Origin of the sequence: Pseudoalteromonas sp. Of11M-6, from assembly GCF_022347905.1 — a bacterium.
GTDB lineage: Bacteria > Pseudomonadota > Gammaproteobacteria > Enterobacterales > Alteromonadaceae > Pseudoalteromonas.
In genome coordinates this window covers 230,687-273,701 of the sequence record NZ_JAKRFW010000002.1, presented here as the reverse complement: position 1 = coordinate 273,701, position 43,015 = coordinate 230,687, and the positions used below count along the sequence as shown (strand labels likewise).

The window sequence follows — 43,015 nt, the reverse complement described above, 5'->3', positions numbered from 1 at the left end:
GATTCGGTAAAACGTGATTTTTTCATAGTTAGTCTCCTGCTTTAATGATTGCAGAAAACTCCAATTATGCATGTCTCATTTTATGGGAAGGTGACACTACCAAACCGTTCGTCATAGGGCGAAAGAACTGGCTGTTTAGCTTCACCACAAGTGGCGCTGAGAGTAGCGCAATCCTCTACAGCGTGATCGAAACAGCCAGAGCAAACGGCCACACCCCATTCGATTATGTGATGCATTGCTTAAACGAATTAACCCAGCCACAGTACGATATCAACAGTTTACTGCCCTGGCATGTTAGCCTCTAGGTGTAGTTAGCGGTACGCTTACGTTACTTGGGATGGTAAATACATATTGTTTAATCGAGGGATGGATAACGAGAATTCCAATGTCGACATCTACTGGATGGATGCAAAGATAATTAATGAGTTAAAAACCAAAAATCTAAGTAAGGAAGCATTATGAGTCGACGTTATATTTTGTCTCTATTATTTATGCTAAGTGGCGCTCGCAAAAGTCATGATACTAATGCAGTTGCAACAAGTAGCTAGATTGGCAATCCTATCAACGCAAGTAAACTAACGGGAACTCCTAGCTTACTTGCGTTGTTAATACTTACGCGAAATTAGATACAATTAGTTCCTTTATACCATTGTCCAACTTGCTTAAATCTTCCCATTCACCATAGATATCTTCTAACATATGAACCTCATCGACTAGCTCACCATTTTTATACTTGCTGACTACAGGATGTAAAAAGCCATGTTGAGAAAACTTGAGTTGCTCATCTTTATCACTTGGTATGCGGTAGCTAAATTCCAATCTAAAACCTGAAAATTGCTTAAACTGTTCCTCATTTTCGTAAACAAGTTTTGGGACGCTTTCAAAAAATTCAAAGCCACCATTTGGTTTCTTTGAATACAAATCATAAGCGTTCCCAAACAAAAACCAAATTGTGGTTGCTGATTTTATACGCTCGCTGATCTCATTGTATAATTCCGAAGAAGAATCAAGTTGCTTTCTACTTTGCTGGGCTACAAGATTCAATTTCTTGATAATTATTTCAGATAATGACTCCGCGTTATGCCTAATTCCGTGTATAAAAGGAGTTGAGGAATCTTTGTAGTCATTGCATTGCATATTCGCTCCGCAAAAAAACAGATTCGGAATATTACTACTTTCCCATTTATGATTAAGCTTAGGAAACATGTTTTTCAAGCACAACTCAGGAAAAGTACTTGGTGCGTAGTGATCGAAGTTACACTTAAACCCTGTACAGTTTATGACGTAATCATAAGTGTTTTTTTCTGATTCTCCATCCTCTGAAAAAATCATATCTACCAAATACTGCCCAGAATCTAACTGTTCAATTGATGCAATTTTTCCGTTTAAGATCGCGTTTTGCTGTTTCAAGAAAAAAGTATCTAGAAACGCCTGATTCACTGAGCGTAAATGCCCGGGGTAGTGGCTGACCCAAGCAAAATTGAAATCATCTGGGCTTATTAAATGGGTGTTTGATGAGACTTCTAATAAGCTATCAGCTGTTTCAAATGCCGAGTTACCTTTCCCTAATATGAGTACTTTCTTATTTGTGAATTGAGCTACGTCGTTATTCATTTCTGTATAGGCTATAGAGTGCTCAATGCCTTTTATATTAGGAATGTTGAGTTCGCCGATCCCTGTGGCATCAACTAAGATCTCACTTACATATTCTTTACCGTTACCATCGACGACTGTAAATTGGTGGTCGTCTTTTGTAACCTTTGCAACGTGGGTTTCGTAATGAATAGGTAACTCGTACTTTGTCGCGAATTCACCAAGGTATTTCACAAGGTTGTCCGCACTCGGATAGTAAGATTTATCAAAGTCTTTAAAAGAAAACTTATCGTCGCCATTTAGTAGTGAATTCCAGTCCCATCTAAGGTTCTTCTCTTTATTATCAAAGCCCGTGTTTACCTTATTTATCGATATCAATTTACGATGGACTGGATAAGTTTCAAAGAAGCTTCCTGCAACTTTTGCACGTTCCAAAACAATATGGGACACATTTACTTTGTTAAGATAATAGCTTAATTGTAAGCCCGCAGGTCCAGCACCAATGATGATGACTTTATAATTTAACTCCATTCTCAACACTCCTTTTGTAAGGTTTCGGGGTTTTTGCTTATTTTTCTAAAGTGTTCATTCTTTATTATATTTTGTGGCGTATCAGTAGCCACGATCTGCCCGCTATCAACTACGATAACCTGATCTGAAAGGTAGATGCTATTTAGGTTATGTGTGATTATTAGTACAGTTTTATTTTTTGCTATTTCTTTTAAGTGACTATGAAGACCGGATTCAGTGGCGAGATCGAGAGAGTTTGTAGCTTCATCTAAAATGAGTATATCACTGTCTGAATATAGCGCTCTTGCTATCGCAAGTCTCTGTTTTTCTCCACCAGATAAATTTGCGGCATTCAAGGTGACTTCGCTATTAAAGGTAAAGCCATTGCTTTGCATGACGACATCAAAGTTTGAGAGCTGAGACACTCGCTTGAGCTTTAACTCGTCGACATTATCAAAACTGAGTTGTAGAGTGATATTTTGCCAAAGTGGTCCACTGAAAAAGAAAGGATCTTGTTCGACCATCGTGACCTTTTGGTGAGTCGATTGTGAGTTTTTTTGATTCTGATGAATGAGAATTTCACCTAGATAGCTTTGATATAAACCCGCAATTAGCTTTATTAAAGTGCTTTTCCCGGAGCCAGAGCGGCCGATAATAGAGTAAACTTTATGCTCTTTAAATTTATGCGTTATAGCACATAATGATTCAGAATCTGCCTTTTGATATTTAAACGACAGGTCGGTTAATTCAATTTTATTGTGTGTTGACGTATCTTTGGTGGCGGAAGCTAGTCGTTCAGCGGGCTCTTGATTTAGTAAACTATCTAAGCTGCTAACTGCGTTTCGAGCCTTCGTTGTAACGGAGTTTATGTCACTTATTGAGGCGAAGGAGTACGACATCAGTAATAATACCATAATGAACGCGACTAATTCTCCCGACGCCATTGAACCTTCTATGACATTCAACCCGCCTACCCACAAAACAAAGATCACGCTAGAGAAACTGCCCAAAATGATTAATCCAGATACAATAGATTCTAAAGAATGAAGTCTTTTAGTTGCATTGTAGACTTGACTCGCTCCCGATTCTATTTGTTCTCCAAGTAAGGCTTCCATTCTATGGATTTTTATTGATTGTATACCTGATAATGATTCAATGATTGTCGAGTTTAGATTAGCAACGGTTTCCCGTTTATGGGCGTTGGCCTCGGAAACTCGCTGGCTTACTTTAAAAATGATAAGAATAACCAGCGGAACGGTGACTATTGAAAGCAAAGTCATGTACAAACTGGTGGCTAATAAATAAATTAGGCCACACAATAAAGTGCCGGAAGCTTGAAAGAAAATGCTTAAAATAAAGTGGACGTAGGTGTTTATAGCTTTAACATCATAGTCGATATTAGAATAAAGCTTGGAAGGGGAAGTAACATCAAATAACTCTTGTTGCTTATATAGCATTCTCCCCATTGCAAAGCTAAGTAGTTTATTGCTTAGCATTTCCTTTATATCAAATACGAGTTTTTGCCTCAAGCCATTCGAAAGCACGAATGTAATTAATAAAAGCAAGATAAATGAGACAAAATAGTTTAAACGTTCTCTCGTGACTGACTCTTGAAACAGTAGCTCAACAGTATAGGCAATGCCAAATGAACTGATGACGACTAAAACATTAAGTACAGCCACAATGAATAGCGTAAAGTGCTGTTTCGCACATAGAGTTTTAAGTTTTTGAAAAACAATACCTTCTGGGATAAATATCATTCTTTATATTGACTCTTCGATAACTCTAAGTAATTTACCAGTTCCACAACATTTATCATTATAGTCTTCGACATGGCGAGCATTTATCACTCTGTCATGCGGACAACCACCATTACAAATTGAGAACCATTCACACTCTCGCATACGATCCGTCGCGTCAATTTCTTCTTTTACAGATGCTTGATTATGATTTGACTTTTCGAGCAGGGTGGCTAGATCTGAATTTAGAAGTGAGCCGTAAATACTGCCAATATCTCCAACATACTTATCACAAGGTGAAACATCACCGTTTGGTTCGACAGTGATTATTTCTTGAGAGCAATTTCCTGCCCAATAACAAGCGGAAAGTTGCTTAGTTTTATCCGATAAAACATCGATAAAATTTTCAAACATTCTGATTCTAACTTTGTCTTTGTAGTGCCCGTACCAAACACGATAAACGCAGCTTAAAAATTCAATGTATTCTTTGTAGCTAATGTAGGCATTACCGATATCATCACCAGGCTTTGCTCGGTTATCTGGGACGATGTTCAGAAATTCTATGTCATTTAATTCAATTGAGTGTAAATAGCTTAAAAGTCGTTCAGGATCTAAGTTGTATACATCTTTGTCGACGACTATTAAAGCACCGTAGGCTATACCATGATGCTTAAGCCGTCGAATTCCTTCAGCAACCTTAATGCTGGTTGGTCTTCCTCGGACGTCAAGTCTCCGAGTATCATTGATTTCTGGTACACCATCAAAGCTAATTCCCACGGACATGCCAATGCCTTTTAAGAAAGTGAGCCACTCATCCGATATATTAACTGCGTTTGATTGCATAGTATTGGTGATGAAGTGATCTGGGCGTCTAAATTGTTCTTGTAACCAAATCAACTTTTTGAAGAACAATGGTCTAAGAAGTGTTACTTCTCCACCGTGCCAAACAAACTCCACTCGAGATACATTTGGGATTGCTAATATTCGTTTAACAATTGAAACGAGGTTTTCGAATTTTATAGATTGATTTGGTCCTTCTGCCCACGAATGGCAATATGTACAGCGTAAGTTGCATAGACGTGTAGCCTTGAGTACAACTACAACTTTACTTGCTTTTAGTGGCTTTGCTTTGAAATCGCTTGCTTTTTCTTCTCTGAAAAGAGCTAATTCTTCATCGTCTAAAATATCATAGTCTTTGATCTCACCAATAAGTTGAGATGCTAAGCGAGAGTACTGATAATCACTCACTTCTATGTCTACGGTTTCTTTACTGTTTTCTGCAGCATCAATAACTTTAATAGAAATATCACCGAGCATAATTTATTTTCCTTAATTAACTAATTCACCATCAACCATACTTACTCGCCTACCTGCAACACTTGCTGCAGCAGCGCTGTGCGTTACCATTATGATTGTAGAAGCGCTTGTGTCATTTACTTCCAGCAGTATATCTAAGACCCGCTGGCCAGTTTTTTCATCCAGATTTCCCGTCGGTTCATCCGCAAGAATAATACTTGGTTTGCACGCCATTGTTCGGGCAATCGCAACCCGCTGTTGTTGACCGCCAGATAATTGACTAGGGTAATGATCTTTCCTCGCAATTAATTCCATACGCTCTAATTCTTGCTCTGCCAGTCCTAGTCTATCTTTGTGTGGCACACCCCTAAATTTGAGTGGCAACATAATATTATCCAACACTGATAGGTCAGGGATTAAATTGAAAGACTGGAACACATACCCCAAATGTTCTCTTCTGTACTTTAATTTCTTTTTTTGAGATATCGCTGAAACATCAAAACCATTTAAATGTAAACTACCGGAGTCAATATTCGAGAATAATCCAATTGCGTTGAGTAATGTTGATTTTCCTGAACCTGACTTTCCTGTAATGGCAATAAATTCACCTTTATCAACTTGTAGAGATACTTTATTTAAGGCAGTAGTTTTAATTTTATTTGTATAGAAGTGCTTACACACGCACTCAAGTTGAATGACGCTATTCAATGTATAATTCCTCCTTATATTTTTTGTTCCAATCTAAAATTACGACGCTTTTACCTAACACCATAGGAGCATCAATCACTACTCGATCCCCAATCCTTTCCTTAATAAGGATAGGAGTCCTAATAGCCTTACTCTGTTTATCCGAGTGAAGATATACGAATGTGGTATCACCTTTTTGAAACGTTGCTTCGGCTGGAAGTGTAGGTAGGATATTCTTATCGCTATTGGCAAGTTCTATTTCGACAGATTGGCCGACTTTAATGTTACCTTGCCATTCATCGGTATTTGGCATCTCAAGGTTCATTTTGAACTTTCCCTGCTTAATTAATGGGAATATTTTTAATATCTTTAAGTTAATATTTTTATTGTCTATCTTGGCTGTAGCTCTTGTTTCTTTATTGATTCGCTCTAGATAAAATTCATTTAACTCTACTTCGATTAAGTATTCACCCACCATATCTAGGGAAGCAAATTCTTCTTTAGGCAATATCTGTTGTCCTGACTCGACATCAAAGCCAACAAGGTTGCCTGTGATAGGGGCCCTAATAAGAAGCTGCTGCTCGCTCTCCTGAAGCTTGAGTAGCAAACTATTTAGTATTTCCACCGTTTCACCAATCTGCTTTAGCTGATGTGTAATTTGATTATGTTGTGATTGGTAGTAATTAGTCAGAACACCTTGTTTCTCTTTCCATCGAGTCAGGTTACTTTTTATGTCTTCTACATCTGATTTTTGAGAAAGATTCTTTTCTAATAACCTGAGTTTTTGATCTAGTTCTCTTTCAAGTACATCTACGTTATAAAGGGCATCTTCTAATGACAGCTTTGAAGAGGTAAGCTCACGCCTCAAATTTAATCTCATATTTTCCAAATTACTAATCTGTTCTGATATTTGAGCCATTTTTTCTGTCAACTTTAATGTGTAGTCATAGTTTTCTAGCTCTAAAATAACATCTCCCTTTTCTACAAGTGTATGTTGCCGATTGATAAAGCTTTTTACTCTGCCGCCAATGTCAGAGGACAGCTTGATAGATTTCATCGGACGTATCGTACCTATAGATGTAATTGCTGAATGAGAGTTTGTTACGGCAATAATTTTTGCTTTTTCATATGGTATACTTGATATCGACTTGTTGCTGTGGAATAAAAGAAAGAAAAAGATGAATGTCATTAATAAGAAGAACGCTACTATCTTTTTACGCTTACCTTTAGGGTTTTCTATTATAGTGTCCATTTAAATCTTTACTGCCTCTCTAGATACTTTTTGCTAACAACAAAAAAGCTAAGAATTATCACGCTGATGAAGATGGCTGCGATGGCCATAGAAGAAAATATATAGCTCGTAAAACCAAAGGAGAAGTTATCAGATATCAAAAGGTTGTCTTTAAGAATATAATAACCAATGCAAGTTCCAACTAAAGAAGAAAAAGTATATAAATAAATATTGTTTTTTAGGGTGTAAGAAAAGATATCTTTCAATCCAGCTCCTAGTTGCTTCATTATATCTAGAGTGTAACTATTACGCTCTACATCAACTAAGCTGTTGGCAATTGTATTTAGGGAAATCAAAACTATGTTCAGAGCGACAACCCAAAGTAAATAATTTGCGATTTTTGATAAGTCTGAATACTCTGACTCAAGTGCTGCATAGCTTGAGCTAAAATCTAATTTATTATTTATGCTTATACGATCGACAATTCGGTTAGAAGTGTTAAGTAATACCGATGTTGCTTTCTCTTCATTAAGGACAATCATAATAGGATCATGAAATGGTTTTACCTTACTTAAAAAAAAGTCACTAACTACTTTAACTATTTCAATTTCTTCTACGCCATTCCCTAAGTCAGCATAAAATTTATGCATTGATAACTTTTCGATAGGAATATTGTCATATAAATTTGCGAATGCTTGAGTTACTACAACCCTTGTCTTTCCATTTATATGGCTGTCATAATTTGAGTGAATGATACTGTCTAAGTCTAGCGGATTTAGACCAAATACTTTTATAAATTCTTCACCTGCATAAAAGTAGTTAATTGGTGTGATACTCTGATCTATTTTTTGTTGTGCTGTGGAAACCGTGACAAAGTGTGATGATTTATCAAATGGGTGCCAGCTAGCTACAGCAGAAACTTCTCCATATTCGGCATTGATTTTATTTCTCAGTGTAATAGGACTTACATCATTAACACCATCTAGCTTTATAAAGTGGCTTTTTGCGATATCGTAGCCGTAGTCGGCCTTTTTTTCGGTAAACAGTTCATAAGTTAAGCTAACTGCGATAAAAATTACAATAGAAGTGATTAACATCTGAAGAAACACAGTGACTTTTGTAAGCCACATTGTTTTTAGTCCTGTCGATTTGGTGATGGACTCATTGCTTTGATACGATAGAACTCTCTTAATAACAAACACATTAGATAGAGTGTATAGGGATGTAATTGTTATTATTATCAAGGATAATGTAAATAATTTTTCCTCTGTGTTGATCGTAGATAAAATATCAAACTCACCGGAAAGAGGTGGGAGGATAAGGTAAAATAATATAGCTGATGTGATATTGGCTATGATAAGAGAATTTTTGTTTTCTAGTAGAGAAATAAAGATAATCTGTATTTCGCTACCGCCAATGCTTGTTAATGTCTTTATACGATCTAATTGAGAGATTTTTATTGAGATTATCGAGCTTAAAAATCCAACGGTTCCAAGAATGAAAGAAAATATGCAGATTCCAAAGATTAGATATAAGCTTGATTTTGAAAATGTAATTCCAAGCGCGTCAGGGTGATTCTTATCATAATGAAGATCTGAAACTGCTCTTTTTGAAAGGTTAATAAATGAACTTGGGGTGAAAGGCGCCCCAGGGATCTGCGGTGCGTTACTACTAACGATTTTTTCTAGATCTAGGTCATTTCTGTTTACCAGTTCGACAAATAGATGAAGATGAGTGTCATACCAATCAGTATAACTTTCTTTTATTTTTCCATTATATAAATGATCGAAGTTAACAATCACATCTGGTTGGATTGATAAGGTGTCATCTATTTTTATTACTTTCTCTATTCTATATAAACCAGTATTGTTTATTTTTATTGTTTTTCCAATTATTTTACTCTTATCTTCCGCTATCTTTTCAGCGAGCGTGGACGAGATGAAAGCTCCACTTATACCCAGCTCTTCAGAGCCTAGATTTAGCATGAGTTGTGCAGTTTTATCTAATGCATAGACTTCAGTGCCTTTTAATTCTATATCATTATATAATATAGTTATATTCTCACGATAAACTTTGCCTACCCTTTTTACAGCTTGATCTTTTTCTAATACAGGTATAAGTGCAGCAGGCGCTTTAGAGCTTACCACGGTTTCACCGGATGGTAGGTTAAATTGGGTTTCAATTTTATATATGTCGCTGGAAAGTCCAGAATTTATAGAGCTGTCTGCTAGAAAAAAAATAAACATCAATCCAAGTAAGACAGCGCCCAGTGATAAAGATAAAACCCCAGTGACAGCGGAAAGTGCTTTTCCATCGCTCAATAGTTTAGACATCTTAACTACCTAAACTCTGCAAATTTTTGAGCGTGTCGAATAGTCTTTGTTCTATTTCAAACTTTGAATCAGTGATAGCATCTAAAAAGCTTGATGATGAAAAGCCTCTAGATGCTTGTTGTAGATAATAATATGCATTATCTGAAGGCTCATAAGCATACGCCTTTCGCCAGAAATTCTTCAAACCATACCAAGTGTAACAGGCTTGAATATAGGTATTTGGATCTAACATTCTACCTGTCCAAGGCGATTTGATGATACGAGAGTGAAATTTTGTTGGTAGACACGGCTCATACAATTCAGCTAGGTCAAATAGATTATGTGTCATCTCATGAACGATAGCATCGGCAATTGTTTCAACACTCACCTCACTAAGATTAGGATTAATCAAGACAATTAAGCCATTGCTAATATTAGTTGAAGCACAGTTAAAACGATTTTTTGTCTTATCAAACCGGATTGCTATTGAGCAAATGCTCTCTTTTAAAATTGTGTAGCACGGATCTGAAACCGCTTTTATGTAATCTAGCGCATTGTAAATTTTTGGAGTCGAGCATTGAATAAGCTCTGGAGTAATGCCCGTATCGTCCCAAGGAATATCTTTTTGGACACCTCTTGCTAGGTCACTAAAGTAGTCTAGAAGAATGTTTGAGTCGGGATGAACATTTTGATTTTTAAACAGTTTATCTGAGGATGCTTGATAACCAAGATTACCGCGTAAGTTCCAAGTGACTGAGGTTTCATCAATGAAATCACTTTGGATAATATAGTCAGGGTTAAATTCCAAGAAAGAAAGTTCTGTAATTAGTAATCTCTCTATCGTTGATTGATATTTTTCATCACCACGGCGTGCGATCAATGTATTCCAAAATCTTGGTAATTTTAAAAGCTGGTACAGATCATTAGTTGACAGTCTTTCAGAGAGCTTATCAAACAATTCTGAGAGCGGTTTGTTTGATAATACCTCTTTCTCAATGATATCTATCATTAATGTTAATTTACATCGCGTAAATATCTCAACAAAGGAGTCGTTCTCAAACTTCAGACAACTGGGTAATTCGCTCGTTAAAATATTCATAACATTCGTCCTAAATAAAGCTGTTAACACTGCACATCTTTAACAGCTAATCAACCAAAAGGTGGTTACTTCTCGAACGACTTAGACCAGTTCCAAGCGGTAATTGGTGGAGCAATCGCAATGCTATCAACACGAGATTGGTCAACGTTTGCAATATTTAGTGTTTGATCTGAAAAGCTAGCTTTTAACGCATCTAGTTTTTCTGCAACAGAAATTTTTTCTTTTGGTGCTTCAACGATCATTTTTAATTCCTTCTTAAAAGTTAAATTATACCTTGAGGATACATCCTCGAAATATTTGTACATTAAATGATAATGCAGTGTCAAATTTTTTATTTTGACTTGTTAGAGTGTGACGTTGGTTTGCACTTATTTTCTTCAACTTAATTCTTTGTAAGTCATTGGATTGTAAGTGTTTATTGGTTTTTTATTTGATGAGCCTAGCTTGGGGCATGGCGAAGCTTACGCTGAGAATGAAGTTGTGTTGAATTTATGTTAATTTTATGGGTTTGTTGGTGGGCTGTTTGGCTATTTTTAGAGTTTGCATTATGGTGATAGATTTTTGGAAGATGTAGATGTAGATGTAGATGTAGATGTAGATGTAGATGTAGATGTAGATGTAGATGTAGAAGTGGAGTAATACATACTCCACTTATAAAACTTAATGCTGTGCTTTGGGAGGGAAGTTAGCCAATAGTTCTGAGATGGTTTTGTTTATTGACTCTGTTCTTTGATCTGGTGATTGGTTGCTACGTAAGCGGCCTTCTTTTGCACCGCGCCAAACTAACTGGTTAGACGCTTTGTCTACCATATCTAGTACTAGCGTGCCCACTTCATATTCACGTGTTGTGGTCTGTGTTTGCCAGCCAATACCCCAGTAATTCCAACGCGCACCATACGTGGTGTGAAGCGAGTCAGATTCAATTTTTGTATCAACTGATGCGTGATAGTTAACCAGTAAGTCAGCCGATTGCGGATCGGTGAGGGTGAAACCTTGTTTGCTCATTTCGTTTTGAATGGCACTGCGGATCCGCTTTTCCATTAAGTCATTGACTTGGTATTCACGACCATTATTTTTTAGGTCCGCTTCGGGTGACCAAGCATAGGTTTTATAGTTAGCGAATTGTACAGACTTATCATAATCCCAATCAGGGGTTTTGGCGCAGGCCGCTAACATCAGCGCCAAAGTGGCGATAACAATATTCTTAAACATGTGTCTTTACTCCTTAGTCGGATGTTTGCTCTACCTTAACGTGTTAAGGCGTTAAATGGTAGAGACAAGCATCCTTTAATAATTGTATCTAAGACATTAACTTGAGATTAATGTTCCACTTCTATCCAGTCTTTTTCATCTACCCAGTTTTGGCTACCTTGTGCAACACTGCGGATCGGCACTAGGTAGTCACAGCTGATCTGTGGTTTCACCGATGCAAAAATTGGCACAAACCCAAAGCTTAGTGCGGTTTCGATAATGGCCTTTTGGTTTTGTGGGTCGATATCCGCAGCTTCATCGATATAAATTGGGATACGATACATCGCTTGTTCTTGATCAGATAACAGATAACGAATAAATAGCATGCCACATAAAAGCTTGATGGTGATCCGTGTACCGTTTGAGCCGGCCGAGTCAATTTTATCGAAGTGTTCAATGTCACCCGCGCGGTTGACCACTTCAAAGCGAATGTCAAAGAGGTCGGTTAACATCAATCCCGCTTTATCACTTGCAAGTTTGATGATGTGATCTTTCGCCTCATTAACGGACTTTTCTGAGCTAGGCTGCTCGCTGAGTAAGTCTAAGCTTTCGCCTTTTTCGTATAAATCTGAAGTGCTGATAATGGTGTCTATGCTATCGATAAGCATTTTACGAGGGATCACATTAATCTTAAACGCTTGCAAGTTAGAGATACGATGCTGGCTTATGCCTTTGTTAAAGCTGTTCATCTCTCGGCGTAAGCGGTCTAAGTCTTGACGCAGTCCTTTAATGGTTGCGGCCACTTCAGTGAGCGCCACTCGTGCTTGTTTATCGACGGCATCTCGTTCGTTATCTAGGTTGTGATACGCGCTGATCAGCTTTTGATACTTAATAGTAACGTCTGACTCGTTTTCAAACTTAGTGATCCCAGCATTGTAGATATGCAAGTAGGTATTACGCACATTAACGTCTAAGTTTCTAAGCTCATTACAGTCTTTATTAAACTGGTGGGTCACTTCAGACAGGTTATCAAAATCTAGGTTAATTTCTATTTCATACGGTGCCAGCTTACCCGAATATAGGTCTAGTGTGTGGTCGATACGTTCTGACTTCACTTGCTTTAGGCGGTCGGCTTGGCGCACCAACAAGTCTTGCTTGCTTTTAATGATAGAGCGGCGATCTGAAATCGAACCGGCATTACGCTGAATATCATGTAAATATTCATCAACTTGCTCACGTTCCATCTCTAGCTGCTCTTTTAGTGCTTGCTGAGCATCGACGGATTGCAACATGGTTTGATATTGCTCAAAGCGTTTCATGGCCGCTTCGGTAGCCATTAGTTCATCATATAGAGCATCACGTTCTTTTTGTTTTTCAGCGACGTTTGCGGCGACTTCACGCTGCTGCTTTAAGTCGTTAAGCGACTGTTGTAGTGACTCCAGCTGTGCTTGCAGTTGGGCTTTGTTCTCACCGCTTTGCATTTGTACTGGACTCAGTTTTTTCAACTTAACGGTAGCACCAGGTACTTTAAGCTCACCACCTTGAACTGACTTAGATAGGGACTCCAAAAATGCGCCAAAGGCATCTTCGTCGGTGATATCAATTTCACCTTGAGAGGTGGTTGAAAACGATAACAAATCCGGATTCAAGATCCGTGAGATCTCTTCCACTTCTTTTAAAGAAAGATCTTCACGCATACGAGTAAACAGGTTGAACTCAAGGTTCTTGAGTTGCAGTTTTAAACTCTTAATCTGCTTTTGTGTTTCGTTGATGCGGAAATCAAGGGTATGGAGACTTTGCCCCTGTGCACTATTAATAGAGAAGGAAAGCTGCTCATATTCCTTTTTCAACAGAGTTAAATTGGTTTTAAGCGTTGCATGATTCGTTAGTTCAAATTCACGTTTTAACGCGTGGAAATCAGTAAACCATTGTTCTATTTGGGTTTGTTTACGCTCGATATCTCGAGACTGTTGGACGTACAGCTGCTGCTTAGACTCAAATTCGCGCTTTTCAGCTTCTATGTCTTCTAGCTGTGTTGCCAGCTCTGCAATTTGCTCGTTGTGATAGTTATCATATTCAACCAAAGCTAAATCGAGTTTCGGTGCGTAAGCCGCCAGTTTACCTTTTAATACCGCCTCATTTTCAAGCATTTTCTCAAGGGCTGAAATTGGCTCTTGCATTGACTCCAGCGCATTTAGTTCACGACGCGCACGGTTAACCTTATCAAAAGCGCGACGCCAGACTTCATAAAAATCGACTTTCGAGTTCGACATATGGCGTTCGAACACCTTGAGCATAAAGCGCTTTACGTCTTGTGCACCGAGTTTGTGCAGATTCAAAATACGACGGAATATTTCTTTATATACAGGCGCATCTTGGACATTATTCAGTGGGATCATCTTCAGGTTGATATCGCCATCAAATGGTGTGGCACCACCTGTGAGCAGGGCATTAAGTTCTTGTGCTTTTAGCTCTACAGGCTTAAGTTGTTTTTCCTGTAAGTGATTAAATAGCTTGGTGTACTTGATGATACTTTTACCCTGGGTGTAATCATCAAGATTCAGTTTGCCTTGATAGCAAAAAAACTGATGCGCGTAGCCGGCGATTTTACCCAGTCCCGCAACGCCAATGACCACATCGCCGTGGGGGAGGTTGGCTTCAAGCAAAATATAGGATTGATCAGAAGAGAAGTAGAACTTACGCGTTTCTTCTAAATCGTGGCCATCCCATTCAGTCAGTCTTAAATCGTTGATAAGTGGAAACTGTAGCGCATTGATCACCGAGCTTTTACCGGTGTTATTCGGGGCGCAGATAGACGCACTTTTATCCAGAGGAATGACACACTTAGCGTATCCGGCGGTATTTAATAATGCGAGTTTACTTAGGCCGTACAACTGCTCGCTCATAGCTCGTCCTCAATATCATATTGTTCTTCGTTTACTTCCATTAGCGCATCAATGTAGCGATAAATCGGTGCAAGTAGCATAAAGCCTTGCTCAACCTCACGGGCTAGACCCAGTCTCACCATACGTAAAAACACGTCTTTTCTGAGATCTGAGCCCGAAAAAATCTCCAACTGGTCAAAAAGATGCTTATTGAGCTGTACTATGGTTTGCATTAGCTCTAAATCGCAGCTTTCATCAAATAGTACGCGAAGCGGATCTTTACCTTGGTTGGCATAGTGCTCAATTAAAATATAAATGGTTAGGGCAATCGCACGGGAAATTTTCCCCATATTTGGCGTGCTTTCATCGCTTGCCAAATAATAAAAACCACGGGCATCGTGCTGTAAATCATGGCCTAAGGCTGAAAATAGCGCTTGATAGCTATCAATTTGCTGATCTAACTCTTGCCAAAGGGTAGTGTCTTGCTCACTGATATGATACCCGCTCACCAGTTTTTTATTAATGGCTTGGAGTTCATTGAGCATGTCTAAGTTAATTGTCGTCATAATGCTAATCTTGTTTTGCTTTGGCACTAAATGGATATAAAGAGAAGGTATGCGATGCGATAGTGATCTTACTCTTTTGTTGCTCTTGGCTAAGTGCCAAGTCAGATTCGTTGATCAGTTTTTGATAAAGGAACAGCATTTCGTCTGCTTCAAGATCAGGGTAGCTATCGCTTAAAAAGCCCAATAGTGCCTGGCGCTTTTTACCGGTTTGTTGAAATCTCGTTTTTACCGAGTTGTAATCTGGAATGTTAGGGCTTTGATAAGCTGGCACATCGTCGTGATCGGGCAGCTGATATTCTTCATGCTCAAATTCAACGAGACTTGCCATATATGCGACCATGTGACGCTTTTGCCCAAGGTTAAAACGTTGAATGTCTGACACAAATTCTGGTTGAACTGGTGAGAGTAAACGGTCAACACCGCGCTTTCTAATTTGTCCAAGGACTTTAGAGGCTTGCCGCGTAATGAGTGTATTGCGGCGTAGCTCTTCACGTAACGGCATGAGGAGATCGGCACTGCGGCTTAAACTTTCTCTACCAATGAGGTGCATATCTAAAATGCGTGTTCTGAGCTGCTCCAGCATGCGTTTGTCTGCAGCACCACGGCCTAATTGTTCAATCTCGTCAATTTGTTCACTGACCTGAAGCTCTATTTGATCGAAGCAGCGTTGGAAAGGGCCATGAATATCGACCATTTCCAACATAGGTTCGATATATTCGTCAAAAGCTTCTAATACGGCTTTATATCTCATGCCAAGAGACAGCGTTGAGGTGTCAGACTTTGCTTGTTCAACCAAGTTCATGATAGCGCTTTCGTTATGCTCGAACAGCTTAACAATTTTACGAACGCGTTCGTCCATAATGCGGCTAAAGCGGCGTAGCTCAGAGTAGTCAGCCTCTTCACCGGCTTGTGCGATGCGATTACCTAATCTTTCTAAGTCTTTTACCAGCACCGTGATCTCTTCCGCTAAACCGAGGCTTTCTTCTTGTAAAAGAAAGCTGGCGAAGTCAGCGATTGCACGGTTGATTTCTAACTGTGAAGATTTAGCTAAAGGAATAATAATTTCTTGTTGGAGTAATCGATTGGTTTCTTTATATATTCGTTCACTCGACCAGCTAGAATTTTTCTGCTTTAGGATGTTTTGTACATCTTTTAGACTGAAATCTGCGAGCTTAAATCGTTTAAAAAGTAGCTCGAGTACGCTCCAGTGTTCATTTATCGTATTTAATAATTTTTTTGCTGGGATCATAACTTTCCAGTGTGTAGTAGAGAAGTTTCATCACCACTTCATCAAATTGTCACAAAATGTTTATTGTACGTGGCATGGGGCCTGCGATGGTGCTAGAATCCGCCCCGAAATCGAACCCACCCCTTGTTACATTTAATTACAGGTTGTTTGCGCATTATGGTCACGCCCATTATTCTAACCCTGATCGCCATCGCTTTTATACTCATCGTTATAGAAGATATTATTCACGTAAACAAGGCCAAAACAACGCTTTTTTTTGGTACTTTATGTTGGATTATCGCCTTTATCTCTCCAATTCATGGTCAAAGCCCAGAAATTGTACAAATTGAACTAGACCATAACATTTTGGAAATCGCGACGCTTTGGCTGTTTTTAATGGCTGCCATGACGTTTGTGGCCTACTTGAACTCAAAAGGGTTTATCCAAAATATTGTTCACCGGATCATGCCAACCCATATTAGCGAACGCAAGCTAATGTTTTTGGTCGGTGCTTTTGCATTCGTATTTTCGTCAATATCGGATAACATCACCGCGACGCTTATTTCATTAGCTGTAGTCATGTCTTTGAAATTAGACCCGAAAAAGCTAATTAGATATGCGACATTAATCATCTTCAGTGTTAACTCCGGTGGGGTATCATTGATCACCGGTGATGTAACCACCTTGATGATATTTTTGGCCGATAAAGTAACCATCCCTGATCTGCTTTTACTAATTGCCCCTTCTATTTTTAGCGTATTTATCTTAGCTGCGATGCTATCAATCGGCATGAATGATAAGATCATTTTTGAAAAGGCTGAATTACGCAGAATTGAAAAGACCGATATCACCATTGCGCTCATCTTCTTATCAACCATTTTTGCTACGTTATTCTTAAGCGTGCAATACCATGTACCGCCGATGCTAACTTTCTTATTTGGCTTGTCTTTGATGTTCTTAATGGCGCAATTCTTGATGCGCAAGAAAGACGTTAATAAGAAAATCATCGACTATATCCGTGAAATTGAATATGACACCTTGTTGTTCTTTGTGGGTGTGCTCTTATTAGTTGGCGCGTTGAAAGAGGTCGGTGTACTGTCTAAGTTTACCGATTTATATCTGCATCTTGCACCGGAATACGCAAACTACTTGGTCGGTTTAATGAGTGCGGCGGTAGATAACGTGCCTTTGACGGCTGCGCTATTAAAAGCAGATATTACGATGACTCCAGCGCAATGGCTAACCTTTACTTATGCGACTGGGGTTGGTGGCTCTATGCTTATCATTGGTTCTGCAGCGGGGATCATTGCAATGAGTAAGGTTAAAGCATTAACCTTCTCAAGCTATCTTAAAATGAGTATCTACCTGCTTATCGCATATACCATTGGATATAGTGGCGCGTATTTCGCGGGTCAGCTTATTTAAGACCAATGGATTTAATTTTTTAGCGCTTTGGGATAAGTTTTTCATAAATAACTTGACACCTAGACGGCTAAAAGATAATTTTCTCACATCGCCCGCATTTATTGCGGGCTTTTATTTTGCTTTTATTCAGATTAACAAAGGCAAAATAAACAGAAGAGGCGCGATGCTTAGGTAGTTAGTGTGAGGTGACGAGACCAATGACCACTAGTGAGGGAAGTATTCGCCGAGGAGAAAAGTTGCTCGTCGCAACGATTCTTCGGTTTACGAGGCTGAATCCTCGGAACTGTCACCGTATTGGTGGAGAGCTTCTGGCAAAGGTCATTTCAAGCGTTCGTCTTTTTAGAAATCCCATGCCGAGTTCTCCTTATAAAATTTGACTGTGCCAACAGTCGAGAGGAGAGAAAATGAATTCGCAGTATGTTGTAGCCAAATTTGGCGGTACCAGTGTCGCTGACTTTGAGGCTATGTCTCGTTGTGCTCACATTGTTCGTGACAACCCAAATGTTCGAGTGGTCGTTGTGAGTGCGTGTGCTGGCGTAACCAATCACCTTGTAACGCTAACCCAACAAAAGGAAGATGAGGCCGGGCGCAAAGCGGTTGTTGCAGCGGTTGAAAACATACAGCAAGCGATTATCGACCAAGTGTCTTTGGATGCTGATCTTGTTGAGGGTTACAAGCAAACTTTCAGTGAATTTGAAAGCCTTGCGAGTTTACCTGCACTTAGCAGACAGCAATGCGATGAAATGTTGAGCTTTGGCGAACGTTTTTCTTCTTATTTGTTTACCCAAATACTACGTAATAACCAGGTTCAGGCGTCGCGATTTGATGTGCGTAAAGTGCTTAAAACAGATAATCAATTTGGTAAAGCGAATCCGAATATTGCAGCTACGCGTGAAGCTGCGCAAACCAATTTGGTCGCGCTACTTGGCGACACAGTGCAGGTGACGCAAGGGTTTATTGGTAGTGACCAATACGGCCAGACGACTACGCTTGGTCGTGGCGGTTCTGACTATAGTGCTGCATTGTTAGCAGAGGCAATTGACGCGTCAAGTGTGCATATTTGGACCGATGTCGTTGGTATTTTCAGTACCGATCCGCGTTTGTGTGTAAAGGCTAGACCTATTCCTCGTTTGAGTTTTGATGAAGCGGCAGAAATGGCGACATTTGGTGCTAAGGTGTTACATCCCGCAACGATATTGCCAGCGAGTCGTAAAGGTATTTCAGTATTTGTTGGTTCAAGCCGTGATCCGCAAGCGGGTGGCACTTGGATTGAAAAAGAGAAAACGGCGCAAGCAGGCATTCGCGCAGTGACACAACGCAAAAACCAAATACTATTGACGTTAAAGAGCCCTGAAATGCTTCTTGCTAGCGGCTTTTTGGCTCGTATCTTCACCATTTTAAGCAATTACAATATATCGGTTGACTTGGTAACGACTTCGGAAATTAGTGTTGCACTTACGCTGGATAATGCGCCGAATGCTTCTCGACCAGAGTTAGAACAAGCTTGTTTGGATGAACTTGGCGAGTTTTGTCATGTGACCGTTGAAAATAATCTTACTTTGGTGGCCATGATAGGTTCTGAGATCCAGTTGAAGAAGTGCCAACTTAACCTGATGGATGTGTTGTCAGAGTTTAATATTCGATTGATATGCCATGGTGCGAGCAAGCACAATCTGTGCTTTTTAGTTGAGCAGCAGGAGTCAGATCAGGTCGTGCAGTCAATTCATGCTAAATTACTAGAGGTTGCGTAAGTGAATTTATTGTTTTTTAGGAACTAATAAAAAAGTTGCATTATTGAGTAATGGATGGCACTTTGTTTATAACGGTTAGGGTCTGCTGACCATCAAGTTTGTTTTTCCCTAGGAGTGCCATCATGAATTATAAAGACGTCTACGAATTCTGGTTTGTTGAATGCACTGAATCAGATTGGTGGAAGAAGTCTGTGGACTTTGATCGCATCATAAAAAATCGCTTCGGTATTTTGCACCAAATGGCGCACCAAGGTGAGCTTTCGAGCTGGAGAGCAACACCACTTGGCGCGCTGTGTGAAATCATTATCTTAGATCAGTTTTCACGCAATATATTCAGAGACACTCCAGAGGCGTTTGCCAGTGACGCATTGGCGCTAAGCCTCACCCAACACGCCATCGAAAAGGGCTACCACCGCCAGCTCAACGATACTGAATTGATGTTTTTATATCTACCTATGATGCATAGCGAAAGTCGCATCATCCATCGTGCCGCAGATCATTATTTTCGCGACCTGCCCAATTATGATTTTGAAGTCGCGCATAAAAAAATTATCGATAGATTTGGCCGTTATCCCCATCGAAATGAAATACTCAATCGCGATTCAACAGAAGAAGAAATGGACTTTCTAGAGACGCCCAACTCGAGTTTCTGAGGCACGGCTCGAACCTCTCGCATTTTTAGCGGAAGTACGTATAATCGGCCGTCTACAAAAATAATGATTGATTACAGACATGGCTCATACGCGCGATGGATTTCAAAGCCGACTTGGCTTTGTGTTAGCAGCAGCTGGTGCGGCTGTTGGACTTGGTAATATTTGGGGATTTCCCACACAAGCCGCAAACCACGGTGGCGGTGCATTTTTACTGGTTTATTTTGCGGTAATTTTCTTACTCGCATTACCTGCACTTTACACAGAATTGTACTTAGGCCATCAGGCACAAGCAAACCCAGTTAAAGCACTTAAGACAGCCTGGCGTGAAGGTAATCCGAAAATAGGAGCCGCGGCGGGGTATATCGGCCTTGCTGGTGCTATTGTGATGCTCAGCTTTTACTCCATCGTGGCTGGGTGGATGCTGTCTCATGCACTTGATCCTCTTGCGCAAATGGCTGAACTAGATGCTGCACATCAGTTTCTTAGCGGTGATTCGATGCTGAGAAACTTTATCTTTACGCCACTAATGTTAATTTTGACTGCGAGCATTATTCTTAAAGGCGTAAAATCAGGCATAGAAGCTTGGTCGCGCAGACTTATGCCGTTGTTACTGGTATTACTGCTTTGCCTTATTGGCTATATGGCGACATTAGACGGTGCAGCAGAAGGGTTTAGAACGTATTTAGTTCCGGACTTTTCAAAAATTAGCGATCCTGACTTGATCATTGCGGCGATGGGGCAGGCATTCTTTTCGTTGTCGTTGGGTGTGGGCTGCATGATGATTTATGGCTCGTACTTAAAACCGAATGAAAATCTACCTAAGCTGACGTTTAGTGTTGCAATGCTAGACACCAGTGTCGCATTTTTGGCCGGTTTACTTATTATCCCTGCAATATTCGTTGCGCAGCAAAATGGTGTTCAAGTATTTCAAGACGGCAAATTAATCGGTGAAGGCCGGTTGATTTTTGCCATTTTACCCGAGCTATTTGCCAATATGGGTGAAATGGGATTATTAGTTAGCCTGACTTTCTTTGTGCTTATGTCTATTGCGTCGGTAACGTCTACCATTTCTTCAACAGAAATTCCGGTATCTTTCTTGGTTGAAAACCATGGCTTTCAACGTAAACAAGCGACTTGGTTGGTTACGTTAGTTATCTTATTAGCATCGAGCACGATTATTCTAAACTTTGATTGGTTGTTCGAATTGGTGATCAGTCTATTCACGCAATATCAGCTACCATTGATGGGGCTGTTCTACTTTATTACTGTTGGCTGGGTTTGGAAGCGCGGTAATCAGCTCCACTTAGAATCCCGTGGTGCACATTACTGGTTTGCTCAGTACGTTAGATTTGTTTGCCCAATCTTAATGACCGCGGTATTTATTAACGTAGCACTGGCAAAGTAGTGATCATTTATTCTCAAAAACGGGAAGCATTGGCTTCCCGTTTTGATTTTTATAACTAAGCTCAAAAATCTCGTGGGGAAACAAACTCCCCAGCTTGAATGCTTTCGTAAGTTCTTTGCGCCAATGAATCTAAGTTGGCTAAATCTTTGCCCATTGAAGCCAGTTGGTTTGTTACTGGAATAATATCAATATCTTCAACCCCAGAAAGCTGGGCCACTCGGGCAAAAGTGTATGCATGCTTATACTTTTCGTGTTTGTAGAAAATACTGACTAAAGATGAATAGACTTCTGGGTTAGGGGTATGACCTCTTTTATTCAGCTCTAATACGCGGTAGAGAATATCAACGGTTTTATCGTCATCTACTTTGGCATAAAACTCTGCGAGGAAAAGCTGAATTTCGGGATCGTTTTGGACCCTAGGGTCGTCTTGCATATTCAGTAGCTTGTTCATTGCTGTGCGATCACTGTTACGAGACCAATGATAATAGAGCAGGCCTGGGTGGTTACTGCCTTTTGTTTCATTGTAAATACGCGTCATTTCTTTTAGTGCGGTGAGATGACCTTCCACTCGTGAAGTGGTTTTTTCTTTTAACTTGATGTGCTCAATTTTGGCGGCGCGAGAAACACATTGGTTGTAGCTTTCTAAATTTTGCAACAAGTCATATTTGTTTTCGTCCGTTGGAGACTTGTATTCGTGGTAGCGCGCGTAAATTAGCGACGCACGTTCGTCTTTACAGTGACTGTCTTTATTTAAGTCTTCACAAAAACCAGGCGTTTCGCTACACACTTGGTTCAAGGTTAGGGTGTCGTCGCAACCAGCAAGTAGTAACGCTGCAAAGACTAGCGACTTTTTAAACGCCATAGTTTGACCTCAATGATTTTTTATAATTATAGGGGGTTACGCCCGAATAAACAGGGTAGAGCTAATAGTTTACTAGTTTAACGCAATGAATTGTTCGGTAACAGTGGAGAATCACGGCAGTTTAAATTAGAATAGCCGTGCCCATTCGGGCTATCCGTTCAAAGAAAATTGTTTATTAGGCAGAAAAAATGACCTTATCTCACGAGCAAGAATATCAAAACAGCTGGCAAGAGCGTCAAGATTATGCAGAAAGCATGCAACCCCTAATCGGTCGTCTATACCGTAACAAAGGCGTTGAAATCTCTGTATACGGTCGTCCTCTTGTGAGCGCAAGCACCATTGATGTTATCAAAGCACACAAAACAGTAGCACGCTTTGAAGAGCGTAAACTACGTCTTCGTGAAAGCTTTCCATTCTTAGAAGTGATCAGCAAAATGGAATTAGCACCAGGTCGTGTTGACCTTGGTAAGCTAGCTTATGCCTACATTTATAAAAATGCAGGTGAAGGCCGCTCAATCGAAGAGTTTTTAAATGCAGAACTTGCAGAATTACTAAACCAAGGTGCACGTCCAGAACCTCGTGACGTCGTTCTTTATGGTTTTGGTCGCATTGGCCGTTTATTAGCACGCCTACTTATCGAACGTGGCGGCTCTCACGCTGATTTACGCCTTCGTGCAATTGTTGTTCGCGGTGGCCGCGATGGTGATCTCGAGAAACGTGCAAGCTTATTGCGCCGTGACTCAATTCATGGTCCTTTCAATGGTTCAATCACAGTAGACCATGAAAAAGGTGCGATTAAAGCAAATGGTAACTACATTCAGATTATCTACGCAAACTCACCTGAAGAAGTGGATTACACAAAATACGGTATTGAAAACGCGCTTATCGTAGATAACACAGGTGTGTGGAAAGACGAAGATGGCTTAGGTAAGCACCTTAAGTCGATCGGTGCGTCTAAAGTGTTACTTACAGCGCCAGCTAAAGGTGACATCAAAAACATCGTTTATGGTGTTAACAACTCAGACATTCAGTCTGAAGACAAGATTGTGTCTGCAGCAAGCTGTACAACTAACGCAATCACACCGGTATTAAAAGCACTTAACGACAAGTTTGGTATTAAGAATGGTCACGTTGAAACGGTTCACTCTTACACCAATGACCAAAACTTGATCGACAACTACCACAAAGCTGAGCGTCGTGGTCGTAGTGCAGCATTGAACATGGTTATTACTTCAACTGGTGCTGCGAAAGCGGTTGCTAAAGCACTTCCAGAGCTTGCTGGTAAACTAACTGGTAACGCAATTCGTGTACCAACACCAAACGTATCAATGGCAATTCTTAACCTAAACCTAGGTAAAGAAACAACTGCTGAAGAGCTAAATGAATTCCTTCGTGAGTCCTCACTTTACTCTGAACTACGTGACCAGATTGACTACACTGCATCAACAGAAATCGTGTCTACTGACCTTGTGGGTAGCCGTTATGCAGGTGTGGTTGACTCAAAAGCAACCATCGTTGATGGCGACCGCGTAGTACTTTACGTATGGTACGATAACGAGTTTGGTTACAGCTGTCAGGTTGTACGTGTAATGCAAGACATGGCGGAAGTAAAATTCCCGAGCCTACCTCGCTAACACGAAATTTACGATAAAAAGCCAGCACCAGCTGGCTTTTTTAGTTTTTGAAACAAATTGGTTGTGGTAGGCTTGCAAAGATAGGTCAGCTACAATTAGCTAACAAAAAGTTACACCTTAACTTTGTGCAAAGGCAGGCACAGTATTACCTCTTTTTGAGGCTTAATATTGTTCTAGACTGAAGCAGAGTTGAGTATGGTAACAGTGTATTTACACAACAGTTTTTAACTTATTTAGGGAAACCTATGCGCATTACGAGTAATTTCGATAGTGGTAATATCAAGGTGGTAAAAGCAGAATCACCTGCGGATATTCAACTAGAAATCAATAAAGACAATGAGTCTGACTTTTTTCAATGGTTTCACTTTAGACTTGAGTCTACGCCTTTTTTAGAGCACAAAATTCATATCAACCAACTACTAAACTCAGCGTACCCTGAAGGTTGGGATGACTATCATGCGGTTGCATCTTACGATCGTCAAACTTGGTTCCGTGTGCCAACCCGTTATGAGAATGGCACATTAACTATCGATTTTGAGCCTGAATGTGCTCATACCTACTTTGCTTATTTTGCTCCTTATAGTTATGAGCGCCATTTAGACTTAGTCTACTGGGCTCAAGCCCATGATGCGTGCGTTGTAGAGACGCTAGGTCAAACGCTTGATGGCCGTGATATGAGCTTACTCACTATTGGTGAGCCGTCAGATGAGAAGAAAAAGATTTGGATCACGGCGCGCCAGCACCCAGGTGAAACGATGGCAGAATGGTTTGTTGAAGGTCTACTTCACAAATTATTGGATGACGAAGATCCACATTCCGCTGCACTGTTATCGAAAGCGGTATTTTATGTCGTGCCAAATATGAATCCGGACGGCAGCGTTCGTGGTCATCTTCGCACTAATGCAAAAGGCGTTAACCTTAACCGTGAATGGCAAACCCCGACACTTGAGAACTCACCTGAAGTTTATTATGTATTAAATAAAATGCATGAAACTGGGTTGGATATGTACCTAGATATTCATGGTGACGAAGCACTACCGTATAACTTCGTTGCGGGCAGTGAAGGTATTCCGAGTTATGATGAGCGCCTACAGCGTTTGGAAGAGTCTTTCAAGGCGGCACTGTTAACTATCACACCTGAGTTCCAAGATGAATTTGGTTACGATAAAGATGCACCGGGTGAAGCAAACCTTACCGTTGCTTCGTGTGCTGTTGGTGAAGCGTTCAAAGCGTTGGCTTATACCGTTGAAATGCCGTTTAAGGATAATGCAAATCTGCCGGATCCATACTTCGGTTGGTCAGACCGACGCTCATATCAGTTTGGTCAAGACACCTTAGCTGCAATCTTAAATGTGGTTGACGACTTAAGATAAGCTTAAAGACGGGTAATCACCATATTGATTACCCGTTTATTTTTGTGCGTTTAAAAGAACAACAAAATAATATTTAAAAATAATAAGGTAGAACACCTCAACAGGGTGTAATAACAACAATAAAGGGGAATATTCGTGGATGCGTTAGGCAGCTTATTAGATAGCTTGGATGGAATGTTAGGTGGTTCACCTTGGTTCCCGTATGTACTGTTAGGGGTAGGTTTGTTTTTTACAATCTACTTGAAATTTCCACAGATCCGATATTTCAAACATGCTTGTAAAGTCGTTACCGGAAAATACGATAAAAAGGGCCTAGAAGGGGATACCACACACTTCCAAGCACTCGCAACGGCACTTTCTGGCACAGTTGGTACTGGGAATATTGGTGGGGTGGCACTGGCAATTTCAATCGGCGGGCCAGCAGCATTATTTTGGATGTGGATGACGGCCTTTTTTGGTATGACAACCAAATTTGTGGAAGTCACGCTATCGCATAAATACCGTGTACAAACAGATGATGGCACCATGGCCGGTGGTCCAATGTACTATATGGATCGCCGCTTAAACATGAAATGGTTAGCGGTATTATTTGCAATTGCGACTGTGATTAGCTCATTTGGTACAGGTAGCTTGCCGCAGATCAACAACATTGCTCAAGGCATGGAAGCGACCTTTGGTTTTGCACCGATGGCAACAGGTGCGGTGCTTTCTATTCTACTTGCTTTGGTTATTCTTGGTGGTATCAAGCGTATTGCTGCCATCACTTCTCGCGTTGTGCCATTAATGGCTGCGATTTATATTCTTGGCTCTTTTGCCGTTATTTTCTACAACATTGAGAATATCGTTCCTTCTTTCCTTTCTGTATTTACAGATGCTTTCACGGGATCTGCAGCAGCGGGTGGTTTCTTAGGGGCTTCTTTTGCGTATGCATTTAACCGTGGGGTTAACCGAGGTCTGTTTTCCAACGAAGCGGGTCAAGGTTCAGCGCCAATCGCGCACGCCTCGGCAAAAGCCGATGAGCCAGTGTCTGAAGGTATGGTTTCCATTCTTGAACCGTTTATTGACACAATTATTATCTGTACCTTGACGGGATTGGTTATTTTGTCATCGGGGGTGTGGACCGAAAAGTTCGAAACCCATTTTGAGCGCTCGTCTATGGTTATCTTAGACGGTAAATATGACGAATCGAATCAACAAGACCGAGATGCATTGTACGCCTACTTGAATGGTAAAAAAGAGCATACAGTCAAACCTTTCAATGGTGAGATTGAAGTCGTACAGGGTAAGGCGGTAACAGAAAACTTTACCGTGATCCACTCGCGTTCTATTGGTGAGCAAGTACGTTTTGGTATTACAGAGCGTCACAAGTACACAGGTACCGTCGAAGTGAAAGACGGCTTGCCAACAGACAATAGCATCAGCGTGATTGGTTACTCTTTAGTGCATTCGGCAGAGCTGACAACCAAAGCATTTACCCGAGGTTATTTGGGCGAAAATGGTAAATACATCGTTTCGATTGGCTTGTTGTTATTCGCGTTTTCTACGGCAATTGCATGGTCATACTATGGTGACCGCGCGATGATTTATCTTCTGGGTAGCCGCTCGGTCATGCCATATCGCGTATTCTATGTTGCAGGTTTCTTCTGGGCGTCGTTTGCTGATACGACACTAGTGTGGAAGTTGGCTGCAGTGGCCATTGTAGTGATGACCTTACCTAACTTATTTGGTATTTTACTACTCAGAAAAGAAATGAAATCTTCAGTTAAAGAATACTGGGAAGATTTCAACAAAGAACACAAACAGTGAGCGAATTTTAATTAAAATTATCTTGTCATTTAAGGACAAGAGTTTGCAAAGGTAGTAGAATAGGGCGCCTCACAGGTGCCCTTTTTTGTATTATGGAGAAGTAACACGATGGCAATAGCACAGTGCCCAAGCTGCGGTAAATCTATTTCCTCCAAACATAAGTCCTGCCCGCATTGTGAAACCAATTTAGCAGACTTTTCTCAAGAAGACAGAGAGAGAGCGGCCTCTAGAAACCGTGTAAAACGTCAGCAATCAGTAATGAATTACTCGTTTATTGCACTGATCTTAGTGCTAGGCGGATTCTTATATATCTATTGGCAGCAGCCTGAACCTAACTCGTTTGAAATGATCGCAAGCAAAAGCGCTATAGGCATAGGTGCGGTTTGGTACTTAATTAATCGAGTCATCCTCGTTATTTTGAAAAAGAAAAAGTAGTAATGAATGTAGATAGCTTAGTTCAAAATATTACCCCTGAAGTATTCGAGCGTTTGCAATACGGCGCGTCAACTGGAAAGTGGCCTGATGGTACGTCGCTAAGTGATGCGCAAAAAGAGCAAACCGTGCAGTTGGTCATGCTATATCAAGCAAAAGTAGCCAAGTCCAATGAGCAGTTCACCATCAACGAAAAAGGTGAAATGGTGCAAAAATCCAAACGCGAATTACAACAAGAATTCAAAGCCGACAACGAAATAGCTAGGTTCAGTGAAAATGATCTTTAAACACCTTTTTACACCGAAATGGAAACACCCTAAGGTTGACGTTCGCTCACAAGCAGTGGACAAGTTAGACTTAAGCAAAGACGCAACTTTACTACATACGCTAGCACTTGAGGACGAGTCTGCACAGATCAGAAAAAAGGTACTTACTAAGATAAATGACCTTGGTCTTTGGTGGAAAGTTTATAAGCAAGATAGCGAGCTAAAAGAGCTTGCTGAGCAGAAAATTTCGAGTGCGGTTATTAATCAAGACACCGCACTGCAGAGCAACATTCGTGAAGAATACATTGAACGCTACGCGCCAGCTAAAACACTTGAGAAAGTTGCGTTAATTGAAACCGATTTAACGAGCAAAGTTAAACTGCTTAAGCGCCTTGCGAATGCCACGTTAATCGAAAAATCCTTCAAAGAAGGTGATGAAGCACTTCAGATCGCTATGTTGGAACTGATTGCACAGCATTCACTTGAAAAGAGTGTCCTAAAAGCAGCCAAAGGTGAAGCGCTGACTTCTCTTACTGGATCACTGGAGCAGCAGCGATTAGCAAAAGAAATGCCTACTCAAGTTGCTGAGCAAACGCGGGTTGTACTTGCCAAGTTAAACGCGCTAAGAGATAAGCAAAACTATGAAGTTGTGAACGGGCAAGCACAACAGTTATTTGCACAGTGGCAAAGCATTGAGCTTAAGTGGTTAGATACTGAAACGGTAACTGCACTTGATGCAAAGTATCAGCAAGTAGCAGATAAATTAAACCGTCATCTCAATGAGTTACAAGTTAAACATCAAGCGCAGCAAGCTGAGTTAATGCAAAAGCAAAATGAAGCCCTAGAGGTTGCTGAATTAACTGCTGAACTTGAAGCCATTGAAAAATCGGTCGAAATTGCATGTAAAACACTTGACTTAGCCTCGCACGATGCACTGGTTAAGCGTAGTGAAGTATTAAAAGGCAAAGTGTCTGCACCTCAATATGTCACTGTTGAAGCGCTTGGCGAGTTTACCCGAAAACTGCAAAATATTGAGCGTGATCTTGCCGATTTGCCCGCACTTATTGCTGCAAGTGAAACCTTCAATAATGCCTTAGCAGAGTTGAAAGCAGTTGAAGTACCAACTTCATTAGAATCGCTTGATACCCAAGTGCAAGCACAAAAAGACCGCTATGTTGCAGCGCGTAAAGCACTAGATTCACTGCCTAAGGTATTGCATAAATCAGCAAAAGCTGAGCTATCAGATGCAAGCCAAGTGTTTATGACAGCTATCGAGCCGCTGAAAAATGAGCAAGAAAAAGTACTCAAAATCGCGAAGAAGAAAGCACGCGATGTGCAACGATTAATTGATCAGGGCCGATTTAACGTGGCATTTGGCGTTTTTAATGGCTTTATCGAGCAGTTTGAGTTGCTAACGCCAAGCTACAAAAAGCAGCTCGAAAACCAGCATGAAAGCTTGTCTCAAGCATTAAAAGATCTTAAAGATTGGCAAAAGTATGCTGCTACACCTAAACGTGAAGAATTGCTTGCGGAGCTTGATAACAAACTCGCTGAGGAGGCGGTTGACCCAGTTAAGCGTGCTGAGGAAGTAAAATTACTTAGAGTACGTTGGAACGAGCTTGGTCATGTTGAAACGGAACAGGAAAAGGCACAAGCCGCTCAATTTGATGAAAAAATTGAATTATTGTTTGTACCGTGTCGCACTTACTTTGCGGAGCAAGAAGTACAGCGTGAGCAGGCAAAAATTGCACGTGAAGCGCTGATCGAGGAAGTGAAAGCGCTGCTTGGTACTTTGGATAACGAAGGTATTGATTGGCGAGAAGTTGAAGCACAATTTAATCGCCTAGCCAAAGCATGGAAAAATGCTGGCAATGTGGATGCCAAAGTCTATCAAAAGCTGAATTCGATTTACCGTGAGCACCATCAAGCGGTTTACGAGAAACTTAAAGCCTTCCATCAAGCCAATGCCGTTGAAAAGACCAAGCTAGTTGAAACTGCACAGCAGCAGCTAGAGGCTGAAGATTTGGCAGCAGCTTGTGACTTACTGAAATCATTGCAAAAACAGTGGCAGCAAATTGGTTTTGCTGGTGCCAAACAAGAGCATACTCTGTGGAAAGCATTTCGTGCCCATAATGATGCCGTGTTTGAAAAGCGCAGCGCACAATATGCAGAGCAAAAAGCACAGGAGAAGTCGCAGGAAGCCGAGCAGCGTCAGTTGTTAGCAGAGTTCGACAACAAGGTCATAGAAGCGGTAACTCAAAATGAACTGGTTGCTATTCGTAACGAACTCAATACGTTTATTGTAGTGCCAGGACTGAAGCAAGAAAAGAATCGTTTATTGTCTCAAGTGAAGTCGAAATTAGATGATCTATTTTCTTCACAGCGTCGTGAAAAGTTCAATGAACTGGTGGAAGCAGTAGACACTGACGGTGATATTCCTAGCTCTTGGCAAGGCAATAATAAAACCTCGCTAAACGCTGCTCAGTTGCTATTGAGGCTTGAGATTTTAACGAATCAGTCATCACCGGAAGCGTTGCAAAGCGAAAGAATGTCTGAGCAAGTCGCGATGCTGGACGCAAAGCTGCAAGGTGAAGAAAGTAGCCTTGAGACTTACCTTATCAGTTATCTAGCTGAGGCTGAAAAAGCCGATATAGTGACTTCAAAGGGGAGATTATTGGCGGTCTTAAACGCTTAACTTCCTATACAGCCAACTTAAACCGTGCGGTTTGAGTTGGCCTCTTTCCGAATCAAGACCTTCCATTATTTTTCTCCTTGTTATCGCTACTTTGTTGATTATATATTTGGATTGCGTTGATTTCGGCCTGATACAAGCTCAATCACTTTCAAACCCACCTAAATCTTAAGTTCATCAGACATGATTAACTTGCTTGATATCAGCTTTAGTAATGAGCACGAAAAATTTAGTTAAGAAAAGCTATTTTATAGATCTATCTATAACAACTTGTGATACTGTTAATTTTAGTAAGATATTGATAATAAGTGAAAGGCAAGCTTCTACACCCCTAGATAATTTAAATTGGAAGCGGTTTATGACTGAAAAAATTTTGCACGACTTTCTAACCATATGGGTCACCATCGACCCTATTGGCACTATGGCGATATTCGTTGCGCTTACAGCTAATCTCTCTACTGAAGAACGTAAGAAGACGGCGATCAAAACTATAGCCTATGCTTCCATCATTTTGATAGGGTCCATAATTATTGGACAAATTCTATTAGGAGCTTTGGGTATTAGCCTACTTTCTTTTCAGGTTGCTGGTGGAGTTATATTGTTCTTATTTGGATTACAAATGGTTTTTTCTAAAGAATCCAGCGAGAATACGAAAGAGCCGATGCATGATATTTCCGTTTTTCCTTTAGCAATACCTTCTACTGCATCTCCTGGTGCAATTTTGGCAGTAATTTTAATTACTGATAATCACGTTTATACCATTCAAGAACAGCTAGTTACAGCTACTACTATGTTGGTTGTATTATTTATCACACTTTTAATGTTACTTTATTCCACGCGAATACTTCAATTTATCGGAGTTGCAGGAGCGTCACTACTTACTCGACTTATGGGCATGATACTCGCAGCATTATCAGTAGAGTTCATTATGGAAGCCATTGGCGTCAGCAAGTGGGTAGAAAACGCGCTATGATTTCATTAAGTATATGCATGCTAATCAATGTGGTTACTACTGTAACAATCCAAATCAGTTTAAAAGGAAAGCCCAAACTCAGAAAGTAAGATTACCTATTGCTATAAGCACTAAGCTGCGTGAGCGTAATACGCTCACTTGTGCTCTTACTTAGCGCTAAGTATTTGCGCTAGTTTGTGTACATCATCAATAGCACGTTGTTTTGAGTGCTTATGCCTGTCATCTCCAAACTCTTGATACTCAGATGCGATTTCATAAAACGCCTCAGCACCTAAATATGGAGCCAACTGCTCGATATGGCTACTTAGATGATTCAAATGATATTGTGATTCACCTTTTTTAAATGCAAATTCTCCCCAAGATGCCAGTAATACGAGAGTTTTACCCGATAAAATTGGCTCAAGTGGTTTATCACCTCGTGCTAAATCAAAGCTGAAGGTTTTATTTACTCGGATCGCCAGATCAAACCAAGCCTTTAGCACGGCAGGCATGCCGTAGTTATACATAGGGCTTGCGATCACGATAATATCGGCATTGGTCACTTCTTTGATAATTTCGTCAGACTCAGCGAGTACTAAGCGTTGCTCTTCGCTCAACACGCCTTTTGCAAATGCAGCCGCTATAAATGCTTCATCGATGAATGCAGGTTGTTTCACGGAGAGGTCGCGATGGGTGATTTCCACTTCATGTGTGAAGCAGCTAAATTTTGTCAAAAATTGCTCACCTAACATCCGGCTAATTGACTGATGTTGCGAACTCGTCTCACTATACTTTCTTACGCTACTACGTATATATAGAATGTTTTTCATGGCTTTTCTCCAGTTGTGTCTTGTGTTTTATTTTGTGCCTGCGAGAGCAATGTGACAACTGAGAAGAATCCATAAATAGATGAGATAAACTAACTTATAGGTTTGCTATGTTCACACATTTACCGCCTTTGAATAACATAAAAACCTTTGCGGTTGCTGCGCACTACTTGAGCTTTAAAGATGCGGCGCGGGTACTTAATGTTACGCCTACGGCAGTGTCACATCAGATAAAGTCACTGGAATCACAGTTAAGGGTTCAGCTTTTTGAGCGAAAAACGCGAGCAGTGCAATTAACATTACAAGGACAGGCACTTGCAAAGGTGTGTATTGATTCACTCAATATGCTCGATAATGCGTTTATTGAGTTTACCGAGCAAAAGAATGATTTGCTTATTTCATGTTGTAATTCATTTGCTGCACTTTGGCTTGCTCCGAATATGGCTGCCATTAATCATGCTTTCCCAAACCAAACCGTCACAATATGCGCGAGCGATCAACTCATTGATTTAAATAAAGAGAAGCATATTGATATCGCCCTGCGTTATGGCAAAGCGGATCCGAATTCTAATGAAACTCATCTTATTACCGAGAAAATTGGGCTTTATGCTAGCCCAAATTATCGGGTGCTAGACCAAGGTAAACCTGTACTATTTCTCACCCATTGGCAAGACGAAACGGGGCTTGAAAATATTCCTTGGCGAGCGCACATTGACGAAAGCCATTATGACTTGCGTTATTTTGAGCAAGAACACTTTGTCTTGCAGGCGGCTGTGGCCGGGCAAGGGCTGGCACTATTGAGCGATGTATTAGCAGAGTTAGCAGTAATACAGGGGTGGTTAAGTAAAAGCCCAACAATGGAGGAATTTTCAGGCTATGGCTATTGGCTCAGGCAAACGACTTATCGCAAGAGTTCGGCGATTGTTCACCAGTTTACCATTTGGCTGGCAAGCGCGTTACAAAATATCAAGGCCAACAAAGATAAGGACATAAGATAAAAAGATAAAGGACAGGCACTTTTATCAATGAGCAAATAAGCCGTTTTTTAATATTGATCTATACTTTTGTGGAGCTTAAGTCCTTATTCGAAAAGTGTTTATTGCTAGGTGGTGATGTGATGATAAAAATCCTGCTGATGAGTCTCATTTTATTTCCCGCTTTATGTTTGAGTGGTGATTATACCTTCGCCTTTGTGCCGCAGCAGTCTGCAAATAAGTTAGCCAAAAATTGGCAGCCTATTCTCGATTATCTCAGTGATAAGACCGAAGATAACTACACGTTTAAAACCGCTAAAGATATACCAACCTTTGAAGCCCGGGTGTTGAAGCAAGAGTATGATGTGGCATACATGAATCCCTATCACTTTGTTGTATTTAATGAGCAGGCAGGTTATCAAGCTATCGCCAAGCAAAGAGATAAAATGATCAAAGGGATCATCGTGGTTAAAAAGGGAACGGGTATTACTGACTTATCGCAGTTGCGAGGAGAGACGCTTGCTTTTCCGGCTCCTGCTGCATTCGCTGCAAGCATTTTGCCCCGTGGTGAACTTGTGAAACAAGGTATTGAATTTACACCAAGGTATGTCTCTTCCCATGATTCTGTTTATCTCAACGTGTCGAGAGGATTTGTCAAAGCGGGCGGTGGTGTTATGCGTACCTTCAACAACGCCGATCCCAAAATTAAATCACAACTCGACATTCTCTGGACGACAAAAGGTTATACGCCCCATGCATTTGCCGTAAAAAAAACAATGCCAGAAGATGCAAGGCAAAGATTAGTAGAGGCGTTGACCTCTCTTGAACTGAGTGAAGAGGGCATTAGGCTACTCGAAGCGGTGAATTTCAAAGGCATTATGGCGGCGTCGAACGAGGACTGGCAAGACGTAAAAGCATTAGAATTAGAAACCTTAGTTGGCAATTAGTACGCGGACTATTAAGAAGCCCCACAACTGAATGAAAAGGCTATCGTTAAGACTCAAAACCATGATTGGCACCGCTATTATTGAAGCGGTGTTGTTGAGTGCGCTCATATTTGTAGTGATTGATTTTATGATGGAGTCTGCAAATGACGCCATGAATAAACGCGCAACGACAACCGCAAGCCTGTTTGCGAGTGCGACCAAAGATGCGGTGCTGTCATACGATTTGGCCACACTGGATGCTTTTACCAATGAGTTATTAAGTAACCCAGATATCCTTTACGTTAAAGTCATCGATGGTGAAAACCAAACTCTTTCTTTTGCAGGTAACGAGCGCTTAAAAGAACGTACATTTGAAGGTGATACGTTAGTTGAAACAGTTACCGACGGTATTTTTGATATTCATGCTGATATTGTTGAGGGTGGGACCCTGTTTGGCACCATTCAAATAGGCATAGATATTGGCACCATAAATCGAGCTATGTCAGAGGTAAAACGCTGGACGGTTTCCATCGCGCTGTTTGAAATGGCGTTAGTTGCTATTTTCTCTTATTTTCTCGGTATATATCTCACAACCAATCTGTATATACTGAAGAATCAAGCTAAATTTATCGCTCGGAATGTCAAAAACGGCGTGTTTGATTTCAAATGGAAACCAATACAGAGTAAAGATGAGTTACAAGAGCTATCTTTGGCGTTTGATGAGCTATCACAAACCTTAGCCGAAGAGCATGAGCGTCGAGAGCGATATAAGCATGACTTGATAGAGCTAAATAAACATCTAGAAGAATTAGTGGCGCAAAGAACTGAAAAACTGAATCAGAAAAATCAGCAGCTTGAGGCTACCAATAGAGAGCTTGAAGCCGCACAGCAACAGCTTGTTCACTCAGAAAAAATGGCATCGGTGGGTCAATTAGCCGCCGGGGTTGCCCATGAAATAAATAATCCGCTCGGTTTTGTCATGAGTAATCTCGATGTGATGCGTCACTATCATGGCGATTATGCCGAACTTGCAAAGCGTGCGATTCAGCTTGAACTTGAACCCAGTACACTCGTAGCGTTTAATCAGTTTATTCAAGACAAAGACTTTGCTTTTATTAATAGCGATTGTACTGAGCTTATTGACGAGTCGATGACTGGGCTACAAAGAGTGTCTGCGATTGTGAACGACCTCAAACAGTTTTCAAGGGCAGATACTATTCAATTGCAACCTTGTGATATTAACGCCTGTATTAAGACAACGTTAAATCTGGTGGAGAGTAAGCTCAAATATCATGCTAATGTGATCACACAACTGAATGAAGTCCCTCAAGTGCTCGGTAATCAAGGTAAACTAATTCAAGTATTAACGAATTTACTGATCAATGCGGCTCAGGCATTGAAAAGCGAAGGAGAGATCCGCGTCTCAACAAGTCTAGAACAACAGCGTGTACTGATCCGAATTCAAGATGACGGGGTGGGGATCCCCGAAGAAATAAAAGATAAAATATTTGACCCATTTTTTACGACTAAGCCCATTGGCAAAGGGACAGGCTTAGGCCTTTCAATAAGCTATGACATTATTAAGGAGCATGGTGGCGACCTTGTAGTAGAAAGTGAGGTTGGAATTGGAAGCTGTTTTACTATTACCCTGCCAGTTTCTCCTTGAACTCGCCAAGTAGTTTACTCTCGTCCTTGCTATTCAATACTCAAGCATTCCTAATCCGCAGTTTAGCTCCATACTCAGATAGTGAATATCAGTTAGTGTGAGCCTAAGACAAAGGTTTCTAAATAAAGGGTAATAGATTACCCCCACTTAGGCTTTATATCTCAGAAGCATTGCAATCTTGATAAATGGTAATTATTATCATTCGCAATTTTTGCAAGGGCTTGCGTGTTGACTTATAAATGATGTATTCACAAGAAATATTACAGTCACTCTCCTCCAATGAATGTGCACTAAAACGTTTTCTGACTAGCAAGCTTGGTTGTTCAGATACAGCGTCAGACATTCTACAAATCATTGCTGAAAAGCTGTTAAAGATGAAAACAAATCGAAATGTAGAAAATCCTACTGCCTATCTGTATCGCTCAGCCCACAATGAAGTCATTAACTACTTCCGTACTGAACAGGTCAGAGCCCAGTATGAAAAAGCGTACATGACGGTATGTATCGATAGCCAAATACCCGATATTTCAAAGTGTCATATCGGCTCGTGTGAACTTCGTTGCTTAAACTTGGCACTGGATGAGCTGCCATTGTTAACCCGGCAGATATTTTTTATGTACACCATCAAGGGTGTTAAACAACGAGATATTGCCACACAGTTAGCAATTAGCCTGTCAAATGTAGAAAAGCGTCTCACCGTAGCAATCAACTTTTGTAAAGAGGTACTGTCTCGGTAAGTACGGGTGGTACTTTCGCTGCTCGCACATAAAAAGTATGACGATCACCTTTCAGTTACTACTTATCTTAATGCTCGCTGTTGCGCTAAAGCGGATTTTTATAAGATTTTTACGGGTTTGCTAATTCGTAGACGTCTTAACGATGAAATATATAAATGGGTACATGAAAATAGAGGATGACCATGAAAAGCCATACTTTTAGAATAAATAAGTTTCAGCATGCGATAAATATATGTAGACGGAGCTTATTTATTTCTAGCGCAGGACTCATACTGGCAACTGCGAACGTTTATGCTAGCAATACCACGTACCAACTAAATATAGAACCCCAAACGCTTTCTACAGCGATAACCGAACTGTCAGCTGCAACGCAGCAGCACATTACTGCAGATGGTGTCGCGCTAGCAGAGCAAAGAACGATACAAGTGAAGGGAAACTATACGACGGAAAAAGCACTTGAAATTCTTTTGAAAGGAAGCGGGCTTGTTGCAACTAAAGTTGACGAAAACCGTTTCTCAATCCATGAAGTAGGCGCAGCTCTCGCGCGTGATAATGAAATTGAACGTATTGCGGTGACGGGCAGTTATGTGGTCAATGAGCCAATAGACACGGCAACAGGTTTGGGTCTGACATTGCAAGAAACTCCGCAAACCGTGAATATTATTACTCGGCAAAGTATTGAAGATCAGGCGTTAACGTCACTAACCGATGTGATTAATAATGCGTCTGGCATTTCGGCCAAAGCTTACGATAGCTCAAGGAATGCGTTTTCGTCTCGAGGCTTCAATGTTGACAACTACCAAATTGATGGGGTGCCAGTACAGTGGAATGGCGCGCAGAGTGCTGGTGAGTCGCTTACCGACACCGCACTCTATGAACGTATTGAAATCGTGCGTGGAGCAACTGGGTTGTTGACCGGCGCAGGAGATCCGTCTGCATCGATTAACTTGGTTCGCAAACACGCAAATTCGAGTGAACTTAGTGGCAAGGTAATTGCGCGCTTAGGGCGCTGGAATAATTATTATGCGAGTGTTGATCTGGGCACAGGGCTAAACGAAAGCGGATCTGTTAGAGGTCGAACGGTCATGGTGCTGCAAGAAGGCGACTCTTTTGTCGACTATGAAAAAAAGAGTAAACAGGTTTTTTATGCCACCGTTGATGCTGATTTGTCGAATGCAACTTTACTGCGATTAGGGTATAGCATTCAAGACAATGAACCCAAAGGTTCTCAATGGGGCGGGCTGCCAATATTCAACTCTGATCTCAGCCGTACAGACTTTGATCGTTCAGCTTCAGTGGCCGCAAAATGGAGTAGTTGGGCCAGTACACACAAAACATTTTTTGCAAACCTACATCACAGCTTTAGTAATGGATGGGAGTTGGTTGCCCATGCGAATAAAAATGTCAGCACTGCAGACATGTATTTACTTTGGGTATCCGGACTTCCTCATCCTGTGACGGGGGCTGGGATGACTGCTTCTGGATCGCGCCTAGAAAATGAAAGAGAGCAGGTTGACTTTGGTGTCAGATTACAAGGCATGTACTCTTTATTTGACCACGAACATGAATTTGTAGTTGGGGCTGCAAAGAGCGATCAGGACTTTGTGTATTACGGCTATGAAGGTGGGGGGAGCAAAACTGCCAAACCAGTCACAAACTTTTTTGAGTGGAACGGGGAATTTGACCAGCCAGATTGGGGTCAAAAATACATCAGCCAGGATTACACCACTGAGCAAACAGGTTACTTTGCTGCGACACGAATACATTTGAGCGATAAATTTAAGGCAATTGTTGGTGCACGGTTAGCGAGCTGGAATAGGCAGGGTGTATCCTATGGAACAGACCAAGACTATGGCGATGATGACGTATTTATTCCCTATGCGGGGCTACTGTATAGCTTAAATGACAGTCATACGATTTATACAAGCTATACGGAAATCTTTAAGCCGCAGAATGCGGTTGACGCTGATGACAATTACTTAGACCCCCTCACGGGGATCAATTATGAAATTGGTTTGAAAAGCACTTATTTCAATGATGCGTTACATACCAATATAACTTACTTTCAAACACAGCAGGAAAACTTAGCGGTTGTTGACCCTGATTTTGTTCCACGTCCTGATAAGTTAGCTGCATACAAGGAAGCAGATGGTGTTGAAAGCGACGGTTACGAGCTCGAAGTAGTCGGTCAGATCATGGACGGCTGGAAGATTAATGCCAATTATACTGCATTCGAAGCAACCGCTGAGGATAGTAGTGGCACATCAAATACGGTTAATACGCGATTTCCTCGAAAAATATTTAGATTATTCAATACCTTTGAATATAACCAATTTACATTGGGTGCAGGTATTTCTTGGGAGGGTGAAAATTACACTGACATAAAATCACCATTAGGCAATGTACGAGTTGAACAGCCAGCCTATTCACTTATCAATTTAATGGCTAGATACCAACACAACGAGGCGCTATCAGTACAACTAAATATTGATAATGCTTTTGATAAAGAATATTACAGTCAGATCGGCTTCTACTCGCAGCTAGCATATGGTGAGCCAAGAAATATTAGTTTGAGTCTTCACTACAAACTATAAATTTGAACTCCATATTCGATGGAAAAGAAAGGTATAGAGCTAGAAATAGCGCTATACCTTATCACTAGTAAACACGCGAATACGATGTCTATCAGGGTCTAATACGACGAAACTAGCACCATATCCCTCGGCTTGCGAGACCTGAGCAAACTCAATATCTAGTAATTTCCATGTATCGTATAAAGCCAAAAACGCCTCTTGGCTTGGTTGCATAATAGAGATTTCAGAACCGCCCCCGGTAATGCAACTTGGTGGTGTAAGGGTTGTGTTTTGTTTAAGTGCAATGGAGACGTTGTGTGTACATTTCATAGAAACAAAAGTTGGAGAAAGCTGCGCTGCCTCACATTGGAATAGCTGTCTATAAAACGCTTCGCTTAGCTTGATATCGCTTACATATAACACCAAAGAATCAATGGTGATCATCATGGAATTCCATCATTTTTTAAAAGTTGCAGCTAAGATACGCTCTTAGTGTGTCAGTTACTGTCAGTAGCTTTACGCTGAGTTCAAAACAGGAGTTTGAGCATTTAATCGAGACCGATAGTCCCATATCACTTTAACTTCATGTTATTAACGCTTAAAGTAATCTCGCACACTGTCTATCGGTGTGTAGAGCAATGTGAAACTGGTGTTTTTAACAAAAAGGAAAGGTTGTATGGTTACTTGCTACTTAAGATATGTTGTTGATCCGGCAAAAATTGCTGACTTTGAGGAATATGCGAAAATGTGGATCCCACTCGTCAATCGCTTTGGTGGGCAGCATAATGGCTACTTTTTACCATCGGAAGGTGCAAGTAATATTGCTTTGGCATTATTCACCTTTCCCAGTTTGGCGGCCTATGAAACGTATCGTAATGAGTCGTTTCAAGATGCACAGTGTCAGGCTGCAATTAAATTTGCAGAAGATACCGGTTGCATAATCAGCTATGAACGCAGCTTCTTTAGACCTGTATTTGAATAGAGGTGAGTAAATGGAGCTGAACATCTCGTGGAACTAGATATTTCTGCCAATCTCAAACTACAAAACCTTGCCGTGACGCATGCAAAGCCATTATTTTATTGCGTACAAAGCAGTCGTGCAAGTTTACAAAATGTGCTGCCGTGGGTTGCGACATTACATACCGAGGCTGATGCAGAGCGATACATCGACACACGTATAAACAACCAAGTCGGCGGACTTTGGTCTGCTATTGAATTTAATTGCGAGTTTTGTGGTGTGTTTGGGATCAAATATATGGATGCGCAAACGCAAACTGCTGAAATTGGCTATTGGCTTGGCGAAAAGGCAAGAGGTCACGGCTTAATCGGTCTAGTGCTTGAACAGGTTATTGCCAAGCTTCGAGAGGTAAGTGATATTAAAACTGTGGAGTTTCAATGCTTACAGTCAAATATTGCGAGCCAGCGGATCATTGAAAAAATAGGCGGCCAGTTTGTTGAGTCCTGTGTCAATGATTTGGGCGTAGCAGGTGACGAGCCATTATATATTTATCGACTCACACTTTAGTTTCGCCTTTTTAAAGGAACGAGCGCATAATTGCTATGCGCTCAACTGATTAGTTTACCTCACACTTAAGAGGCACAGCTCGGCTTCGTAGGGTAGTGACGATAATTTGCGGTAATAGCGGCATTACAATCATGCCAACCATCAAACTATACTGAAGCGGCGTGAACGTCTCGCCCAGTAGCACCAACCCCGTCAAAATACCCGCAATCGGATTTGCAATACCACCAAAGGTAAAGTCCACCACAGACATACGTTGTAGTAACCACACGTACAAACTATAACCCAGTGCGGTGTTCAGGAGCACGACCCATAATATGCCGCTGAGATTAGTCATCGAGAAATTGTTAAAAGCTGCAATATACTTAGCTGGTGCGATCACACCGTGAACGCTTGATGCGAGTGTGAGAATAACGCCGCCAATAATGAGTTGCCAAGTTAACACTGTCCACCAATGCATGCGACCACCAAGAGACTTAGTGATTGAGCTGCCGATCACGATACAGGTTATTGCCGCAAGTATTGCCGCTAAACCAAGAGGGTTTAAACTCAGTGAACTCGGATCAAATAGCAACCAGGCCAACACAATAAGCGCCGCACCGCATAACGCTTGCACCAATCCCGGACGTTGCTTATTGACTAACCAATGATAAAGCATGGCGAACACCGGCACAGACACCATGCCCACGCTAGATATGGCAGATGGTAGCGTTAACGACATCACGAAGATCATGCTAAAAAAGGCCGCGATATTAATCGCCCCAAGGGCGCATAGTATTTTCCAGTCAGTTTTTTTTGGCAAACTTGGCTTAACTGCTAGCAAAATAAGCCCAGCTGGAAGCGCTCTAATAGCGCCAAGTAAAAGAGGCGGCCAGTCCGCAAGGGTGTATTGTGTCACCGCGTACGTGGTGCCCCATAAAAATGCAGGGATCATCGCAAGGAGTATATTCACATTAACTATCTTTATATTGAGATACTTTTCGCTAAGGTATTACTAAAAACACTTTTTGTAAAGTATCTTTATGTTAAGATATTTATTTACAACGTTTGTTGTCGGGGCAAATATTAATGGATGCGATTGATAGAGTACAAGAGCAGTGGGCTCGCGAAAAACCACAGTTAGAAACAACGCCCATGGCGATAATGGGTCGCTTAGTGCGCATAGCTAAACATATGGAAGCCGAAGTTGAAAAGCTACATAAGCAATACGGATTAAATTTGGGCGAATTTGATGTGTTAGCTACCTTGCGCCGCAGCGGCAAACCATTTCGCTTAACCCCATCAGAGCTATTTAAAACCATGCTACTCACCTCTGGCGCGATGACTAATCGATTAGACAAGTTAGCGGCAAAAGGCCTTATTAAGCGTGAGCATTGTAAAGAAGACCGCCGCAGTGTAACAGTGGAATTAACAACCGAAGGCCTCGCCCTGATTGAAGAGCTGATTGAGCCGCATATCGCCATTCAAGCCCAATTGGTTGAAGGGATGAGTAAAGAGCAGCAAACCTTGTTAAATGGTGTGTTAAAAGAGTGGTTAACGCAATTTGAGTGAGGATATAAACAGTCTTGTAATATGTCGGTTAGGTTGGAATAAGTGAAGCACCACCACAAGTGTTTCATAGTGTAAATAATCTAGTGGGAGGCGGTTCACCCGCCGAGAAGTTATGTTTTCAAGCTATTGTTGATGATGAGTTTGCAGGCGACCACTTCGAGTTGACTAATGAGTAGAGCCTTCCTTGGCTAATATCAAAGCGCATCCACGCGTTCCTCGTTCATTCTTTTGAAACGACGCGGTCGAGCGAACCAAGAAAACGTCGCCCCGACATCACACTTAATCCTCAAATCCTAACCCGATATAGTGCAACCATCATGTAAGGCACATCCCTATGCCAGACAAGACTTAGCCAACATCCTGTCGGCACATTGCATATTGGTTTATACTTTTCGGGTGTGATGGAGGGGGAATAAGTCGCCTGTGGATTTCCACTTTCTCAATAGCAATAGAGTCGTTTACAAGTTCAGAAAATTGAGGCTCCAAATTCGCAGTATAAATATTTTTGTGGGAGGCGGTTCACCCGCCGAGAAGTATGTTTTTTAGGTGTGACGAAGGAGAATAAGTTGCATGTGAGATCTTCTACGACTTTACAGTAAAATCCAAACAAAAAAGCCACCTGGTTAAGGTGGCTTAATCTAACCCCGCATC

At 41.0% G+C, this 43,015-nt stretch carries 35 protein-coding genes, 1 pseudogene and 1 riboswitch; of the genes and pseudogenes, 20 read left to right on the top strand and 16 right to left on the bottom strand.

The genetic code is table 11. The features are described from left to right. Positions 1 to 101 precede the first annotated feature (101 nt). Positions 102 to 305: pseudogene (locus tag MHN32_RS02475) on the top strand (transposase domain-containing protein); the annotation flags it as partial. A gap of 307 nt (positions 306 to 612) precedes the next feature. On the opposite strand, the gene MHN32_RS02470 reads toward MHN32_RS02475, so the two are convergent. From MHN32_RS02470 to MHN32_RS02415, 12 genes are all read right to left on the bottom strand, one after another. Further along, positions 613 to 2,124, bottom strand: a complete 1,512-nt coding sequence (locus tag MHN32_RS02470; protein ID WP_102056616.1) for an NAD(P)-binding domain-containing protein — start codon at positions 2,122 to 2,124, stop codon at positions 613 to 615. Between the two features lie 2 nt (positions 2,125 to 2,126). After that, positions 2,127 to 3,863 (bottom strand): ABC transporter ATP-binding protein, encoded by a 1,737-nt coding sequence (locus MHN32_RS02465; protein WP_010604502.1) that lies wholly within the window; start codon positions 3,861 to 3,863, stop codon positions 2,127 to 2,129. A 3-nt stretch (positions 3,864 to 3,866) separates the two neighbouring features. Beyond that, positions 3,867 to 5,159: a darobactin maturation radical SAM/SPASM protein DarE gene (darE, locus tag MHN32_RS02460; protein WP_010604503.1), complete on the bottom strand. Its 1,293-nt coding sequence runs from the start codon at positions 5,157 to 5,159 to the stop codon at positions 3,867 to 3,869. 12 nt (positions 5,160 to 5,171) lie between these two features. Then, positions 5,172 to 5,846, bottom strand: coding sequence for an ABC transporter ATP-binding protein (locus tag MHN32_RS02455; RefSeq protein WP_102056618.1), 675 nt, complete (start codon positions 5,844 to 5,846; stop codon positions 5,172 to 5,174). Then, complete coding sequence (locus MHN32_RS02450; RefSeq protein ID WP_010604505.1) at positions 5,839 to 7,077, bottom strand: HlyD family efflux transporter periplasmic adaptor subunit; 1,239 nt, start codon at positions 7,075 to 7,077, stop codon at positions 5,839 to 5,841. Before MHN32_RS02450 ends, MHN32_RS02455 begins: the two co-directional genes overlap by 8 nt. Before the next feature lie 8 nt (positions 7,078 to 7,085). Then, positions 7,086 to 9,389: a darobactin export ABC transporter permease subunit gene (gene darB, locus MHN32_RS02445; RefSeq protein ID WP_239420817.1), complete on the bottom strand. Its 2,304-nt coding sequence runs from the start codon at positions 9,387 to 9,389 to the stop codon at positions 7,086 to 7,088. Between the two features lies 1 nt (position 9,390). Beyond that, positions 9,391 to 10,467, bottom strand: coding sequence for a hypothetical protein (locus MHN32_RS02440; protein WP_010604507.1), 1,077 nt, complete (start codon positions 10,465 to 10,467; stop codon positions 9,391 to 9,393). A 65-nt stretch (positions 10,468 to 10,532) separates the two neighbouring features. Next, positions 10,533 to 10,709 carry a darobactin family peptide antibiotic gene (darA, locus tag MHN32_RS02435; protein WP_157782782.1) on the bottom strand — a complete coding sequence of 59 codons (177 nt, stop codon included), beginning with the start codon at positions 10,707 to 10,709 and terminating at the stop codon, positions 10,533 to 10,535. A gap of 418 nt (positions 10,710 to 11,127) precedes the next feature. Then, positions 11,128 to 11,679, bottom strand: a complete 552-nt coding sequence (locus tag MHN32_RS02430; protein WP_174169035.1) for a DUF4136 domain-containing protein — start codon at positions 11,677 to 11,679, stop codon at positions 11,128 to 11,130. A 107-nt stretch (positions 11,680 to 11,786) separates the two neighbouring features. Next, on the bottom strand, positions 11,787 to 14,564 hold the full coding sequence (locus tag MHN32_RS02425; RefSeq protein WP_239420816.1) for an ATPase: 2,778 nt from the start codon (positions 14,562 to 14,564) through the stop codon (positions 11,787 to 11,789). After that, positions 14,561 to 15,109, bottom strand: a complete 549-nt coding sequence (locus tag MHN32_RS02420; RefSeq protein WP_010371906.1) for a hypothetical protein — start codon at positions 15,107 to 15,109, stop codon at positions 14,561 to 14,563. The genes MHN32_RS02425 and MHN32_RS02420 overlap by 4 nt, the downstream gene beginning before the upstream one ends. Before the next feature lie 4 nt (positions 15,110 to 15,113). Next, positions 15,114 to 16,358 (bottom strand): hypothetical protein, encoded by a 1,245-nt coding sequence (locus tag MHN32_RS02415; protein WP_206472742.1) that lies wholly within the window; start codon positions 16,356 to 16,358, stop codon positions 15,114 to 15,116. Positions 16,359 to 16,514: 156 nt separating this feature from the next. Between MHN32_RS02415 and nhaD the strand changes: the two genes are divergently transcribed. The 4 genes from nhaD to MHN32_RS02395 all read left to right on the top strand — a co-directional run bounded on the left by nhaD (position 16,515) and on the right by MHN32_RS02395 (position 21,571). Then, a complete protein-coding gene (gene nhaD / locus MHN32_RS02410) occupies positions 16,515 to 17,762 on the top strand; it encodes a sodium:proton antiporter NhaD (RefSeq protein WP_174169031.1) in 1,248 nt (415 codons plus the stop codon). A gap of 145 nt (positions 17,763 to 17,907) precedes the next feature. Then, positions 17,908 to 18,078: riboswitch (Lysine riboswitch) on the top strand. Between the two features lie 88 nt (positions 18,079 to 18,166). After that, complete coding sequence (gene lysC, locus MHN32_RS02405) at positions 18,167 to 19,513, top strand: lysine-sensitive aspartokinase 3 (RefSeq protein ID WP_239420815.1); 1,347 nt, start codon at positions 18,167 to 18,169, stop codon at positions 19,511 to 19,513. A 122-nt stretch (positions 19,514 to 19,635) separates the two neighbouring features. Beyond that, positions 19,636 to 20,166 (top strand): DUF924 family protein, encoded by a 531-nt coding sequence (locus MHN32_RS02400; protein ID WP_239420814.1) that lies wholly within the window; start codon positions 19,636 to 19,638, stop codon positions 20,164 to 20,166. A 79-nt stretch (positions 20,167 to 20,245) separates the two neighbouring features. Next, complete coding sequence (locus MHN32_RS02395) at positions 20,246 to 21,571, top strand: sodium-dependent transporter (protein WP_237116190.1); 1,326 nt, start codon at positions 20,246 to 20,248, stop codon at positions 21,569 to 21,571. Between the two features lie 61 nt (positions 21,572 to 21,632). Here MHN32_RS02395 and MHN32_RS02390 read toward each other — a convergent pair whose 3' ends face one another. Continuing rightward, on the bottom strand, positions 21,633 to 22,433 hold the full coding sequence (locus MHN32_RS02390) for a DUF2989 domain-containing protein (protein ID WP_095727874.1): 801 nt from the start codon (positions 22,431 to 22,433) through the stop codon (positions 21,633 to 21,635). Between the two features lie 188 nt (positions 22,434 to 22,621). Between MHN32_RS02390 and MHN32_RS02385 the strand changes: the two genes are divergently transcribed. The 7 genes from MHN32_RS02385 (at position 22,622) to MHN32_RS02355 (ending at position 31,609) form a co-directional block, all read left to right on the top strand. After that, positions 22,622 to 24,067: a glyceraldehyde-3-phosphate dehydrogenase gene (locus MHN32_RS02385; protein ID WP_010604517.1), complete on the top strand. Its 1,446-nt coding sequence runs from the start codon at positions 22,622 to 22,624 to the stop codon at positions 24,065 to 24,067. Between the two features lie 245 nt (positions 24,068 to 24,312). Then, positions 24,313 to 25,440, top strand: coding sequence for a M14-type cytosolic carboxypeptidase (locus MHN32_RS02380; RefSeq protein WP_010604518.1), 1,128 nt, complete (start codon positions 24,313 to 24,315; stop codon positions 25,438 to 25,440). A gap of 135 nt (positions 25,441 to 25,575) precedes the next feature. Continuing rightward, on the top strand, positions 25,576 to 27,246 hold the full coding sequence (locus MHN32_RS02375; RefSeq protein ID WP_174169027.1) for an AGCS family amino acid carrier protein: 1,671 nt from the start codon (positions 25,576 to 25,578) through the stop codon (positions 27,244 to 27,246). A 108-nt stretch (positions 27,247 to 27,354) separates the two neighbouring features. Then, positions 27,355 to 27,681: a hypothetical protein gene (locus MHN32_RS02370; RefSeq protein ID WP_010604520.1), complete on the top strand. Its 327-nt coding sequence runs from the start codon at positions 27,355 to 27,357 to the stop codon at positions 27,679 to 27,681. A gap of 2 nt (positions 27,682 to 27,683) precedes the next feature. Further along, entirely contained in the window at positions 27,684 to 27,965 is a 282-nt protein-coding gene (locus MHN32_RS02365) for a DUF1315 family protein (protein WP_010604521.1), read from the top strand. Next, positions 27,955 to 30,639: a DUF349 domain-containing protein gene (locus tag MHN32_RS02360; protein ID WP_239420813.1), complete on the top strand. Its 2,685-nt coding sequence runs from the start codon at positions 27,955 to 27,957 to the stop codon at positions 30,637 to 30,639. The genes MHN32_RS02365 and MHN32_RS02360 overlap by 11 nt, the downstream gene beginning before the upstream one ends. Before the next feature lie 355 nt (positions 30,640 to 30,994). Continuing rightward, positions 30,995 to 31,609 (top strand): MarC family protein, encoded by a 615-nt coding sequence (locus tag MHN32_RS02355; protein ID WP_010604523.1) that lies wholly within the window; start codon positions 30,995 to 30,997, stop codon positions 31,607 to 31,609. A gap of 146 nt (positions 31,610 to 31,755) precedes the next feature. On the opposite strand, the gene MHN32_RS02350 is transcribed toward MHN32_RS02355, so the two are convergent. Then, the gene (locus MHN32_RS02350) at positions 31,756 to 32,418 is read right to left on the bottom strand and encodes an NAD(P)H-dependent oxidoreductase (RefSeq protein WP_239420812.1); all 663 of its coding nucleotides are present in this window, start codon (positions 32,416 to 32,418) and stop codon (positions 31,756 to 31,758) included. Between the two features lie 107 nt (positions 32,419 to 32,525). Here MHN32_RS02350 and MHN32_RS02345 point away from each other — a divergent pair, with 107 nt between their 5' ends. From MHN32_RS02345 to MHN32_RS02325, 5 genes are all read left to right on the top strand, one after another. After that, entirely contained in the window at positions 32,526 to 33,413 is an 888-nt protein-coding gene (locus tag MHN32_RS02345) for a LysR family transcriptional regulator (RefSeq protein ID WP_239420811.1), read from the top strand. Positions 33,414 to 33,532: 119 nt separating this feature from the next. Beyond that, the gene (locus tag MHN32_RS02340) at positions 33,533 to 34,336 is read left to right on the top strand and encodes a PhnD/SsuA/transferrin family substrate-binding protein (RefSeq protein ID WP_206472983.1); all 804 of its coding nucleotides are present in this window, start codon (positions 33,533 to 33,535) and stop codon (positions 34,334 to 34,336) included. Between the two features lie 31 nt (positions 34,337 to 34,367). Further along, on the top strand, positions 34,368 to 35,981 hold the full coding sequence (locus MHN32_RS02335; protein WP_239420810.1) for an ATP-binding protein: 1,614 nt from the start codon (positions 34,368 to 34,370) through the stop codon (positions 35,979 to 35,981). 239 nt (positions 35,982 to 36,220) lie between these two features. Beyond that, positions 36,221 to 36,718, top strand: coding sequence for an RNA polymerase sigma factor (locus tag MHN32_RS02330; RefSeq protein WP_239420809.1), 498 nt, complete (start codon positions 36,221 to 36,223; stop codon positions 36,716 to 36,718). 182 nt (positions 36,719 to 36,900) lie between these two features. After that, positions 36,901 to 39,312, top strand: a complete 2,412-nt coding sequence (locus MHN32_RS02325; RefSeq protein ID WP_239420808.1) for a TonB-dependent siderophore receptor — start codon at positions 36,901 to 36,903, stop codon at positions 39,310 to 39,312. Between the two features lie 51 nt (positions 39,313 to 39,363). On the opposite strand, the gene MHN32_RS02320 is transcribed toward MHN32_RS02325, so the two are convergent. Further along, entirely contained in the window at positions 39,364 to 39,738 is a 375-nt protein-coding gene (locus tag MHN32_RS02320) for a VOC family protein (protein ID WP_239420807.1), read from the bottom strand. A 229-nt stretch (positions 39,739 to 39,967) separates the two neighbouring features. Between MHN32_RS02320 and MHN32_RS02315 the strand changes: the two genes are divergently transcribed. Further along, complete coding sequence (locus tag MHN32_RS02315; RefSeq protein WP_239420806.1) at positions 39,968 to 40,273, top strand: NIPSNAP family protein; 306 nt, start codon at positions 39,968 to 39,970, stop codon at positions 40,271 to 40,273. A gap of 27 nt (positions 40,274 to 40,300) precedes the next feature. Beyond that, positions 40,301 to 40,816, top strand: a complete 516-nt coding sequence (locus MHN32_RS02310; protein WP_239420805.1) for a GNAT family N-acetyltransferase — start codon at positions 40,301 to 40,303, stop codon at positions 40,814 to 40,816. 49 nt (positions 40,817 to 40,865) lie between these two features. Here the strand turns inward: MHN32_RS02310 and MHN32_RS02305 are convergent, their stop codons facing one another. Next, entirely contained in the window at positions 40,866 to 41,765 is a 900-nt protein-coding gene (locus MHN32_RS02305) for an EamA family transporter (RefSeq protein WP_239420804.1), read from the bottom strand. Between the two features lie 116 nt (positions 41,766 to 41,881). Between MHN32_RS02305 and MHN32_RS02300 the strand changes: the two genes are divergently transcribed. Continuing rightward, complete coding sequence (locus tag MHN32_RS02300) at positions 41,882 to 42,364, top strand: MarR family transcriptional regulator (RefSeq protein WP_239420803.1); 483 nt, start codon at positions 41,882 to 41,884, stop codon at positions 42,362 to 42,364. Positions 42,365 to 43,015: the final 651 nt, after the last annotated feature.

What these genes read in the sequence shown, in the direction of transcription:
- MHN32_RS02470 (WP_102056616.1), bottom strand. Translation starts at nt 2,124, where the DNA reads ATGGAGTTAAATTATAAAGTCATCATCATTGGTGCTGGACCTGCGGGC.
- MHN32_RS02465 (WP_010604502.1), bottom strand. Translation starts at nt 3,863, where the DNA reads ATGATATTTATCCCAGAAGGTATTGTTTTTCAAAAACTTAAAACTCTA.
- darE (WP_010604503.1), bottom strand. Translation starts at nt 5,159, where the DNA reads ATGCTCGGTGATATTTCTATTAAAGTTATTGATGCTGCAGAAAACAGT.
- MHN32_RS02450 (WP_010604505.1), bottom strand. Translation starts at nt 7,077, where the DNA reads ATGGACACTATAATAGAAAACCCTAAAGGTAAGCGTAAAAAGATAGTA.
- darB (WP_239420817.1), bottom strand. Translation starts at nt 9,389, where the DNA reads ATGTCTAAACTATTGAGCGATGGAAAAGCACTTTCCGCTGTCACTGGG.
- MHN32_RS02440 (WP_010604507.1), bottom strand. Translation starts at nt 10,467, where the DNA reads ATGAATATTTTAACGAGCGAATTACCCAGTTGTCTGAAGTTTGAGAAC.
- darA (WP_157782782.1), bottom strand. Translation starts at nt 10,709, where the DNA reads ATGATCGTTGAAGCACCAAAAGAAAAAATTTCTGTTGCAGAAAAACTA.
- MHN32_RS02430 (WP_174169035.1), bottom strand. Translation starts at nt 11,679, where the DNA reads ATGTTTAAGAATATTGTTATCGCCACTTTGGCGCTGATGTTAGCGGCC.
- MHN32_RS02425 (WP_239420816.1), bottom strand. Translation starts at nt 14,564, where the DNA reads ATGAGCGAGCAGTTGTACGGCCTAAGTAAACTCGCATTATTAAATACC.
- MHN32_RS02420 (WP_010371906.1), bottom strand. Translation starts at nt 15,109, where the DNA reads ATGACGACAATTAACTTAGACATGCTCAATGAACTCCAAGCCATTAAT.
- MHN32_RS02415 (WP_206472742.1), bottom strand. Translation starts at nt 16,358, where the DNA reads ATGATCCCAGCAAAAAAATTATTAAATACGATAAATGAACACTGGAGC.
- nhaD (WP_174169031.1), top strand. Translation starts at nt 16,515, where the DNA reads ATGGTCACGCCCATTATTCTAACCCTGATCGCCATCGCTTTTATACTC.
- lysC (WP_239420815.1), top strand. Translation starts at nt 18,167, where the DNA reads ATGAATTCGCAGTATGTTGTAGCCAAATTTGGCGGTACCAGTGTCGCT.
- MHN32_RS02400 (WP_239420814.1), top strand. Translation starts at nt 19,636, where the DNA reads ATGAATTATAAAGACGTCTACGAATTCTGGTTTGTTGAATGCACTGAA.
- MHN32_RS02395 (WP_237116190.1), top strand. Translation starts at nt 20,246, where the DNA reads ATGGCTCATACGCGCGATGGATTTCAAAGCCGACTTGGCTTTGTGTTA.
- MHN32_RS02390 (WP_095727874.1), bottom strand. Translation starts at nt 22,433, where the DNA reads ATGGCGTTTAAAAAGTCGCTAGTCTTTGCAGCGTTACTACTTGCTGGT.
- MHN32_RS02385 (WP_010604517.1), top strand. Translation starts at nt 22,622, where the DNA reads ATGACCTTATCTCACGAGCAAGAATATCAAAACAGCTGGCAAGAGCGT.
- MHN32_RS02380 (WP_010604518.1), top strand. Translation starts at nt 24,313, where the DNA reads ATGCGCATTACGAGTAATTTCGATAGTGGTAATATCAAGGTGGTAAAA.
- MHN32_RS02370 (WP_010604520.1), top strand. Translation starts at nt 27,355, where the DNA reads ATGGCAATAGCACAGTGCCCAAGCTGCGGTAAATCTATTTCCTCCAAA.
- MHN32_RS02365 (WP_010604521.1), top strand. Translation starts at nt 27,684, where the DNA reads ATGAATGTAGATAGCTTAGTTCAAAATATTACCCCTGAAGTATTCGAG.
- MHN32_RS02360 (WP_239420813.1), top strand. Translation starts at nt 27,955, where the DNA reads ATGATCTTTAAACACCTTTTTACACCGAAATGGAAACACCCTAAGGTT.
- MHN32_RS02355 (WP_010604523.1), top strand. Translation starts at nt 30,995, where the DNA reads ATGACTGAAAAAATTTTGCACGACTTTCTAACCATATGGGTCACCATC.
- MHN32_RS02350 (WP_239420812.1), bottom strand. Translation starts at nt 32,418, where the DNA reads ATGAAAAACATTCTATATATACGTAGTAGCGTAAGAAAGTATAGTGAG.
- MHN32_RS02345 (WP_239420811.1), top strand. Translation starts at nt 32,526, where the DNA reads ATGTTCACACATTTACCGCCTTTGAATAACATAAAAACCTTTGCGGTT.
- MHN32_RS02340 (WP_206472983.1), top strand. Translation starts at nt 33,533, where the DNA reads ATGATAAAAATCCTGCTGATGAGTCTCATTTTATTTCCCGCTTTATGT.
- MHN32_RS02335 (WP_239420810.1), top strand. Translation starts at nt 34,368, where the DNA reads ATGAAAAGGCTATCGTTAAGACTCAAAACCATGATTGGCACCGCTATT.
- MHN32_RS02330 (WP_239420809.1), top strand. Translation starts at nt 36,221, where the DNA reads ATGATGTATTCACAAGAAATATTACAGTCACTCTCCTCCAATGAATGT.
- MHN32_RS02325 (WP_239420808.1), top strand. Translation starts at nt 36,901, where the DNA reads ATGAAAAGCCATACTTTTAGAATAAATAAGTTTCAGCATGCGATAAAT.
- MHN32_RS02320 (WP_239420807.1), bottom strand. Translation starts at nt 39,738, where the DNA reads ATGATGATCACCATTGATTCTTTGGTGTTATATGTAAGCGATATCAAG.
- MHN32_RS02315 (WP_239420806.1), top strand. Translation starts at nt 39,968, where the DNA reads ATGGTTACTTGCTACTTAAGATATGTTGTTGATCCGGCAAAAATTGCT.
- MHN32_RS02300 (WP_239420803.1), top strand. Translation starts at nt 41,882, where the DNA reads ATGGATGCGATTGATAGAGTACAAGAGCAGTGGGCTCGCGAAAAACCA.